42 protein-coding genes are annotated in these 47,519 nt (G+C 69.7%); 19 read left to right on the top strand and 23 right to left on the bottom strand.

From position 1 onward, the window contains the following. Nucleotides 1-613: 613 nt before the first annotated feature. Nucleotides 614-2,242 carry a dihydroxyacetone kinase subunit DhaK gene (locus JR064_RS16140; RefSeq protein ID WP_179569269.1) on the bottom strand — a complete coding sequence of 543 codons (1,629 nt, stop codon included), beginning with the start codon at nucleotides 2,240-2,242 and terminating at the stop codon, nucleotides 614-616. 149 nt (nucleotides 2,243-2,391) lie between these two features. Between JR064_RS16140 and JR064_RS16135 the strand changes: the two genes are divergently transcribed. Both JR064_RS16135 and JR064_RS16130 read left to right on the top strand, forming a co-directional pair. Then, nucleotides 2,392-3,147, top strand: a complete 756-nt coding sequence (locus JR064_RS16135; RefSeq protein ID WP_206230419.1) for a DUF808 family protein — start codon at nucleotides 2,392-2,394, stop codon at nucleotides 3,145-3,147. Nucleotides 3,148-3,280: 133 nt separating this feature from the next. After that, nucleotides 3,281-4,186, top strand: coding sequence for a DUF808 domain-containing protein (locus tag JR064_RS16130; protein ID WP_206230418.1), 906 nt, complete (start codon nucleotides 3,281-3,283; stop codon nucleotides 4,184-4,186). Between the two features lie 94 nt (nucleotides 4,187-4,280). Here the strand turns inward: JR064_RS16130 and JR064_RS16125 are convergent, their stop codons facing one another. Together JR064_RS16125 and JR064_RS16120 are read right to left on the bottom strand one after the other, a co-directional pair. Then, the gene (locus JR064_RS16125; protein ID WP_206230417.1) at nucleotides 4,281-5,891 is read right to left on the bottom strand and encodes a GGDEF domain-containing protein; all 1,611 of its coding nucleotides are present in this window, start codon (nucleotides 5,889-5,891) and stop codon (nucleotides 4,281-4,283) included. Nucleotides 5,892-6,315: 424 nt separating this feature from the next. After that, the gene (locus JR064_RS16120; protein WP_206230416.1) at nucleotides 6,316-7,242 is read right to left on the bottom strand and encodes a carbohydrate kinase family protein; all 927 of its coding nucleotides are present in this window, start codon (nucleotides 7,240-7,242) and stop codon (nucleotides 6,316-6,318) included. Nucleotides 7,243-7,631: 389 nt separating this feature from the next. Here JR064_RS16120 and JR064_RS16115 point away from each other — a divergent pair, with 389 nt between their 5' ends. Continuing rightward, a complete protein-coding gene (locus JR064_RS16115; protein WP_206230415.1) occupies nucleotides 7,632-8,267 on the top strand; it encodes a Rossmann-fold NAD(P)-binding domain-containing protein in 636 nt (211 codons plus the stop codon). Nucleotides 8,268-8,755: 488 nt separating this feature from the next. Here JR064_RS16115 and JR064_RS16110 read toward each other — a convergent pair whose 3' ends face one another. Then, nucleotides 8,756-9,517, bottom strand: coding sequence for an SDR family NAD(P)-dependent oxidoreductase (locus tag JR064_RS16110; RefSeq protein ID WP_206230414.1), 762 nt, complete (start codon nucleotides 9,515-9,517; stop codon nucleotides 8,756-8,758). A gap of 199 nt (nucleotides 9,518-9,716) precedes the next feature. Here JR064_RS16110 and JR064_RS16105 point away from each other — a divergent pair, with 199 nt between their 5' ends. Beyond that, on the top strand, nucleotides 9,717-10,040 hold the full coding sequence (locus JR064_RS16105; protein WP_009584587.1) for a DUF6172 family protein: 324 nt from the start codon (nucleotides 9,717-9,719) through the stop codon (nucleotides 10,038-10,040). Nucleotides 10,041-10,300: 260 nt separating this feature from the next. On the opposite strand, the gene JR064_RS16100 is transcribed toward JR064_RS16105, so the two are convergent. Both JR064_RS16100 and JR064_RS16095 read right to left on the bottom strand, forming a co-directional pair. Next, complete coding sequence (locus tag JR064_RS16100) at nucleotides 10,301-11,569, bottom strand: DEAD/DEAH box helicase (RefSeq protein WP_206230413.1); 1,269 nt, start codon at nucleotides 11,567-11,569, stop codon at nucleotides 10,301-10,303. Nucleotides 11,570-11,990: 421 nt separating this feature from the next. Next, a complete protein-coding gene (locus tag JR064_RS16095; protein WP_206230412.1) occupies nucleotides 11,991-13,565 on the bottom strand; it encodes a M4 family metallopeptidase in 1,575 nt (524 codons plus the stop codon). Nucleotides 13,566-14,273: 708 nt separating this feature from the next. Between JR064_RS16095 and JR064_RS16090 the strand changes: the two genes are divergently transcribed. Further along, nucleotides 14,274-14,966 carry a hypothetical protein gene (locus JR064_RS16090; RefSeq protein ID WP_206230411.1) on the top strand — a complete coding sequence of 231 codons (693 nt, stop codon included), beginning with the start codon at nucleotides 14,274-14,276 and terminating at the stop codon, nucleotides 14,964-14,966. A gap of 46 nt (nucleotides 14,967-15,012) precedes the next feature. Here JR064_RS16090 and JR064_RS16085 read toward each other — a convergent pair whose 3' ends face one another. From JR064_RS16085 to JR064_RS16065, 5 genes are all read right to left on the bottom strand, one after another. Further along, nucleotides 15,013-16,443: a dihydrolipoamide acetyltransferase family protein gene (locus JR064_RS16085; RefSeq protein ID WP_206230410.1), complete on the bottom strand. Its 1,431-nt coding sequence runs from the start codon at nucleotides 16,441-16,443 to the stop codon at nucleotides 15,013-15,015. Then, on the bottom strand, nucleotides 16,440-16,790 hold the full coding sequence (locus tag JR064_RS16080; protein WP_179569239.1) for an SH3 domain-containing protein: 351 nt from the start codon (nucleotides 16,788-16,790) through the stop codon (nucleotides 16,440-16,442). Before JR064_RS16080 ends, JR064_RS16085 begins: the two co-directional genes overlap by 4 nt. A 1-nt stretch (nucleotide 16,791) precedes the next feature. Beyond that, nucleotides 16,792-17,871: an alpha-ketoacid dehydrogenase subunit beta gene (locus JR064_RS16075; protein ID WP_179569237.1), complete on the bottom strand. Its 1,080-nt coding sequence runs from the start codon at nucleotides 17,869-17,871 to the stop codon at nucleotides 16,792-16,794. Continuing rightward, nucleotides 17,864-18,952: a pyruvate dehydrogenase (acetyl-transferring) E1 component subunit alpha gene (gene pdhA / locus JR064_RS16070; protein WP_206230409.1), complete on the bottom strand. Its 1,089-nt coding sequence runs from the start codon at nucleotides 18,950-18,952 to the stop codon at nucleotides 17,864-17,866. The genes JR064_RS16075 and pdhA overlap by 8 nt, the downstream gene beginning before the upstream one ends. Nucleotides 18,953-19,833: 881 nt before the next feature. Next, the gene (locus tag JR064_RS16065; protein WP_206230408.1) at nucleotides 19,834-23,397 is read right to left on the bottom strand and encodes a lamin tail domain-containing protein; all 3,564 of its coding nucleotides are present in this window, start codon (nucleotides 23,395-23,397) and stop codon (nucleotides 19,834-19,836) included. 167 nt (nucleotides 23,398-23,564) lie between these two features. Here JR064_RS16065 and JR064_RS16060 point away from each other — a divergent pair, with 167 nt between their 5' ends. The 3 genes from JR064_RS16060 to JR064_RS16050 all read left to right on the top strand — a co-directional run bounded on the left by JR064_RS16060 (nucleotide 23,565) and on the right by JR064_RS16050 (nucleotide 26,826). Continuing rightward, nucleotides 23,565-24,479 (top strand): tryptophan 2,3-dioxygenase, encoded by a 915-nt coding sequence (locus JR064_RS16060; protein WP_206230407.1) that lies wholly within the window; start codon nucleotides 23,565-23,567, stop codon nucleotides 24,477-24,479. Nucleotides 24,480-24,677: 198 nt separating this feature from the next. Next, complete coding sequence (locus JR064_RS16055; protein ID WP_206230406.1) at nucleotides 24,678-26,201, top strand: peptide MFS transporter; 1,524 nt, start codon at nucleotides 24,678-24,680, stop codon at nucleotides 26,199-26,201. A gap of 16 nt (nucleotides 26,202-26,217) precedes the next feature. Beyond that, on the top strand, nucleotides 26,218-26,826 hold the full coding sequence (locus JR064_RS16050) for a thioredoxin family protein (RefSeq protein WP_191826223.1): 609 nt from the start codon (nucleotides 26,218-26,220) through the stop codon (nucleotides 26,824-26,826). A gap of 158 nt (nucleotides 26,827-26,984) precedes the next feature. Here JR064_RS16050 and JR064_RS16045 read toward each other — a convergent pair whose 3' ends face one another. Then, on the bottom strand, nucleotides 26,985-27,473 hold the full coding sequence (locus tag JR064_RS16045; RefSeq protein ID WP_191826224.1) for a MarR family winged helix-turn-helix transcriptional regulator: 489 nt from the start codon (nucleotides 27,471-27,473) through the stop codon (nucleotides 26,985-26,987). Between the two features lie 134 nt (nucleotides 27,474-27,607). Between JR064_RS16045 and hppD the strand changes: the two genes are divergently transcribed. The 3 genes from hppD to hmgA all read left to right on the top strand — a co-directional run bounded on the left by hppD (nucleotide 27,608) and on the right by hmgA (nucleotide 30,537). Continuing rightward, nucleotides 27,608-28,720 (top strand): 4-hydroxyphenylpyruvate dioxygenase, encoded by a 1,113-nt coding sequence (gene hppD / locus JR064_RS16040; RefSeq protein ID WP_369914856.1) that lies wholly within the window; start codon nucleotides 27,608-27,610, stop codon nucleotides 28,718-28,720. A 144-nt stretch (nucleotides 28,721-28,864) separates the two neighbouring features. Further along, a complete protein-coding gene (locus tag JR064_RS16035) occupies nucleotides 28,865-29,218 on the top strand; it encodes an endonuclease domain-containing protein (RefSeq protein ID WP_206230405.1) in 354 nt (117 codons plus the stop codon). 20 nt (nucleotides 29,219-29,238) lie between these two features. Next, nucleotides 29,239-30,537, top strand: coding sequence for a homogentisate 1,2-dioxygenase (gene hmgA / locus JR064_RS16030; protein ID WP_191826226.1), 1,299 nt, complete (start codon nucleotides 29,239-29,241; stop codon nucleotides 30,535-30,537). Between the two features lie 61 nt (nucleotides 30,538-30,598). On the opposite strand, the gene JR064_RS16025 is transcribed toward hmgA, so the two are convergent. Further along, nucleotides 30,599-31,114, bottom strand: a complete 516-nt coding sequence (locus tag JR064_RS16025) for a hypothetical protein (RefSeq protein WP_206230404.1) — start codon at nucleotides 31,112-31,114, stop codon at nucleotides 30,599-30,601. Between the two features lie 249 nt (nucleotides 31,115-31,363). Here JR064_RS16025 and JR064_RS16020 point away from each other — a divergent pair, with 249 nt between their 5' ends. From JR064_RS16020 to JR064_RS16010, 3 genes are all read left to right on the top strand, one after another. Continuing rightward, complete coding sequence (locus JR064_RS16020) at nucleotides 31,364-32,017, top strand: lectin (RefSeq protein ID WP_206230403.1); 654 nt, start codon at nucleotides 31,364-31,366, stop codon at nucleotides 32,015-32,017. Between the two features lie 72 nt (nucleotides 32,018-32,089). Then, a complete protein-coding gene (locus tag JR064_RS16015) occupies nucleotides 32,090-32,659 on the top strand; it encodes an imm11 family protein (protein ID WP_206230402.1) in 570 nt (189 codons plus the stop codon). A gap of 265 nt (nucleotides 32,660-32,924) precedes the next feature. Then, nucleotides 32,925-33,875, top strand: a complete 951-nt coding sequence (locus tag JR064_RS16010; RefSeq protein ID WP_206230401.1) for a calcium/sodium antiporter — start codon at nucleotides 32,925-32,927, stop codon at nucleotides 33,873-33,875. A 124-nt stretch (nucleotides 33,876-33,999) separates the two neighbouring features. On the opposite strand, the gene JR064_RS16005 is transcribed toward JR064_RS16010, so the two are convergent. Genes JR064_RS16005 through JR064_RS15980 form a run of 6 tightly spaced genes read right to left on the bottom strand, consistent with a single transcriptional unit; the run spans nucleotide 34,000 to nucleotide 39,903 of the window. Further along, entirely contained in the window at nucleotides 34,000-34,377 is a 378-nt protein-coding gene (locus JR064_RS16005) for a Na+/H+ antiporter subunit G (protein WP_206230400.1), read from the bottom strand. After that, nucleotides 34,374-34,658 (bottom strand): K+/H+ antiporter subunit F, encoded by a 285-nt coding sequence (locus tag JR064_RS16000; RefSeq protein WP_145704729.1) that lies wholly within the window; start codon nucleotides 34,656-34,658, stop codon nucleotides 34,374-34,376. Before JR064_RS16000 ends, JR064_RS16005 begins: the two co-directional genes overlap by 4 nt. Further along, nucleotides 34,655-35,155: a Na+/H+ antiporter subunit E gene (locus JR064_RS15995; RefSeq protein ID WP_185814266.1), complete on the bottom strand. Its 501-nt coding sequence runs from the start codon at nucleotides 35,153-35,155 to the stop codon at nucleotides 34,655-34,657. Before JR064_RS15995 ends, JR064_RS16000 begins: the two co-directional genes overlap by 4 nt. Before the next feature lies 1 nt (nucleotide 35,156). Continuing rightward, nucleotides 35,157-36,716: a monovalent cation/H+ antiporter subunit D gene (locus tag JR064_RS15990; protein ID WP_206230399.1), complete on the bottom strand. Its 1,560-nt coding sequence runs from the start codon at nucleotides 36,714-36,716 to the stop codon at nucleotides 35,157-35,159. Continuing rightward, nucleotides 36,713-37,072, bottom strand: coding sequence for a Na+/H+ antiporter subunit C (locus JR064_RS15985; RefSeq protein ID WP_206230398.1), 360 nt, complete (start codon nucleotides 37,070-37,072; stop codon nucleotides 36,713-36,715). The genes JR064_RS15990 and JR064_RS15985 overlap by 4 nt, the downstream gene beginning before the upstream one ends. Then, nucleotides 37,072-39,903: a monovalent cation/H+ antiporter subunit A gene (locus JR064_RS15980; RefSeq protein WP_206230397.1), complete on the bottom strand. Its 2,832-nt coding sequence runs from the start codon at nucleotides 39,901-39,903 to the stop codon at nucleotides 37,072-37,074. The genes JR064_RS15985 and JR064_RS15980 overlap by 1 nt, the downstream gene beginning before the upstream one ends. Nucleotides 39,904-40,088: 185 nt before the next feature. On the opposite strand from JR064_RS15980, the gene JR064_RS15975 reads away from it, so the two are divergent. Further along, on the top strand, nucleotides 40,089-41,012 hold the full coding sequence (locus JR064_RS15975; RefSeq protein WP_206230396.1) for an SDR family oxidoreductase: 924 nt from the start codon (nucleotides 40,089-40,091) through the stop codon (nucleotides 41,010-41,012). Nucleotides 41,013-41,040: 28 nt separating this feature from the next. Here the strand turns inward: JR064_RS15975 and JR064_RS15970 are convergent, their stop codons facing one another. Further along, a complete protein-coding gene (locus tag JR064_RS15970; protein WP_206230424.1) occupies nucleotides 41,041-41,523 on the bottom strand; it encodes an Mpo1 family 2-hydroxy fatty acid dioxygenase in 483 nt (160 codons plus the stop codon). Nucleotides 41,524-41,718: 195 nt separating this feature from the next. Here JR064_RS15970 and JR064_RS15965 point away from each other — a divergent pair, with 195 nt between their 5' ends. Genes JR064_RS15965 through JR064_RS15950 form a run of 4 tightly spaced genes read left to right on the top strand, consistent with a single transcriptional unit; the run spans nucleotide 41,719 to nucleotide 44,180 of the window. Continuing rightward, nucleotides 41,719-42,297 (top strand): RNA polymerase sigma factor, encoded by a 579-nt coding sequence (locus JR064_RS15965; RefSeq protein ID WP_206230395.1) that lies wholly within the window; start codon nucleotides 41,719-41,721, stop codon nucleotides 42,295-42,297. Between the two features lie 4 nt (nucleotides 42,298-42,301). Continuing rightward, entirely contained in the window at nucleotides 42,302-42,619 is a 318-nt protein-coding gene (locus JR064_RS15960) for a hypothetical protein (RefSeq protein ID WP_206230394.1), read from the top strand. Then, nucleotides 42,616-42,927 carry a 4Fe-4S dicluster domain-containing protein gene (locus JR064_RS15955; RefSeq protein ID WP_206230393.1) on the top strand — a complete coding sequence of 104 codons (312 nt, stop codon included), beginning with the start codon at nucleotides 42,616-42,618 and terminating at the stop codon, nucleotides 42,925-42,927. Before JR064_RS15960 ends, JR064_RS15955 begins: the two co-directional genes overlap by 4 nt. Beyond that, nucleotides 42,924-44,180, top strand: a complete 1,257-nt coding sequence (locus JR064_RS15950; protein ID WP_206230392.1) for an MFS transporter — start codon at nucleotides 42,924-42,926, stop codon at nucleotides 44,178-44,180. Before JR064_RS15955 ends, JR064_RS15950 begins: the two co-directional genes overlap by 4 nt. Before the next feature lie 104 nt (nucleotides 44,181-44,284). On the opposite strand, the gene JR064_RS15945 is transcribed toward JR064_RS15950, so the two are convergent. The 3 genes from JR064_RS15945 to JR064_RS15935 all read right to left on the bottom strand — a co-directional run bounded on the left by JR064_RS15945 (nucleotide 44,285) and on the right by JR064_RS15935 (nucleotide 47,417). Beyond that, a complete protein-coding gene (locus JR064_RS15945) occupies nucleotides 44,285-46,060 on the bottom strand; it encodes a peptidoglycan-binding protein (protein WP_206230391.1) in 1,776 nt (591 codons plus the stop codon). Nucleotides 46,061-46,112: 52 nt separating this feature from the next. Continuing rightward, the gene (locus JR064_RS15940) at nucleotides 46,113-46,793 is read right to left on the bottom strand and encodes a hypothetical protein (RefSeq protein ID WP_241093114.1); all 681 of its coding nucleotides are present in this window, start codon (nucleotides 46,791-46,793) and stop codon (nucleotides 46,113-46,115) included. Nucleotides 46,794-46,937: 144 nt separating this feature from the next. Beyond that, nucleotides 46,938-47,417, bottom strand: a complete 480-nt coding sequence (locus JR064_RS15935; protein ID WP_338123902.1) for a hypothetical protein — start codon at nucleotides 47,415-47,417, stop codon at nucleotides 46,938-46,940. Nucleotides 47,418-47,519 lie beyond the last annotated feature (102 nt).

The following is a 47,519-nucleotide window of genomic DNA, read 5'->3' as shown; positions in this document are numbered from 1 at the left end:
AAGCCGCTCCTACAAAAAAACGGCAGCGTTGGCCTCAGGTCGCAAAGCCGTCGCGCTTCCCGGCTCCGTTCGTCGCGACTGAAGTCGCTCCCACAGGGATCTGCCGCGCGCCGGCTGGGTGACTGTGGGAGGGACTTCAGTCCCGACTGCGTCCGAGGCCAGGCAACGGGCCAGCTCCGCTCGTCGCGGTTGAAACCGCTCCTACAGGTTCGCGCCCGTCTGGCAGAGGGCGCTCCCGACAGTCACCGGCCCCATGCCGCGAAGGCGCGCGCCACCGCAGCATCGACGCCCGCGGCACCCACGCACCGCAGTTCCTTGTAGGAGCGGCTTCAGCCGCGACAGGCATTCTCCGTAGAGCGTGTCGCGGCTGAAGCCGCTCCTACAAAAAAACGGCAGCGTTGGCCTCAGGTCGCAAAGCCGTCGCGCTTCCCGGCTCCGTTCGTCGCGGCTGAAGTCGCTCCCACAGAGACCTGCCGCGCGCCGGGTGGGTGCACTGTGGGAGGGACTTCAGTCCCGACTGCGTCCGAGGCCAGGCAACGGGCCAGCTCCGTTCGTCGCGGTTGAAACCGCTCCTACAGGTTCGCGCCCGTCTGGCAGAGGGCGCTCCCGGCGGTCACCGGCCCCACGCCGCGAAGGCGCGCGCCACCGCCTCGGCGCCTGGATCGACCACGCCGCGCAGCGCGTCCGCCGGCACCGCGGCCGAGCGGCCGGCGCGGGCCTGGCTCAGCTGCGCGGTGGCATCGGCGCCGGCACGTGCCGCGCGCGCCGCGTCGTCGGTGCCGCCGCCGCGCGCCAAGGCCTCCAGCGCCGGCAGCAGCGCGTCGAGCATGGTCCGGTCGCCGCGCTGCGCGCCGCCGTAGTGCTGCATCCGCGCCACGCCGGCCTGCAGCGCCGGCACCCAGCCGTGCCCGGCCTCCAGTTCGGTCGCGGCGGTGGTGAACAGGATCGACAGCAGCACGCCGCTGGAACCGCCCATGCTGCGTTCGATCGCCGCCGCCAGGCCGTGCGCCAACGGTGCGGCCGCGCCGGTCGCCAACGCATCCTCGTCCAGCGCCTGCTGCAGGGCGCGGGCGCCGGCGGCGAAGGTGCTGCCGGCATCGCCATCGCCGGTCTGCGCGTCGAGCGCGTCCAGCTCCGCCTGCGCGCCGATCAGCGCCTGCGCGACCCGCGCCAGGGCCGCGCCGCGTTGCGGGTCGCGGGCGCCGTGCCGGTGCGCGTCGCTGCGCAATAGCGCCGGCGCGAAGTGGGTGGGTGCGTGCGGCACGCGCACGCCGGGCCAGCCCAGGGTCTGCACCGGCGCGCGCAGTGCGGCGAGCACGTCGGTGTCGGCCGGCGCCAGGGTGATCGAGAAGCCGTGCATGTCCATCGAGGTCATCAGCGCCGCCGGCAGCGTCATCAAGGCGATCCGCTCGGTGCCGATGCGCTGCAATGCCAGCCGGGTCAGTACGCCCAGTTCCTGGGTGGAGCAGCCGCCCAGGTCGTTGAGCATCAGCAGCAGCGGCGCATCGGCGCCATAGCGCGCATCGGCTTGTTCGAGCAGCGGGTCCAGCACCAGCGCCAGCGCCTCTTCGACCGAGGCCGGCTGCACCTTGCGCGTGCCCGGTTCGTTGTGGATGCCCAGGCCCAGCTCCGGCGCGCGGCGGCCGGCGTGCTGGCCGGGCACGGTGCAGCTGGACAGGGCCATGCCCAGCGACAGCAGGCGGTCGGCGAAGGCCTGGCCGCGCTGCGCCAGCTCGGCCAGCGCCACGCCCTCGCGGGCCAGGTGGCCGACGTACTTGTGCACCAGCACCGTGCCGGCGAGGCCGCGCGGCTGTGCGGCATCGGGCAGGGCGATGTCGTCGGCCACCAGCACGCTGGCCACGTCGATGCCTTCGGCGCGGGCGCGCTCGGCGGCCAGGCCGAAGTTGAGCCGGTCGCCGGTGTAGTTCTTGATCACCAGCAGCACCCCGGGCGCGTCGGCGCAGGCGCGGATCGCGGCCAGCACCGCCTCCACCCCCGGCGAGGCGAACAGGTCGCCGGCGATGGCGCCGCTGAGCATGCCCGGGCCGACGAAGCCGGCATGCGCCGGCTCGTGACCGGCGCCGCCGCCGGACAGCACCGCGACCTGGGCGGGATCGCGCTCGGCCTGCAGCACGATGCGGGTGCCGCTGGCGGGGTCCGAGCGCAGCAGCGGTTGCAGCGCGGCGACGGCGTCGAGCACGTCGTCGACGATCGCGCGCGGGGCGGTGAGGAACTGGTCCATGGGGGTCCTTCGCGGTGGCAGGTGTCTGCCGCGTACGCTAGCCGAGCCGGCGTTATGCGCGGCTGAGGCCCGGCGGCGGCGATCACGCACCGGGCCCGCGGAATCGACGAGAATTCCCGCTGGCACCGACCTTTCCGGCAGGAGCACACGTGGCCCGCAGCAGCCTGTTCACCCTGTTCGACGCGATGGCGTCCCTGTTGGACGACGCGGCACGCCAGGCGCCGGTGGGCACGCGCCTGGCGGCCGAGGCGGAGATCGCACGCGCCTGGTCGTTGCTCGGCACGGTGTTCCAGCGCGGGCTGCGCGGCAAGCTGCTGCTGGTGCTGGCGCTGCTGGCGCTCTGCGCGCTGCTGCCGTGGCCGCCGTTGCTCACAGACAACTACGACAACGTGCTCGAGTGGACGCTCATGGCACTGATACAGCTGTGTGGCGCTTACCAATGCTACGAAGGCCTGGAGCGGGTGGCGTCGTCATGGCGGCGTCCGGCTGCCGAACGCGGCCAGGACGGCGCTGCGCGGATCGCGGCCGCGCTCAAGGGCGCGGTGCGCACCGACCTGGTCGTATCGACCCAGTGCATCGCCCTGGCGTGTCTGGCCGCGTTCCTTTTTCCCCCGGTCGAGCGCGTGCTCTTCATCGTGCTGGCGGCGTTCCTGCTCGCCGTGGTCATGTACGCGCCGATCGCGGGGGTCGTCCTGCTCGCCGGCCTGGGCCTGGACCTGGCCGGGCGCGAGGAACACGGTCGCGTCGCGTTGCCCGGCCGGGTCCTGCTGTCGTTGGCGCCGTGGCTGTTGCGCGGGCTGTCGTGGTTCGGCCTGGTGGCGACGCTCGCGCTCGGCGTGGGGCTCGTGACCAGCGCGGTGAACGGGTTTCGCTCATCCGCCTCCACCAACCAAAGCCTGATCTAGTAGCGCAATGCGGGCCGCGCGGCGCTTGCCGGCACCGACCGGGGGCGCACCGCGCCGGCCGATCCGCCGCCGCCGGCCCATCGCGCGGCGGAATCGGCGAGAATCCCCGCTCACCCCCGAATGGAATCCCCGCATGGCCGGCGCCAGCCTGTTCACCCTGCTCGACGATATCGCCTCGCTGCTCGACGACGTGTCGATCCTGACCAAGGTGGCGGCGAAGAAGACCGCCGGCGTGCTCGGCGACGACCTGGCGCTGAACGCGCAGCAGGTCACCGGGGTCAACGCCGACCGCGAGTTGCCGGTGGTGTGGGCGGTGGCCAAGGGCTCGCTGCTCAACAAGGCGATCCTGGTGCCGGCGGCGCTGGCGATCAGCGCCTGGCTGCCGTGGGCGATCACCCCGCTGATGATGATCGGCGGGGCGTTTCTGTGCTTCGAGGGCGTGGAGAAGCTGGCGCACCGCTTCCTGCATTCCAAGGACGAGGACGCGCAGCGCCATGCGCAGCAGCTGCAGGCGCTGGCCGACGCGAAGGTGGACGTGGTCGCGCTGGAAAAGGACAAGATCAAGGGCGCGATCCGCACCGATTTCATCCTCTCCGCGGAGATCATCGTGCTGTCGCTGGGCGTGGTCGCCGGAGTGCCGTTCTCCCAGCAGATCATGGTGCTGGTGGCGATCGCGCTGGCGATGACGGTCGGCGTGTACGGCCTGGTCGCCGGCATCGTCAAGCTCGACGACCTGGGCCTGTACCTGACCCGCAAGGGCGCCGCCGCCGCGGCGATCGGCCGCGGCATCCTGTGGCTAGCGCCGTGGCTGATGCGGGTGCTGTCGATCGCCGGCACCGCGGCGATGTTCCTGGTCGGCGGCGGCATTCTGGTGCACAGCATCGGCCCGCTGCACCACGCCCTCGAAGGCATCGCGCCGCAGGGCGCCTGGGGCAGCGTGGTCCTCAACCTGGGCAACGCGCTGGTCGGCATCGTCGCCGGCGCGCTGGTGCTGGGGGTTGTGGTGCTGTTTCAGAAGCTGCGGAAAGGCCGGGAGTAGGGATTCGGGATTGGGGATTCGCAAGAGCGGAGCGCTCGCTTTTGCCAATCCCGAATGCCCAATCCCCAATCCCGTGCCGGCGCATGCGCCGGCACTAATCCGCTGAAACCACCCGGTTCTTGCCCGCCTTCTTGGCCTCGTACAGGGCGCGGTCGGCGCGCTTGACCAGCACGTCCTGGGTTTCGCCGGTGCGGCGCATCGCCACGCCGGCGCTGAAGCTGACGAACACGCGTTGGTCTTCGTGCACCACCGCGCGCTGGGCCAGCGCGCGCTGCACCCGGGTCACCGCCGCGGACGCTTCGAAGATGGTGCAGTCGGGCATCAGCAGCAGGAATTCCTCGCCGCCGTAGCGGGCGATCGCGTCGCTGCCGCGCAGCGTGGTGCGCGCCACCTCGACCACGTGGCGCAGCGCGGCGTCGCCGCCGGGATGGCCGTAGGTCTCGTTGAGCTTGCGGAAATCGTCCAGGTCCAGCATCGCCACGCACAGCGGCTGCGCACTGCGCTCGGTGCGCGCCAGTTCGCGCACGAACAGTTCGTCCAGCCCGCGCCGGTTGAGGGCGCCGGTGAGCTGGTCGACCCGCACCAGCCCGCTGACGTCCTGCAGTTCCTGTTCCAGGCGCAGGATGCGCTGCTCGGCGGCGTCCACTTCCTGGCGCGCGGCGATCAGGTGGTCGCGCGCGCGCAGCGCCTGCTGCTGCACGTGGCCGGTGTCCTGCAGCACTTCCTGCAGCAGGCGGTTGAGGTCGGCGATGCTGCGCGCGTCGCGGATGGTCTGCGAGTAGTCGGCGATGCGGTCGTGGAATTCGCTGGTGCTGATCGCCATGCCGTCCAGGTTCTCGACGAAGGACACCATCATGTCCTTCATCGCCTCCTTGGATTCGGCGATGCCCTGCTTCAGCAGGCCCTGCTTGTAGATCACCTCGCGCAGGCTGCCGCGCGCTTCCTCGATCGAATAGCGGTCCAGCGGGCCGCTGATCATGTCGCGTACCACCGCGATCTGGCCCTGCAGCCAGCTGGTGTCGTCGAGCAGTTCGCCGACGTTTTCCAGCAGCAGGTCGAACAGGCCCAGCAACAGCGTCTGCTGCTCCTGGCTGTCGCTGGCGCGCAGCGCGATCTGGTGGCACAGCTCGCGCACGCGCTGCGCCACCGGCTCCAGCGGCAGGCCCGGGCGCCATTGGCGCAGCGCCTCGCCGGTGGCCTCCGATTCGTTGGCCAGTTCCGGCAGGTTGTGCAGCAGCGAGGCCAGCGCGCCGGCGATCGCCTGGCGCAGCAGGTCGCGCAGGCGTTCGGGGTCGCTGGGCCCGGCCAGCGGATCGCCGACGTCGATGGTGCGGATGTATTTGTCGATCAGCTGGCGCAGCGCGCGGCCGTAGCTGGGCCAGTCGCCGCTGGCGGCGGCCGATTGCAGGCGCCGGCCCATGTCGCCGAGTTCGCCGTGCAGGCCGGCCATGCCGTCGGCGAAGGCGACCAGCAGTTCCAGCGGCTGGTGGGCGTGGTTGAACAGGCGGATCAGCGCCGCGGTGGCCGCGGCCGGATCGGCGTGCTCGCCCGGTGCCGCAGGCGCAGCGCCATGGCCATGCGCACGGGCATGGCCATGTCCGCGTGGCGCCACCGCGGAGGCGGCCGGCGCCGCCGGTTCACGGCGACGCGGCGACAACAGCTTGCGCAGTCCGCCGACGGGTGGCTCGTCGCGTTGATCCGGCATGCGGATGCTTCCTCCCAATAGAACGCACCGCCCCGCCGCAACCGCGGCGCCCATGACGACACTCAGGAACAGGATATCGGCGCTGGCGGCGTGCGCTTGAGCCGGCGGCGGACGCCCTACCATCGCCCCGGCGTGGGCGGATGTCCACTTGCCCGCGTTCTTGCCGCGCATGCGGCCAAGCGCCGCCGGCCGATCCCACATCGCGCCGCTCTTGCGCGTGCATGAAACGGGGGGCGCGGGAACGCGTGGAAATGCCTACGCCCGGTCGACGACGTAGCGCCGCGGGCGCGCAGCAGGCGGCCTGGCGGGGTGCGGCAGTCGGGTGCCGGCCGGTGCCTGACCGCCCGTCGGGCGCTGCGCCGTGCAGCACGGGCTGGCGCCCCGAACAGACCCCACGCGACCTGCTCGGGGTTCGAGACGCGCGCTAGAGCGCGTCTCGGACCTCGTCCAGGCTGGGCGGGTTGGCGCCGGCGCGGGTGCAGTTGATCGCCGCCGCGGCCACGCAGAAGTCCAGCAGGCGCTGCAGCGCCGGCGCCGACGGGTCCAGCGCGGCGAGCGCGGCCAGGTCGGGCAGCTGGTGCAGCAGCGCGGCCTGGAAGCTGTCGCCGGCGCCGACGGTATCGGCGACCTGTACCGCGCGGCCGGCCACGCGCGCCTCGGCGTCGCCGCGCCAGGCCACCGCGCCGTCGCCGCCCAGGGTCATCACCACCAGCGACGGACCCTGTTGCAGCCAGCTGCGCGCGACCGCGAACGGGTCCTGCTGCGGATACAGCAGCTCGATGTCTTCCTGGCTCACCTTGACCACGTGCGCCAGCGCGATCCAGCGCGCCAGCCGTGCGCGCCACACCGCCATGTCCGGTTCCACCGTCGGCCGCACGTTCGGATCCAGCGAGATCAGCCGTTGCGCGCGTTCGCGCTCGGCCAGGGCCTGGAAGGTGCTGGCGGTGGTCTCGGCGACCAGGGTGTAGGAGCCGAAATGCAGGCCGCCGACCGTGGCGTCGAGCGCCGGCAGGTCGGCCGCGGTCAGCGCGCGGTCGGCGCAGCCGGTGCCGTAGAACGAATAGTTGGGCACGCCCTGCGCGTCCAGCGCGACCATCACCAGGGTGGTCGCCTCGCGCTTGTCGATGCAGTGCTGCAGCGCCACACCTTCGCGTTCCAGGGTGCTGCGCAGCTGGCGGCCGAGCGGATCGGTGGACAGGCCGGTGAACAGCGCCGACGGCGTGCCGAGCCGGGCCAGGCCGATCGCCACGTTGAACGGCGAGCCGCCCTGTCGCGCGGTCATGCCGACCGAGGTGCCGGCATAGCCGTCGATGAAGATGTCGTACAGGGCCTCTCCACACACCACGAACATCGAACGGCTCCTCGGTTGGCTGCAGCGGCGCCGGCGCGGCGCGATGGGCGGCTATTGTGGCGTACAAGCCGCAGCGCGGCGACCATGTGCGGCGCCGCGGGATCGGGGCGCTTGTGCACGCACGCTGCCTTGGTGTCGGAGGGTGCGAGGCTGCGCCCGTACCCTGATCCGCCCCTGCAGGGCACCTTCCCCCGCAAAGGGGGTACGGTCCCGACGGGAGAAGGAACAGCCGTTAGCCCCTCTCCCACCGCGAGCGGGGTTGGGGCGAGGGGACGGCCACGAAGCGCCTCATGGATCTGTAAGCCGGCCGCAGGCGCCGTGCCGACAGCGCCTTGCCGCCGCGCCTGCGATAGTCGCTGCTTCCCTCGCCAGCCTCCAAGGACGCTCCGATGAAGATCCTGCTCGCCGGTGCCACCGGCCTGGTCGGTTCGCATGTGCTGGCGCAGTTGCTTGCCGCGCCGGAGTGCAGCGCGGTGGTCGCGCCGACCCGGCGCGCGCTGGATGTCGCGCACGCCAAGCTGGACAACCCGTTGGTCGATTTCGCGCAATTGCCGGCGCAGGCGCCGTGGTGGCAGGCCGACGCGGCGATCTGCGCGCTCGGCACCACGATGAAGCAGGCCGGCTCGCGCGAGGCGTTCCGTCGCGTCGATCACGCCTATCCGCTGGCGATCGCGCGGCTGGCGCGGCAGCACGGCGCCACCGCGTTCGCGCTGAATTCGGCATTCGGCGCCGATCCGCGCTCGCGCCTGTTCTACAACCGGGTCAAGGGCGAACTGGAGCGCGACCTGCAGGCGCTGGGCTATCCGTCGCTCGCATTGGTGCGCCCGGGCCTGATCGGCGGCGAGCGCGCGCAACCGCGCGCGGCCGAGCGCGCCGCTGCCGTCGTGCTCGGGATGCTTGGGCCGCTGCTGCCGCGGCGCTACCGGATCAACCCCGCCGAACGCATCGCCGCCGCGCTGGTCGAACACGCCCTGCATCCGCGCGCCGGGGTGCAGGTGGTGGACGCGGCGCAGCTGGCGGAATGATCGTGGCTGCGGAACCGGTCGGAACTGACGGCCCACGGTCACCCGGAGTTCCTTCCGCAATGCACTCGGCAAACCGTGGCACGTCCCTGCGGTAGCGACTCCGTGTGGCCTATCCCGATCGCGTGAATAGGCCCTGGTGCGTGTCATCGCTTCCCGAACAGGTTGCGTCGCGCTTGCGCGCCCCCGGCGCTACGTCATCGCCCGGGCTGGAGCATGTTCCGCCCTGTCTCGCTCTTCCTTGCCTCGTGCATGCGCAAGCGCGGCGCGATCTGCTTGGGGGGGGATGACACGCCCCCGGGCCATCAGTGGCGGCGAACGAAGCGGTGGACCTGCCGATTCCATGCAGCGCCGGGGCCGATCCCGAAAGGGGGGGCAAGCGCCCTCCTCCAGTGGTTCAGCCAACTCCGAAGCGCGGTTGGATCGCAATGCTCAGCGCGATCGCGCGCCCGCTCCACGATTCCCCATTCCCCATTCCCGGCGTTTACCCCTCAGGCGCCCAGCGACTGCCCGCCGTCCACCGCCAGCACCTGACCGGTGATCCAGCGCGCCTGCGGCGAGGCCAGGAACAGGGCGGCGTTGCTGACGTCCTCGAGCGCGCCGAAGTCGCCGAACGGAATGGCGGCACGGATGCGCCGGTACAGCTCCGGCTGCTGCGCGCGGCGCTGGTCCCACAGCCCGCCGGGGAATTCGATCGAGCCGGGCGCGATCGCGTTGACCCGGATCCGTTCGCGCGCCAGTTCCGCGGCCAGGGTGGTCGTGTAGTAGTTCAGCGCGGCCTTGGCCGCCGAGTACGCCGGCACCCGCGGCGTCGGCCGCAGCGCGTTGATCGAGCTGATGTTGAGGATGCAGGCGCGGTGGCTGGCGCGCAGCAGCGGCAGCGCGGCGCGGTTGCAGCGCACCGCGGCCATCAGGTCGATGTCGAACCCGGCCTGCCAGCTGGCGTCGTCGTCGCCATGGCCGTAGCCGGAGGCGTTGTTGACCATCACGTCGATGCCGCCCAGGGTGTCGGCCGCGTGCGCCACCCAGCGCTGGATCTGCGCCGGATCGGCCAGGTCGCAGGTCAGCCGCGACACCGGATGGCCGTGGCGCAGCAACTGTTCGGCTGCCTCGGCCAGGCCGGCGGGATTGCGCGCGCAGATCGCCAGCGCGGCGCCCCGGCGGGCGAAGGCGTCGGCGATCGCCAGGCCGATGCCGCGGCTGGCGCCGGCGACGAGGATGCGGTAGCCCGCGAAGGCGGAAGGGTCGGTCATCGGCAACTCCTGCGGCGGCGCCGGCATGCGCCGGGCACCGATTATCGGCCAATCCGCAGCGCGGGGCCGGGTTCTGGCACCATGGCGGCCCGCCGCGCATGCAGGCGGCCGGCCGCCGGGCCTGCCCGCGCGCCGCGGCCCGCGGCCAGCGCCGCGCATGCCGGCCGCCGCGTTCCCTCTTTTCAGGATCCTCCCCGCAGTGAAGAAGACCTACCAGCTCCGCATCGAAGGCAAGCACCCCGACCGCCTGCTCGACGCCAGCAAGCACGACATCCGCAAGTACATCCGCCGCGAACGCCGCAAGACCTTGCCGGCCGGCGCCGACTACTGGGACTTCGATACGCTGTTCGGCGCCGAGGAAGCCAGTGCCGCGGTGGTGCCGCCGGCCGAGCTGCTGCGTTCGATCGACGCGTTGGTCGCCACGGGCGGCACCCAGTTCTACGTGGAAATCCGCAGCAAGCCGGGCAAGCGCACGCCGCGACCGCAGGGCGATGCCGCCGTGGCCGATCCGTTCGACGATTGAGCGCGGGCGGCGCCGCTCCCTGCCGGAGCGGAGGCGGGTGGCCTTCGGGCCATCGGCCGCGCTGATCGATGCGGGGGCGTTCGGCTGGTGTCGCGGCTGAAGCCGCTCCTACAGTGACGCCGGCCAGCTTCTGTGGGAGCGGCTTCAGCCGCGACCGACAGGATCGGCGCGCGCAATGCATCGGATCGCTCGCAACCGCCACTGCGCGCAATAGCGCGCGCATCTCGCGCTACCGGCCGCGACCAGCGCCGCGAACGCGGTCACTCCTTCGCAGGCAGCGCGCCGCCCTGCGCAGTCGCCGCGCGCAGCTTGTCCTTCTTGCTCGGGCGCTTGCCCTTGATGCCGCCGGTCTGCGGCGCTGTCGCGGCGGCGGGCGCGGCCGTCTGCGTCGGTTCGAAACCGGCGACGCGCTCGCGCGGCACGCGCAGCTGCTGGCGCTTTTCGATCAGGCGCAGGTGCGCCTCGCTGGCCGCGTCGACGAAGCTCACCGCCAGGCCGTCGGCGCCGGCGCGCCCGGTGCGGCCGATGCGGTGGGTGTAATCGGCAGTGGCGCGCGGCAAATCGTAGTTGACTACCACCGGCAGCTGCGCGATGTCCAATCCGCGCGCGGCCACGTCGGTGGCGACCAGGACCTGCACCTGGCCGCTCCTGAAGCCGGCCAGCGCCTGGTTGCGGCGGCCCTGGCTCAGCTCGCCATGGAACGGCTGCGCCAGTACGCCGGTCTTGCCGAGCTTCTCGGCCAGGTTGTCGGCGCCGCGCTGGCTGGCCACGAACACCAGCGCCTGCGGCCAGGCCTCGCTGTGCAGCAGGTGCCGCAGCAGCGCGGTGCGCTGCGCGCTGTCGACCTCGATCGCGCGCTGGCGGATCGTCGCCGGGGCCGCGGCGGCCGCGTCCTCGCCGATGCGCCGCGGTCCGCGCAGCAGGCGCCGCGCCAGCACCTCCACTTCGGCCGGGAAGGTGGCCGAGAACAGCAGGGTCTGCCGGCGCCGCGGCAGCAACGCCAGGATCCGGCCCAGTTCGGCTTCGAAGCCCAGCGCCAGCAGGCGGTCGGCTTCGTCCAGCACCAAGATGCCCACCGCGCCCAGATCCACGGCGTTGTGCGCGACCAGATCGAGCAGCCGGCCCGGGGTGGCCACGACGATGTCGGCGCCGCCGCGCAGCTTCAGCATCTGCGGATTGATCGAGGCGCCGCCGGCGACGGTGGCCACCTTGACGCGCCGCGGCAGGTAGCGGCCCAGCGCCTGCAGGGTGTCGCCGACCTGCGCGGCCAACTCGCGGGTCGGCACCAGCACCAGACCGCGCACGCGGCGGCTGGCCGGCGCCAGCGCCGCGCGCTGCAGCAGCGGCAGCGCGAACGCGGCGGTCTTGCCCGAGCCGGTCGCGGCGCAGGCCAGCAGATCGTCGCCGCGCAGGATCGGCGCGATCGCCTGTGTCTGGATCGCGGTGGGCGCGGTATAGCCGGCGGCGTCGAGCGCGCGGGAGAACGCGGGCAGCAGCTCGGGGGCGAGGCCCAGCGTGGCGAATGGCATGCAGCGAGGTCCGGAAGGAGGGCGGCGGAACCGATGCCGTCGCGATGCTCCGCGGCGGACGTAGCCGCGCAGCCTACCCGCAGCCGCACGCCTATGCGAGGCGTACGCGCCTGCGGATTTCCAATTGCCGCCATTGGAGAGACGTTCGGTCAGGGCAGCGGACAGCTGCGGCATGCCCTGGCGTCATGCGCGAAGCGGTCGCGATCGCCGCTGCTGCAGGCAAGGCGACGTGCGGAAAACCTGGCGGCGTGCTTGATCGCTGCCGAACCGGTCGTGCGTGGCAACACCGTGCGCCGGCGCCTCGCCATGCGCAGTGGCGATAGCGCGGTGCGCGGACTTCCTTGCGAGGCCGCGTTGCCACGCTGCCGCACGGACATCCTTCCCGGGATGGCCGTGCGGCGGGTAGTGCCGGTCGCCGCGCTTACTGGCAGGTCACGCCGACCGCACTGAACGCGGCGGTCACCGCCGCCACCGAGCGGCCCAGGTCGCTGGCCGCGGTGCGCACGCCGCAGGCGCCGCTGTTGAAGCTGGTGCTCGGGGTCCAGTACAGGCGGTTGGCGCGGGCGAACACCTCGAAGGCGGTGCGCGTGTTCCAGCCGGAGGTGGTGGCCAGCTTGTAGAACGCCTTGTTGTAGACGCCGGAGGAGTAGTGCACGTCCAGCCCGCTGCGGTAGTTGGCGGCGTTGTCGATCGAGGAGCCGTCCTGCGGCGGATTGGCCATGTAGCGCAGCGCGCCGTTGGACTTGAAGATCTCCGGGCCGACCAGGAAATCGTTGCTGCCCTTGAGGTAGTACTCGGTCGCCTCGCCGGCGATGTCCGAATACGCTTCGTTGATGCCGCCGGACTGGCCGGAGTAGGTGAGGCCGGAGTTCTGTTCGGTGAAGCCGTGCGAGACCTCGTGGCCGGCCACGTCGATGCTGACCAGCGGATAGAAGCGGGTGCTGCCGTCGCCGAAGGTCATCGTCGAACCGTTCCAGAACGCGTTCTCGTAGCGCGTGCTGTAGTGCACCCGCATCACCAGCTGGAAGCTCAGCGGCGCCACGCCGGCATAGGCGCGGTACATCTTCTCGATGATGCCGCCGAAGTAGTGCGCGTCGTTGATCGGCGAATAGGCGCCGTTGATGGCCTTGTAGGTGTTGCGCGGGCAGGCGAACTGGTAGGCGGTGCTGCCGGAGGTGCCGCCGTTGAGGTTCACCGACTTGACCGTGCTGTTCTGCATGCGGCAGCTGTCGTCCACCTCGAGGAAGCCGTGGATGCTGCCGCTGGTGCCGTATTCGTACTGCCCGGTCTTGGCGTTGCCGCCGGGGCCGGTGGCGTCGCGGGTGGTCAGGCCGTCCCACTGCCGCAGGATCGCGCCGCTGCGCGCATCGACGATCACGAACGGCCGGGTCGGCGCGCCGCCCTGCGGCGCATCGGCGAAGAACGACACCACGTAGGCCACGTGTGCGCGGTCGTCGTCGTCCAGGTAGATCATCTGCGGCGCCTGCGCGCGCTCGATGCGGCGCGCGGCCAGCGCCTCGCCAAGCGCGGCGCGCTTGGCCACGTCCAGTGCGCGGTTGGCCGGCAGCAACGCGCTGGCCGCCGCGGTGGTCGTGGCCGGCAGCTCGCTGGCCAGGCCCGCCACCGAGCGTCCGAACAGGCTGCGCACGCTGCCGTCGCTGCGCTCGCTGACCACGACGTGTTCGCCCCAGATCGGCACGCCGCGGAAGGTCTGCTGGTAGCGGCTGTGCACGGTGCCGTCGTCGTCGGTGCTGCTGCTCAGCAGGCTCAGCGCGGACTCGGCATCCAGGCCGATCAGTTCGGCATGGCGCACCGCGGCCGCGGCGGGCACGCCGCCCAGGCTGGTGGTGGCGGCCTTGTACTGCACGTTGAGCGTGCCGAGATCCTTGCCGTGCAGGTCCACGCGCTCGGCGGCCGTGGCGGAGGTGGCGGCGAGGGCGAGCAGCAACGGCGACAGCAGCGCGAGCGGGCGGTGGCGGCGGATGGACTGGGGCATCTTCGAGTTCCTCGCAAGTGATAGGGAATGTCGTGCCGGCGCGGCTGCGCATGGCGGCCACGGTGGTTGCGGTTGTGTGCGGAAGTGCGGCGGCGTTGCGGCCAATGGCGCGGTGCCGTCCCCCTGGCAACGACCATAACGACGCGGTTACGGGCCGTGGTAGACAGCGTTTGTTCAGGCTTTCGATTTGGGATGGGAAGCTGGATGTGCGACTCGCGCACGCGCGCCAGGGCGCTACGCCGCATGGCGCTGCGTGCGGAGCGGGTGGCGTCGACGGTGTGGGCTGCGACTGCGCCAAACGCACATAAAGGTTAGTGCGTACAAGCACTGAAAAAGATAATCGGGCTGCCTTTCGTCCGTATGGGAGGTGCTGCCGGCAGGAGTGCAAGCAGCGCTGCGGCGAGAGCGGGGCGAGTCCTGGGGAAGTCAAGAAAACGTGCGAAAAATCAGCCGTTTTCTGGCGAATCGCGCACAGTGTGGAAGCTTGATTTACGTACTTTCGCGTACTGTAAAACGCTGGCGTACGGCCTTCGCGGTGGGAGTGCAGTTAATCGGTAGACATGGGCGATCCAAAATGCGTGGCAAGTCACTGTTGGGACCATTGGCGATTGCCGCCGCGAACTCCGGATTGCTATATATCGGCCGCGTTTCGTCGGTGCGTTGCTGGTGCCGACGCGTGTCTTTCCTTCCCCCGGGGATCGCAACGCCATGACCTCTTCGCTCCTGCGGCCGATCTCGGCTGCATTCGCCGCGGCGGTACGCGCGTCCCGGCCGCGGCGTTCGTCCGTCGCCACGGCGCGCCATCGCCTGCGTGGCTGCCTCGCGCGCCGCGTGCTGGGGATGGCATTTGCCGCGGTCGTGCTGGCCGCGCCGCCGCTGTCGGCGCAGGCGCCGGATATCCAGGCGCTGCGGCAGGCGGCCACCGGCGCGCGTTTCAGCTTCGGTCATTCCACCTATCGGCTGATCCCTGGCGCGGTGGTGCGACTGCGTGCCGACGCTGGCCTGCGCGATCGGCGCAGGGTGCCTGCCGCCGACGGGGTGGTGGCGCAGATCGGTCCGTACGCGATCCTGCTCGGGCGCGATGCGCGCAACGCGGCGCCGGTACCACGCGATCCGTCCAGGCAGGACGAACGGCTGGCCGCGGCGATCAACGAGCTGACCGAGCAGACCGTGCTGGTCGCGCCCAAGCTCAAGCTGTTCGGGACCACGCCGGCCGTGGTCGAAGCGCTGGCGCACAGGACCGGCGGCACCCTGGTCTACGCCTCGGCGATCGACGGCAGCGCGGTGATCGGCTACGGCTCGGTCGAGGCCGCGCATGCGGCGCTGGTGCAGTTGCAGCAGGCCCGCGGCGTGGCCGAGGTGGCGCTGCAGGTGATCCAGGCCTTCGACGAGCGCAACTGATGGGGGCAGCGCCGCCGCCTCGTCGCGAGGCGGCGGCGCGGTTCGCTCAGCCGGGCAGGGCCAGATCGTCGATCATCGCGCGCAAGAAGCGCGCCGCCTCGCCGCCGGTGCAGGCGCGGTGGTCGAAGCTCAGCGACAGCGGCAGCAGCTTGTGCGTTTCCACGCCGCCCATCACCGGCACCAGTTGGTGGCGGGCGCGGCCGGCGGCGACGATCGCCACGCACGGCGGCACCACGATCGGGGTGGCGTAGCGGCCGGCGAACATGCCGAAGTTGGACAGCGAGATGGTGTAGCCGCTCAGTTCGGACGCGGCGATGCTGCGCGTCTCCACCTGCTGGCGCAGGCGGTTGACGCCTTCGCGGATGCCGCGCGCGTCGAGCATGTCGGCATTGCGCAGCGCCGGCACGAACAGGCCGTCGTCGGTGTCCACGGCGATGCCGATGTCGACCTGCGCGTGCAGGGTGCGGGTCAGCGCGTCGCCGTCGAACCAGGCATTGAGCGCCGGCACCGCCTGGCAGGCGGCGACGATCGCGCGCACCAGGCGCACGGTCATGTCGTTGCCCGGGGCCCAGGCGTGGACGTCGGCGTCGTCGTTGAGCGTGGTCAGCACCACCTCGCGATGCGCCTGCGCCATCACCCGCGCCATGTTGCGGCGCACGCCCTTGAGCGGCTCGGGCTGGCCGTGCGCGGCGGGGCCCGGCGGCTGCGTGCGCATCGGCTTGCCGGTGGCGGACAGCGGCGTGCGTGACGACGTCGGGATTGCTGCCGTTGTTGCTGTTGTCGGAGCGGCTTCAGCGGCGGCTTGCGGTGGGCGTGTGGTCGCGGCTGAAGCCGCTCCTACACCGGCCGAACCGTTCGCTGCCGCCTGCTTCACGTCGGCCAGGGTCACTGCGCCGTCGCCGCCGCTGGCGCGCACCCGTGCCAGGTCCACGCCCAGTTTCTTTGCCAGCGCGCGCACCGACGGCATCGCGCGGACCCCGCCGACCGAGACCGTGCGCTCGCTGTGCACGGCGTTGGAGCTCTGCATCGCGCCGACCACGGTGCCGGCGTCGTCGCGTGCGCCATCGCCTGGTGCCGCGTCGGCGTCGCGCAGTTCGCCGCCGGTGTCGGAGGCGATGACGCGGTCGTTGTCGCCCGGCGCATCGGCGCCGGCGCCCTTGCCCGGGCCGGCCGGCGCGGGGCCGCCGTGGTGGTGGCCGGTGTCCTGGCCTTCGGCGCGCTGCGGCATGCTGGCGTCGGGCGCGAACTGCGCCAGCATGCTGCCGGTGACGACGATGTCGCCCGGCGCACCGGCCAGCTTCAGCACCTTGCCCGACACCGGCGAGGGCACTTCGACCACTGCCTTGGCGGTTTCCATCGACACCAGCGGCTCGTCGAGCTGGATGGTGTCGCCTTCCTTGACGAACCATTCGACGATGGTGGCGTCCGGCAGGCCTTCGCCCAGGTCGGGCAGATTGAAGTTCTTGGTTTGGCTCATGTGGTCTCTTCCAGCAGTTCCAGGTCGCGCGCCGGCAGCCAGCCCTGCACGCCATCGGCGCGCTCGGCCCACCACCAGTCGCCGTATTCGTAGTGCAGGGTCACGGTGTCGCCCTGCACGGCATCCAGTTCGCGCGCGTCGTAGTCGCGCAGCGCTTCGGCGTGGCCGTCGCCGGTGGCGCGCAGCCAGGCCAGCGGCGCCCAGCCGGCGTTGCCGGCCGCGGTCGTGGTCCAGACGAAGGCGGGCCATTCCTCGTCGCGCACGCCCAGCACCACCCGCTCGCCGGCGGCGAAGCGGATCGGGTGCGGGTAGGCGGCGCGGTAATCGCTGAGCAGGCGCGCCTGCATGTCAGCCTGCGGCGACGGCACGCTTGGCCGCCGCGACGATCTTGTCCACGCTCGGCAGGTATTTCATCTCCAGCCGGAACAAGGGAATGTGGGTGTCGTAGCCGGTCACCCGCTGCACCGGCGCGACCAGGTCGTACATCGACTGCTCCGCCAGGCGCGCGGCGATCTCGGCGCCGAAGCCGGCGCTGCGCGGGGCTTCCTGCACGATCACGCAGCGGCCGGTGCGCGCCACCGATTCGGCGATGGTGTCGAAGTCCAGCGGACGCAGCGTGGCCACGTCGATGACCTCGGCGCTGATGCCGTCGGCGGCCAGCTTGTCGGCCGCTTCCAAGGCTTCCTTGACCTGCGCGCCCCAGGCGACCAGGGTCACGTCGCTGCCCTCGCGCAGCACGAAGCACACGTCCAGCGGCAGCGCCTCGCCGTCGTCGGCGACCACTTCCTTGTACTGGCGGTACAGGCGCTTGGGCTCCATGTAGATCACCGGATCCGGCTCGCGGATCGCCGCCAGCAGCAAGCCGTAGGCGCGCTGCGGCGAGGACGGCAGCACCACGCGCAGGCCCGGCACGTTGGTGAAGATGGCCTCGTTGGCTTCGCTGTGGTGCTCCGGCGCGCGGATGCCGCCGCCCCACGGCACGCGCAGCACCATCGGGCAGTGCAGGCGGCCGCGGGTGCGGTTGCGCAGGCGCGCGGCGTGGCAGATCAGGTGATCGACCATCGGATAGACGAAGCCGTCGAACTGCGCCTCGGCCACCGGCTTCATGCCCTGCGCGGCCAGGCCGACGGTCAGGCCGGCGATCGTGGTTTCGTCCAGCGGCGTGTCCAGCACGCGCTGCGCGCCGAAGCGCTGCTGCAGGCCGGCGGTGGCGCGGAACACGCCGCCGTTGACGCCCACGTCCTCGCCCAGCACCAGCACCGACGGGTCGTGCTGCAGTTCCCAGGCCAGGGCCTGGGTAACGGCTTCGATCAGGGTGATGGGGGTGCTGGTCATGGACTGGTCTCCGCGCGCTGTGGCCGCGCTGTGGGCGGTGCCGGCCGCATGCGCGGCGGCCGTGTCGGCAAGGCGAGGGCTGAGCTCATCCATGGCGCTGCTCCAGGGCGATGGCGTCGGCGCGCTGCGCGAGCAGGTCCGGCGGCGGATCGGCATACAGGTAATCGAACATCGCTTCCACTGGCTGCACCGGGGTGGCCAGGTAGGCATCGACCTCGATGTCGACCAGACGCGCGCATTCCTGCTTCCACGTCGCTTCCTCGGCCTCGTTCCACAGGCCCTGCGCGGTCAGCCAGGTGCGCAGCCGGGTCAGCGGCTCGCGCTCCCAGGCCTGCTTGACCTCGGCCTCGTCGCGGTAGCGGCGCGCGTCGTCGGCGGTGGTGTGGTCGGACAGGCGGTAGGTCATGAATTCGACGACCGTGCCGCCCTGGCCGCTCAGCGCGCGCTCGCGTGCCTGGCGCATCGCCTCCAGCACCGCGATCAGGTCGTTGCCGTCCACCTGCAGGCAGTGCAGGCCGCCGGCCAGGCCCTTCTGCGCCAGGGTCTGCGCGCCGGTCTGCGCCGCGCGCGGCACCGAGATCGCCCAGCCGTTGTTGATCACGCACAGGATCAGCGGCAGCTGGTAGGCGCCGGCGGAATTGAGCGCGGCATAGAAATCGGTCTTCGAGGAGCCGCCATCGCCGCAGGTGGCGACCGCGACATGGCCTTCGCCGCGCAGCTTGAACGCCAGCGCCGCGCCGGCGGCATGCAGGCACTGGGTGGAGATCGGCACGCAGATCGGGAAGTCCCTGGCGGCGTCGGAATCGCGCAGGAAGTCGCTGCCGCGCTCGTCGCCGCCCCAGTACAGCAGCACCTCGCGCGGGCGCACGCCGCGCATGAACATGGCGCCGTATTCGCGGTAGCTGGGCGCCAGCACGTCGCCGCTGCGCATCGAGGCGCCGATGCCGATGTGGGTGGCTTCGTGGCCCAGGCACGAGGCGTAGGTGCCGAGCTTGCCGGTGCGTTGCAGGGCCACGGCCTTGCTGTCGAAGGTGCGCACGTAGAGCATCTGCTTGAACAGCGCCAGCAGGGTCTGCGGGTTGGCCGAATCGGCCGGGAGGGCGTCGCGGGCCGGTTGGCCGTCCGCGTCGAGGTACTGCAGGTATTCGATTTCGAACTGGGCGGCGATGGTCATGACAGCGGCACTCTCGACAACAAGTTTCAAATGATATGACTCGGCATGTTAAGGAAGGCGTGCACAAAAGCCGTCCTGCACCGCAGCACGGTATCTTGCTGGATTGCAGCAAAAACGCGCGCTGTGTGGGTTGTACGCACTGCTGGCGTTCACTTGGGGGATTGCTGCGTTGCGGTGGGCGAGTGCGCGGTGGGGAGGGATGTCTATCGGTGGACGTTTCGGGTTTGGCGTGATGGCGGGTTGCCGTCGTGTTCGGGCGACTGCGCAAAAGCAATGGCGACGGCTTGAGCAAGAGCAAGATCAAGAGCTTTCGCGCCGGTCGGCGCGAGTCACTTTTGTCTTGGCAAAAGTAACCAAAACCGCTCCCGCCCGACACGAGCCGGTGCGATGGAGCCGCACCGGTCCCCCGCGCTCCTCGCGGCGAACGGCACGGCGCCCAAACTCGCTTCGCTCAAACAGGGGCGCCTCTTCGGCCGCTCGCCACTGCGGTGCTCGGCTCGCTTTAAGGCGGGACGTTTTAACAGCAACAGCAACAGCTAACGGCAACAGCAAGAGCTCGAGCGATAGCGAAAGGCTCGAGGCGGGAGGGAAGGCTGCACTCGCATGGAGGGCGAGGTTCGGCTGTTCCCTTCTCCCGTCGGGACCATGGCCCCCTTTTCGGGGGAAGGTGCCCCGCAGGGGCGGATGAGGGTACGGGCGCAGCCTCGTGCACCGAAACTCCGCGAGGCGCTACGCGCCGTACCCTCACCCCAACCCCTCTCCCGAGGGGAGAGGGGCTTCGACAGCGGAGGTTCGAGGGCTACTGCTGCTTCTGGAGCGACGGCAAAAGAAAAGGGCGCGGCTTGCGGCCGCGCCCTTGTTCTGCCCGAAGGCGGTTGCGCTCAGCGGCCGATGCGGGTGCTGAAGCGTGCCGTGTTGTCGGACGGGTCGGCATCGGCCGAGGCGGAGCTGGCGCTGGCCTCGATCACGATGTTGCGGTCGGCCGGCAGCGGGCGGGTCGCCGTGGTCAGGGTGAACGCGGTGCTCGTGCCCGGCGCCAGGTCGGCGCGGGTGCTGCACTGGTACTGCGCGCTGCGCAGGCCGTGGGCCTGGCGCACGCATTGCCAGCCGCGCGGCGGCACCAGCAGCGACAGCACCGACAGCGTGTTGCCGCTGACGGTCAGGCTGGCGCGCTTGACCGGCGCATTGCCATGGTTGCTCAGGGCGATGCGGTAGTTGGCGCTGAACGCGATCAACGGCAGCATCGCCGGGCCGTCGATGCGCACCGCCAGGTTGCCGGCGGGCGCAGCCTGCACGGCCACCGCGGCGCTGGCGCCGTTGTTGCCGCCGTTCGGGTCCTCGGTCTGCGAGGCGACCGACGCGGCCAGGGTCAGCGAACGGCCGACCAGGTCGGCCGTGGCCGGCACCGCCACGTCGAAGCGCGGCGTGGCGCCGGCGGCGAGCTGCGTCGTGGTGCAGGTCACCACGGTCTGCGCGGCCACCTCCGGCGCGGCGCAGTCCCAGCCCGGGGCGGCGGTCACGGTCGGGGTCACCGCCGCATCCAGGGCGAAGGCGACCGCGGCGAAGCGGGCCGCATCCGGGCCGGCGTTGCCGAGCTCGACGCTGTAGCGGATCGTGTCGCCGGCATAGACCGCGGCATTGGCGGCGTTGGCGGTCACGCTCAGGTCGGCGCGCTGCAGCGGCTTGAGCTTGAGCAGCACCACCGCCGGATCGTGGTCGGACAGCCGCGCCGGCGAGTTGGCGTCGTTGCGCGCGGTGGCCGGGAAGTCGGCGTTGAGCCGCGCGTGGCCTTCGCTCAGCGTCGCCACCTGCGCCGAGTTCATCAGCGCGCGGTTGGCCAGGATGTGGTCCAGCGACTGCACGTTGCCGTCGTAGGCGTAGGAGTAGCTCTGGTCCGGGGTCGACAGCAGGGTCAGGTTGTACAGGTCCGGCGTGACCAGATCGGCGCCGTCGCCGTCGACCACGGTCTGCGCGTCGGCCGACGGCAGGCCGGTGACCGTGCCCATCGCATCGACGTAGCCGTCGTTGAACTCGAAGGCGTTGAAGTCGCCCATCACCAGCAGCTGTTCGCCGGGATCGGCCACTTGCCGCGCCTGCAGCAGGTTGGCCAGGAACACCGCCTGCGCCTGGCGCTTGGCGCGGATGCGCAGGCCGCTGGCGTCGTCGGTCTCGGCGCCGTTGAGCGAGCGCTGGTGCACCTCGACCACGGTCAGCGGCAGCGTGCGGCCGTCGGCGAAATGCACGATCGCCTTCAGCAGCAGCGGCGGGCGGTCGTTGAGCAGGCTGGTGCCGCCGGCCGGCTCGGTCCAGGTGGTGGCCTTGCCTTCCTGGCTGACCGAGAGCACTTCGACGCGGGCGATGCCGGCGCCGACCGCCGCGGTCTTGACCAGGAAGCCGACGTCGATGCCGCCGACGTCGTTGCCTTCCTGCAGGTACGCCACGTACTGCGGATCGGGCTGGCCGGCGGCGACCGCGTCGGTGTTGATGCGTGTGGCCAGGGTCTGCAGCACGCTCAGGCTTTCCACTTCCACCGTGCCCAGGATGTCGGGCGTGTTGAGGTAGTTGCGGATCGCCAGCGAGGCCTTGTTGAGCCGCGCCTGGTAGGCGGCCGCGGTCAGCACCGGTTCGCCGATCGCCGGGTCGTTCTGGTCGTCGAAGAAGCGCTCCATGTTGTAGGTGGCGACATTGACGTCGTCGGCCTGCGGCGCCGGAGCCGGCTTGGGCTGGTCGGCGCCGTTGCATTGCACGGTGGGCGCGGTTTCCGGGTAGATCGTGTAGCGGCGGAAGCTGTAGTCCAGCGGGCCGCTGACGCCGAGCACCACGCAGCCGCCGGCCACGTCGATGCGCTCGCCGCCGAGGCCGGCGCTGCCCACCGCGATCACCTGCGGGTTGGTGTTCCAGCGCGGCACGTCGGCCGGCGCGCCGGCCGGCAGCGGGTCGGGCTGCTGCACGCCGGCCGTGCGCCAGGCGCGGGGCAGGCCGGTGACCACGGCATGGAACACGCCGTTGCTGCTGGCGGTGGCGTTGGTCTCGTTCACGCTGCCGCCGGTGGGCGCGTTGACGGTCAGGCTGGGCACGGTCACGCGCATGCCTTCCAGGCGCTCGAGCTGGTCGTAGGCGCCGTTCGGGTCGGGGAAGCTGGTGGTCAGCGTCACCGCGGCCGGCAGCGGATTGCCGGTGGACTGCAGCAGCACGGTCGGTGTGCCCAGTTCGGTCAGCGGCGGCTGGGTCGGGTCGGCGCTCGGCACGTATTCGAGCACGGTGGCCTGCACGCGCACCGCATTGCCCACCGCGGCCTCGGCCGGCGGTGCGCTGCCGGTGTAGACGTAGATGCCTTCGGAGGTCTGCGGATCGGCATCGGCCTGGTCGTCCGGCGCCTGCAGGAAGAAGCCGGCGCTGCGCCGCGCGGTGACGATGCCGCTGGTGGCGACCACCTGCCCGACCAGCGGCGACCGCGCGCCGCTGCCCTGGATGCTGTGGATCGGCACCAGGTTGAAGTCGTCGTTGAGGATCACCCCGCTGGCGGTCAGCGTGGCCGGCAGGGCGCCGCTGATGCCGGTGATGTCGAGGTAGAAGGTCTCGTCGGGTTCGTTGGCGGTGTCGCCATTGACCAGCACGCTGACCTGCGCGCTGCTTTCGCCGGCGGGAATGGTCACGGTGGTCGCGGCCACGGCCTGGTAGTCGCTGCCGGCGCTGGCGCTGCCATCGCGGGTGGCGACGCTGAAGCTGACCCCGCCGCTGCCGGCCGGTTGGCTCAGGGCGATGGTGAACACGAACGCGGTGCTGCCGCTGTCGCCTTCGCCGCGGCTGACGTTGGCGACGCTGGCCACCGGCTGGTTGCCGCCGCCGCACAGGTTGACCGCCGCCGCCGTATTGCGCGGGGTCGGCGCGCCGGTGGCGAAGTCGGCGTTGTTGTTGTCGCTGTCGCTGCAGCCGCCGTTGCCGCGCAGCACCGCCAGGGTGTTGCTCGGCGCGGCGGTCGGCGCGCTGCCTTCGGCGCAGCTGGCGCTGCTGCCGTAGCCGACGAAATCGACGTTGCCGGCGGGGCAGGCGCCGCTCAGCGCGGTCGCCGCATTGCTCAGCGCGATCTTGCCGGCAGTGCCGCTCATCGCGGTGGTGCCGGTGGCGTCCGGGGTCGGCAGCGCGGTGCTGCCGCCGCTGCCGTCGGCCTGCTTGACCAGATAGTAGCCGCCGGCGGGGATGCTGCCGCTCAGCGTGGTGACCTGCCAACTGCTGCCGGCGGCCGAGGCGTACTGCACCGACCAGCCGGCCAGGCTCACCGCCTGGTTGCCGTTGTTGTGCAGTTCGATGAAATCGCTCTTGTAGGTGGCGCCGCTGTTGCCGCCACCGCCATAGACCTGGCTGATGACGACCTGGGCCTGGCCGGTTCCGGCACAGGCGAGCGCGCACGACAACACTGCAGCACGAAGCAGCATGGTTCGCATGACGAAGACTCTCCCCAATCCTTGAAGACGTGGAATACCGCGGATGACGATCGGGCGCCCCCCAAGGCGCTGGCCCGATTCTGCCCGAGTTTGGCGCCGGCCGCTGACCGGGATGTGACAGGCGTCGCTGCGGTACCCTTGCCGGCCCCGGATCGCCGTTGCCGCCCATGCCCGTCGAACAGAACCAGCGCCCGCTCGAAGCCGGCATCCACACCGACCTGGAAGGCCGCGTCACCTACGGCGGCTACCTGCGGCTGGACCAGCTGCTGTCCGCGCAGCAGCCGCTGTCGGACCCGCCGCACCACGACGAGATGCTGTTCATCATCCAGCACCAGACCTCCGAGCTGTGGCTGAAGCTGCTGGCGCACGAGCTGCGCGCGGCGATCATGCACCTGCAGCGCGACGAGGTCTGGCAGTGCCGCAAGGTGCTGGCGCGCAGCAAGCAGGTGCTGCGCCAGCTGACCGAGCAGTGGTCGGTGCTGGAGACGCTGACCCCGTCCGAATACATGGGCTTCCGCGACGTGCTCGGCCCGGCCTCGGGCTTCCAGTCGCTGCAGTACCGCACCATCGAGTTCCTGCTCGGCAACAAGAACGAACAGATGCTGCGCGTGTTCGGCCATGACCCGCACGGCCAGGCGGCGCTGCAGGCGGTGCTGGAAGCGCCCAGCCTGTACGAGGAATTCCTGCGCTACCTGACCCGCTTCGGGCATGCGATTCCCGAGCAGTACCGGGCGCGCGACTGGCGCCAGCCGCATGTCAGCGATCCGCTGCTGCGGCCGGTGTTCGAGCGCATCTACGAGAACACCGACCGCTACTGGCGCGAATACGCGCTGTGCGAGGACCTGGTGGACCTGGAGACCCAGTTCCAGCTGTGGCGCTTCCGCCACATGCGCACGGTGATGCGGGTGATCGGCTTCAAGCGCGGCACCGGCGGCTCCAGCGGCGTGGGCTTCCTGCAGCAGGCGCTGGCGCTGACCTTTTTCCCCGAGCTGTTCGAGGTGCGGACCTCGGTGGGGCTGCTGGACGGGCGCGATGCGGCCACGCCGGGACCGGCCGCCGGCAGTGCGGAATCCGGGGCCTGAGGGCGCACGCCGGCGCACGCGCATGCATGCCCGGGAGACATGACCCGACGCAGCCCGAGGGGGCGCTTGCGAATCCCCACTCCCCACTCCCCAATCCCGGCCATTTGACGCCAGCGCCAACTGTCGGTGATGCTCGCCCGTTCCCCGGCCCGGCCGGGAATCGCCCCAGCCCATACTGAATACGCAAGGGAACACCGCATGAGCGTTGACGACGTCGCGTCGCACCCCCCAGCCTCACCGCCGCAGCCGCCAGCGCAACCGCCCGAATTCAAGACCCTGCTGGGCCATCCACGGCCATTGTGGCTGCTGTTCATGACGGAATTCTGGGAGCGCTTCGCGTTCTACGGGATTCGCTGGGCGCTGACCCTGTACATCGTCGCCGAGTTCTTCCAGGGCTCCGGCGCGGGCGAGGCCCCGGCCAACCGGCTGTACGGCGCCTACCTGGCGCTGGTCTACGCCTCGGCGCTGTTCGGCGGCTTCGTCGCCGACCGGCTGATCGGCTACCAGCGCTCGCTGCTGATCGGCGCGGTGGTCATGTCGGTGGGCCTGTTCCTGATCGCGGTGCCGAACGAAGAGGTGTTCAAGATCGGCCTGGCCACGATCATCGCCGGCAACGGCCTGTTCAAGCCGAACGTGTCGACCATGGTCGGCAAGCTGTATCCGCTGAACGATCCGCGCCGCGATTCGGGCTTCACCATCTTCTACATGGGCATCAACGCCGGCGGCTTCTTCGCGCCGATCCTGACCGGCCTGCTGGCCGACAAGCTGTTCGGCACCGAGGCGATGCCGGCCTACAAGTACGTGTTCATCGCGTCGGGCATCGGCATGCTGATCAGCCTGGTGTGGTTCTGGATCGGACGCCACCAGCTCGGCGCGGTCGGCCGGCCGCCGGCCGGCGGCGAGGGCATGGGGCGCACGATCGGGGTGCTGTTGGCGACGCTGGTGGTGATCCCGGTGGCCTACGGCCTGCTGCTGATCGATGCCGGCATCCTCGGCTGGATCCTCACAGCACTGTTCGTCGCGTTGTGCGCGATGATCCTGGTCGAAGGCATCCGCGAGGGCCGCGTGCCGCGCGACCGCTCGATCGCGATGCTGATCGTGTTCGTGTTCAACGTGATGTTCTTCATGTTCTTCGAGCAGGCCGGCAGTTCGTTCAACTTCCTGGCGCAGAACATCGTCGAGCGCGACCTGGGCGGCTGGATGTTCCCGGTCGGCTGGTTCCAGTCGGTCAATACGCTGGCGATCCTGGTGCTGGGCCCGGTGTTCGTGTGGCTGTGGGTGGCGCTGAAGTCGTCCAACCCGTCGATCCCGCGCAAGTTCGGCCTGGGCCTGATCTTCAACGGCCTGGCCTTCGCGCTGCTGATGTTCGCCTTGTCCTCGCTGGTCGACGGCTCCGGCAAGATCCCGTTCTGGACCCTGTTCATGGTCTACGTGATCCAGACCGTGGGCGAGCTGTGCCTGTCGCCGATCGGCCTGTCGATGACCACCAAGCTGGCGCCGACCAAGGTCGTGGGCTTCGCGATGGGCGGCTGGTTCCTGTCCACCGCGATCGGCAACAACCTGTCCGGCATCTTCGCCGCAGGCGTCAGCGGCGAGACCGGGATGACCGTGGACTCGGCGCTGAAGGGCTACACTTTCGGTTTCTGGGCCCTGCTCGGCTCGGGTGTGTTGTTGTTCCTGATTGCACCGCTGATCAACAAGTTGATGCACGGTGTCAAATGACGTGAGGTAGATCGCAATGTCGAACAAGACGATCAAGACGATAGGCAGCGTGGCTGCGCTGATGCTGGCCCTGGGCGGCTGCGGCAAGGCGCCTGCGCCGGAGCCGGAACAGGCGCCGGCCAAGCCGCTGGACACCTCGGTGCAGAAGCCGCCGGTGGCCGATCCGAACCAGCCGGTGGCTTCGGGCAACACGCCCGCCGCCGCCGATGTGGCCGCGGCGGCGGCGCTGGGCGCGCAGTTCGATCCGAACCGCGATCCGGCCAACGACCTGGAAACGGCCGAAGTGGAAGCCAAGCGCGGCGGCAAGCGCATCCTGCTCGACGTGGGCGGCGAGTCGTGCGCGCGATGCCACATCCTCGACGACTTCATCGAGGGCGACGCCGAGGTGCGCAGCTTCCGCGACGCCAACTACGTGTGGGTCAAGGTCAACTACAGCGACGAAAACAAGAACGAAGCGTTCCTGGCCCAGTACCCGAAGATCGAGGCCTATCCGCACCTGCTGGTGCTCGATGCCGACGGCAAGCTGCTGCACTCGCAGCTCACCGGCGAGCTGGAAAAGGGCGAGGGCTACGACCGCAAGAAGTTCTTCGACTTCCTCAAGCAGTGGGCGCCGCCGAAGACCTGAGCGCAGCCCGGGCGTTTTCCCGGGTCGCTGAAAGGCGCGTGCTCCCTGCAGGAGCGGCTTCAGCCGCGACGGGCGTTAGCGATAGCGTCTGTCGCGGCTGAAGCCGCTCCTACAGGGGCCCGCGGCAGCGCCCGCTTCAGGCAGGCGCCGTGCCTTCCTCACTTGCCGGTCATGCTCGGCAGCCCTTCGGCCGCCAGCCGATCGATCAGCCGGTTCAGCACGCGCTGCTCCTCCTCGTTGAACGGCGCCAGCAGGCGGCGCTCGCATTCCAGCACCATCGGCGCGATCACCTGGTAGACCTCCACCCCCGCCTCGGACAGGTGCAGCACCGAGCGGCGGCGGTCGTCGCCATGGGTCTCGCGCTGGATGAAGCCGCGTTCCAGCAATCGTGCCACCGCGCGGCTCACCGCCACCTTGTCCATCGCGGTGCGCTCGGACACCTCGCCGGCCGACAGCCCCGGGTACAGCGCCAGCACCGCCATCACCCGCCATTCGGTCACCGCCATGCCGTAGCGCTCGCCGTAGACGCGGGCGATGTTGCTGCTGATCCGGTTGGACAGCACGCTGATGCGGTAGGGCAGGAACTGCTCCAGGTCGAGCGAGGGCTGCTCGGGCGCGGGCGGGGCGTTGGGGGCGATCGACGTCATGCTGCATTGCACCTTGCTGGTGGTTTCATTTGTAACTATAACGGAGGAGACTACTGTCCATTCTCGCGAGTCTGGCGTCCGTCCGCATCCGAAATTTCGGCCGGGCGCTGCCCGCGTCCTCCAGGAGACGAGCCATGAGCGCACAACCGCAGTATCCGTCCCAGCCGGCCAACCTGGGCATGCAGGTCACCACCTTCGAGAACCCGATGGGCATCGACGGCTTCGAGTTCGTCGAGTTCGCCGCGCCGGCCGGGCAGGGCGAACGGTTGCACGCCTACTTCCGCAGCATGGGCTTCAGCGCGGTGCTGCGCCATCGCAGCCGTGCGATCACCGTGTACCGGCAGGGCGGGGTCAACTTCCTGGTCAACGAAGACCCGGAGTCGTTCGCCGCCGATTTCGCCGCCGCGCACGGGCCGTGCGCCTGCGGTTTCGCGATCCGCTTCCGGCATCCGGCCGAGGAGGTGTTCGCCAAGGTGCTGGAGAACGGCGGCGAGGCCATCGGCGACAAGGCCGACACCCGCGCGGTGCCGGCGCCGGTGGTCAAGGGCATCGGCGACTGCATGCTGTACCTGGTCGACCGCTATGGCGATAAGGGCTCGGTGTACGCCGACTTCGAACCGGTGCCCGGCGCCGAGCCGCATCCGGCTGGTTTCGGCCTGACCTTCATCGACCACCTGACCCATAACCTCTACTTCGGCAACATGCAGCGCTGGTCGGACTACTACGAGCGCCTGTTCAACTTCCGCGAGATTCGCTACTTCGACATCAAGGGCGCCAAGACCGGGCTGACCTCCAAGGCGATGACCGCGCCGGACGGCGTGGTGCGCATCCCGCTCAACGAATCGTCCGATCCGAAGAGCCAGATCAACGAATACCTGGACGCCTACCACGGCGAAGGCATCCAGCACATCGCCTGCTTCACCGACGACATCTACGAGACCGTGGAGCGGATGCGCGCGGCCGGCGTGGAGTTCCTGGATACCCCGGACGCGTACTTCGAAGTGATCGACCAGCGCATTCCCAACCACGGCGAAGACGTGGCGCGGCTGGCCAGGAACAAGATCCTGATCGACGCCGACCCGGAGACCAAGCAGCGCAAGCTGCTGCAGATCTTCACCCAGAACTGCATCGGCCCGATCTTCTTCGAGATCATCCAGCGCAAGGGCAACGAAGGCTTCGGCGAAGGCAACTTCCAGGCACTGTTCGAGAGCATCGAGCGCGATCAGATGAAGCGCGGCGTGCTCTGACGCGATACCGCGGCGAATGCCGATAAGCGCTTGAGCCCCTCTCCCATCGGGAGAGGGGTTGGGGTGAGGGTACGGTGGCTCAATGAGAGCAAACCGCCGCTCCCCACTTCAACACTGGAAAACGCACGCTTGCTGCGTCGGACTATGACCGACGCCGAACGCAAACTGTGGAGTTGCCTGAGAGGCGGCCAATTGCAAGGCTTCAAGTTTCGGCGCCAGTATCCTGTTCCTCCCTATGTCGCTGATTTTTGCTGTGTCGCATCCAGGCTGATCGTCGAGCTCGATGGCTCGCAACACGGCGAACCACGCGATGCGGCGAGAACGCGCTGGCTTGAGTCGCAAGGCTGGCGAATCGTCCGCTTCTGGAACAACGATGTGCTGCTGTCGACGGACGCCGTGATTCAGGTAATTTGCGGCGTTATGGTGGCTCCGTACCCTCACCCCAACCCCTCTCTCCCACGGGGACTTCCTTTGGTCGCCGATGGGAGAGGGGCTTGATCTCGCGAAGGCTAAAGTTCATGCATGACCATCATCGCTACATGTCCGGCTTCGGCAACGAATTCGCCACAGAGGCGGTACCGGGCGCGCTGCCGGTCGGGCAGAACTCGCCGCAGCGCGTGGCTCATGGCCTGTACGCCGAGCAGCTGTCGGGCACCGCGTTCACCGCGCCGCGCGGCGTCAACCGGCGCAGCTGGCTGTACCGGATCCGTCCGGCGGCGCTGCACGGCGGCTTCGCCGCGTACACCCAGGCTGCCGGCTTCCACAACGACTTCAATGCCGGACCGGTGTCGCCGGACCAACTGCGCTGGAGTCCGTTGCCGCTGCCGCAGACCGCGGTGGATTTCGTCGATGGCCTGTACACGATGGCCGGCAACGGTTCGGCCGAGGCGCAGCATGGCGTGGCGGTGCATCTGTACGCGGCCAACGCGTCGATGCAGGGGCGTTTCTTCTACGACGCCGACGCCGAACTGCTGATCGTGCCGCAGCTGGGCCGGCTGCAGCTGCACACCGAACTGGGCATGCTGGAGCTGGAACCGCAGGAGATCGCGGTGATCCCGCGCGGCGTGCGCTTCCGCGTCGCGCTGCCCGACGGGCAGGCGCGCGGCTACGTGTGCGAGAACTTCGGCGCGCTGCTGCGGCTGCCCGACCTGGGGCCGATCGGCGCCAACGGCCTGGCCAATCCGCGCGATTTCCTGACCCCGGTGGCCGCCTACGAGGAAGACGAAGGCGACTTCGCGCTGATCGCCAAGTTCCAGGGCCACCTGTGGCAGGCGCCGATCGCGCATTCGCCCCTGGACGTGGTCGCCTGGCACGGCAACTACGCGCCGTACAAGTACGATCTGCGCCGCTTCAACACCATCGGCTCGATCAGCTTCGACCATCCCGATCCCAGCATCTTCACCGTGCTCACCGCGCCCAGCGACACGCCGGGCACCGCCAACCTGGACGTCGCGATCTTTCCGCCGCGCTGGCTGGTGGCGCAGCACACGTTCCGGCCGCCGTGGTTCCACCGCAACGTGGCCAGCGAGTTCATGGGCCTGGTCCACGGCGTCTACGACGCCAAGGCCGAAGGCTTCGCCCCCGGCGGCGCCTCGCTGCACAACTGCATGAGCGGGCATGGCCCGGATGCGGCGACCTTCGACAAGGCCTCGCAGGCGGACCTGTCGCGGCCGGACGTGATCGCCGACACCATGGCCTTCATGTTCGAGACCCGCGCGGTGCTGCGCCCGACCGCGCAGGCATTGGCGGCGGCGCATCGCCAGCGCGACTACCAGCAATGCTGGCAGGGCCTGCGGCGCAACTTCCGCACGCCCTGAGCGCTGCGGCGCGGGCCATCCGGTCCGCGTCGCACGCGGGCCGACACCTGCGACGACGCGCTCAGGCGGCTTCCAGCGATGCGTTTAGCGGCGCGTGCAGCGGTGCCGGCAGCACCTCCAGCACGCGCTCGCGGATGCGTTGCGCATAGCGCTCGGAGGTCATTTCCGGCATCGCCCGCAGCGCGTCCGCGATCGCCTGCAGCGTGGCCGCTTCCTCGCGCGCGTCGCGCAACTGCTGCTGCAACGGGCGCGAAGCCGGATGGCGCTGCAGTTGCAGCAGGTCGAGCAGATACATGCGCGCGTTGAGCAGCGCGCGACGCGGATCCGCCGGCGCGATGGCGGGCGCGGGCGGCGTCGCGGCCGGGGGCGGTCCGGCGGTTGCGCGGCCGTCGTCCAGATAGCCCTGCCGCAACAGCGACTGCACGATCGCCGCGGCGTTGCTGCCGCCCAGCGCGGCCAGCTCGTCGACGCTGCGCTGGCCGTCGGCCAGGATCAGGACACGGCGCTGGCGCATGTCCAGCGGCGCGGCGTGGGATTGCAGTGCCGCGAGGGCGAGGGCGGTCTTGCGCGGATGCATGGTGGCGGTACCGGAAGGGAAGAAGCTTGGCGATCGGCGGTGAAACACTGATGACAGGCGACGCAGGTCGGCTGTCGTAGGAGGCGCGTTCGTGCGGCGCGACGCGATGCGGCGCTGACGCAGCCACTGCCACTGCCGCCACGAGCGATGGCGATGAGATGACGGGTCTGCATCGCGATTCCGCAATGCAGTCAGTGCATGCGCGCGGCGCGCGCGCTAGCCTATGCACTGCTCTTGCGAGGAACTGCGATGAAGCCGACCCTGCCCGCCGCTGCATTGCTGCTGCTCGCGCTGAGCGCCTGCGACAAGTCGCCGCCGTCCGCGCCACCGCCCGCGCCCGTCGCGGCGGACGATGGCGCCTTGCCGCCGCCGGCGCTGGACCAGCCCGACACCGACGTGCCCCCGGCGCAGGCCCCGGCCGCGGCGATGCCGCCGGAGATGGCCCCGGCCGAGCGTCAGCTGGCTCGCGACGATGGCTATGGCGACCTGCGCCTGGGCATGAGCGCGGCGCAGGCGCGCGCGGCCTGGGGCGGCGAACTCGATGGGCAGCCCGGCGAGACGGGCGGCTGCCACGTCCTCAGGCCGCGCTGGGCCAAGGGCGGCAACGACTTCGGCCTGATGTTCGAAGCCGACAAGCTGGTCCGCTACGACGTGCGCACCGCCAAGGAAACCGCCCCGGGCGGCGGCAAGGTCGGCATGGACCTGGCGCAACTGCGCGCGCTGTACGCTGGACGCGTGGAAGAGCAGCCGCACAAGTACATCGAAGGCGGCAAGGTCCTGCGCATCGCTGGCAGCACTGCCCAGTCCGGCGTCCTGGTGTTCGAGACCGACGCCGCGGGCAAGGCCACCTCTTGGCGCGTGGGCCTGCCGCCGCAGGTGGACTACGTTGAAGGCTGCGGCTAGCGCAGGCGTCAAGCCGGTTATCACCGCGCCTGGATTAAAGATCAACGCGTGCAGGTCGCTGCAGGGAATGCCATGTACCTATTGGACATCAGTGAGAGCTACTCGGAAATTTTCTGGTTCAAATACGACCAGACGCTCTCGCCCGACCATCTGCTGTTCATCAGTGGCGAAACGCAATCGTCGGTTGCTGCCACTCCGACCTTCAGAAACAACAAGAAAGTAAGCAAGTCGCGCCTGCTGGCGTTCGATCTCCTTCAAAGCGACACGCTCGAATTCGTCAGCCAGGCAATGGCGGAGGTGTTGCGCCAATATCCGGACGACGTTCAATTGTTTCCCGCCGACGTCTACCTCAAGGAGGAACGGTTGCAGGGCTTCCACGTCTTCAATGTGATCCAGACGGTGCCTTGCATCGACCTCGAACACTCCCGGCATGCCCCCATGTTCGGCTTTATGCCTGATGGACCTCTGCGATTCACAACGCTTCAGAGCCTGCCGCCTGAGGCCTTGGCGGGTCACCACCTCGTCCGGGCCCAGGAAAGCTCGCAGCGCATTTTCGTTTCCCAGCAGCTGAAACAGCAATGCGAGGCTTCCGGGCTTGAAGGCTTGCGGTTTGTGGACTGCTCCAACGGTATTCGAGTGTGAGATAAGCGGGGTGGGTTGGTTGATGGAAGGGCCTTGTCGCTGTTTTTTGTTTCCTTCAGGAATTCGACCGCGAGCTTGACCGGCTCGCCGGTCCGCGGGCTTTACAGGTGCGGCGGCGGCGGTTGCGATCCACGCCGCCGGCACCCTTTTCCCCCGAAGAAATCCGTCTGGCCAGCCAGCCGACCCCCGCCCGGTGGCCACGATGACGGCCGCATCATCCGCGCTGCGCATAGAATCGCGCATCGTAATGGCGAGGGGATGGGCGATGGCGAGCGCGATCGGCTTGGTGCTGGTGGGACTGCTGCTGCTGGCCTTGGGCGGCGATTCGATCGTCAAGGCGGCTTCGGGCCTGGCGCAGCGCTGCGGCGCCTCGCCGTTCGTCGCCGGCCTGCTGCTGGTGGCGTTCGGGACCTCGTTGCCGGAACTGGCGGTCAACGCGCGCGCCTACATGGTCGGCGCGCAGGACCTGGCGCTGGGCAATGCGGTCGGCAGCAACATCGCCAACCTGGGCCTGACCCTGGCGCTGGCCGCGCTGGCGGCACCGCTGCTGGTGCGCACGCGGATGCTGGCGCCGTTGCTGCTGGTGCTGGCGGTGGCGACGCTGGCACTGATCGGCTTCGGCCTGGACGGGGCGATCTCGCGCCTGGAAGGCGTGTTGCTGTTGCTGGGCTTCGTCGGCGTGGTGGTGTTCCTGCTGCGCCGCGCGCGTAGCGAGGACGCCGCGCGCCAACTCGGCCTGTCCGGCTATGCGGTGACCCGCACCGCGCTGGGCCTGAACCTGCTGCGCCTGCTGATCGCGAGCGTGCTGCTGTATTTCGGCGCCAAGCTCGTCGTCGATGCGGCGCCGCGGCTCGGTGCCGCCTGGGGCCTGTCGCCGCTGCTGGTCGGCCTGCTGCCGGTGGCGATCGGCACCGCGCTGCCGGAAGCCGCCGCCGCGATCGCCGCCGCGCGCCGCGGGCAGGGCGACATGGTGGTCGGGCATGTGCTCGGCTCCAGCCTGTTCAACCTGCTGGTGGTGATCGGCGGCATGGCGGCGCTGCGCCCGCTGCCGTTGCCGGCCTCGTTCGTGCGCCTGGAACTGCCGGCGGCGGTGGCGCTGAGCGTGGTGCTGTATCCGATGCTGCGCGGCGACATGCGCATCAGCCGCGGCGAAGGCGCGGTGCTGCTGGTCGCGTTCCTGGCCTGGGTCGGGCTGGAAGTGGCGTTGGTCGGGTAAGGCGGGGTTGGAGTCAGCCGTGCAGACGCTGCCACCTGTAGGAGCGGCTTCAGCCGCGACCGGACGTTACCGGCAACGCCCCGGTCGCGGCTGAAGCCGCTCCTACAGGACTTCGTCCACGCGGTTAGCGCTCGTCGTCCTGCTGCGCCGCCGGCGGCAGCCCTTCCTTGTCGGCATGATCGCGGCTGTCGGGCACCTGCGGCCGCTGCTCCATCATCAGCGACAGCGCCGCCTTGGCCATCATGTGCGCGCTGATCGGCGCGGTGATGAACAGGAATGCGGTGATCAGCAATTCGCGCGGCTGCGGGTCCTGGCCCAGGAACAGGTGGTAGCCGACCGAAGCCAGCAGCACGCAACCCACGCCCAGCGTGCTGGCCTTGGTCGGCGCGTGCAGGCGCTTGAAGAAGTCCGACAGCTTCACCAGGCCCAGCGCGCCAAGCAGGATGAAGAAGCAGCCGACGATCAGCAGCAGCGACAGCCCGACCTGCAGCAGCCCGATCATTCGACGATGTCCCGGCGCAGCACGTACTTGCTCAGCACCACGGTGCTGCCGAAGCCGAGCATGGCGATGACCAATGCCGCTTCGAAGTACACAGGCGAATCCAGGTACATGCCGAACAGCATCAGCTCGGCGATCGCGGTCACCGACAGCGTATCCAGCGCCAGGATGCGGTCGGGCACGGTCGGCCCGCGCAGCAGCCGCCACAGCGCCAGCAGCATCGCCAAGGCGACCACGTGCATGCACACGGCGATGGTGCCCTCGATGAACATGTGGCCGGTCATGGGAAGATCTCCATCAGGGGCGCTTCGTAGCGCGTCTTGATCTGCCGGATCACGGTCTCGGCGTCGTCCAGGTGCAGCACGTGCACCAACAGGTATTTGCGGTCGTCCGACAGCGCCGCCGACACCGTGCCCGGCGTCAGCGTGATCATGCTGGTCAGCGCGGCGATGCCGTGGATGTTGGCGATGTCCAGCGGCACCCAGATGAAGCCGGGGTGGATCCGCGATTCCGGGCCCAGCACCTGCAGCGCCACCACCACGTTGGAGCGCACGATGTCCCAGGCGACCACGCACAGCATCTTCGGCACCGAGCGCAGCGAGCCGATGCGCGCGAACTCGCGGTCCAGGCGCGCGGCGAACAGCGGCACCGCCACGCCCAGCACCGCGCCCAGCAGCAACTGGCCCAGGCCGAAGCTGTCGCTCATCAACAGCCAGAACACGGTGACGGTGACGCTCAGCGGCCAGGATGGAAACAGGCGGCGCAACCAGGGACGGCGCATGTCAGGGCTCCCGCAGCGCTGGCGCGGTCGCGCGCAGCTCGGTGGCGTAATCGGCCGGACGCAGCAACTGCGCGGCGGCGGCTTCGGTATAGCGCAGCATCGGCCCGGCGGCGACCGTCATCGCCACGCCGTAACCGAGCAGCAGCAGCGTCGCCGCGGTTTCCAGCGGCCGTGCGCGCGCCTTGCGCGGCTGCGGCGGCGGTTGTTCGATGCCGTCGTCGTCGAGGTGCTGGTCGCCCGGCACGCGCCAGAACAGGCGCACGCCGGCACGGGTCAGGCCCATGATCACCATCAGGCTGCTGAGCAGCACCGCGGCCCATACCGGGCCGGCATTGCCCGCCGGCGTGGCGCTGAGGATCGCGACCTTGGCCAGGAACCCGGACAGCGGCGGCAGCCCCGCCACCGACACCGCGGCGATCAGGAACAGCACGCCGGGCACGGTCTTGCCCGGCAGCGGCGCGATCACTTCCTTGCGGTCGCTGGCGTCGCCGCGGCGGCGGCGGATCAGGTCCGCGATCAGGAACAACGCCGCGGCCACGAAGCTGCTGTGCGCCAGGTAGTACAGGCCGGCGCCGAGCGTGCCCGGCGCATCCAGCGCGAAGGCGATGAACAGCGTCGCCGCCGACACGATCACCAGGTAGCCGACCAGCACCCGCAGGCGCACCGCGGCCAGCACCCCGAGCGCGGCCAGCAGCAGCGTGCCGATACCCAGCCACAGCAGCCATGCGCGGCCGTAGCCGTCCAGTGCCTGCGCCTGGTTGCCCAGGATCAGCGTGCTGACCCGCAGCACCGCGTACAGCCCGACCTTGGTCATCACCACGAACAGCGCCGCCACCGGCGCCGGCGCGCGCGCATAGGTTTCCGGCAGCCACAGGTACAGCGGCAGCAGCGCGGCTTTGGCGCAGAACACCAGCAGCAACAGGCCGAAGGTGGCCTTGATCAGGCGCAGGTTCTCCGGCGGCGCCTGCGCGATGCGCTGCGACAGCTCGGCCATGTTCAACGAGCCGAGCAGCGCGTACAGCAGGCCCAGCGCGATCAGGAACAGGGTGGAGGAGGTGACGTTGAACACCACGTAGTGGAAGCCCACGCGCAGGCGCAGGCCGCGCCCGCCGCTGAGCAGCAGGCCGTAGGAGGCGATCAGCATCACCTCGAAGAACACGAACAGGTTGAACACGTCGCCGGTCAGGAACGCGCCGTTGAGCCCGACCAGCTGGAACTGGAACAGCGCATGGAAGTGCGGCGCGCGCCGGTCCCAGCCGGCGCAGGCGTGCAGCAGGCAGGCCGCGGCGAGCAGGGTGGTGGTCAGCAGCATCCACGCCGACAGGCGGTCGGCCATCAGCGCGATGCCCAGCCGCGACGGCCAGTCGCCGAGCAGGTAGACCTGCACCTGGCCGTCGCCGGCGCGCACGAACAGCGCGATCACCGCCGCCGCCAGCGCCGCCATCGCGGTCCAGGCCACCGCGCGGCGCACGTGGCGCCCGTAGCGGCGGTGCTCGACGAACAGCGACAGGGCGGCGCCGAGCAGCGGGATCAGGATCGGCAGGATGAGCAGGTGGTTCATAGCGCGCTGCCGCCGTCGGGATCGACGCGCGCATCGACGTGGTCGCTGCGGTTGTCGCCGCGGCTGCGCATCGCCAGCACGATGCTGACCGCGGTCATCGCGAAGGCGATCACGATCGCGGTCAGCACCAGCGCCTGCGGCAGCGGGTCGGTGTAGTCGGCCAGGGTCGGCGCGACGCCGTCGCGCAGCACCGGCGCCTTGCCCTGCACCAGCCGCCCGCCGGCGAAGATCAGCAGGTTGGTGGCGTAGGACAGCACGGTCATGCCCAGGATCACGTCGAAGCTGCGCGCGCGCAGCAGCAGGTACACGCCGACGGCGGTCAGTACGCCGATCGCGCTCGCCAATGCCAGTTCCATCAGCGCATCTCCCCGGTACGGGCCGAACGTTGTGCCGGATCGATCTCGCCGCGCTGCGACTCGCGCGTGCGCGAGGGCTTGATCGTGCCCATCATCGACAGGGTCAGCATGGTGCCGCCGAACACGACCAGGTACACGCCGGTATCGAAGCCCAGCGCGCTGGCCAGCGGGATGTCGCCGATCAGCGGGACGTAGAGGTCGTAATGGCCGCTGGTCAGGAACGGCACCCCGAACAGCATCGAGGCCATGCCGCTGAGCGCGGCCAGCAACAGGCCCAGGCCGATGCAGCGGATGTAGTCGAAGCCGAAGCGCGATTCCACCGAGGCCGCGCCCTGGATCACGTACTGGATCAGCAGCGGCACCGCCAGCACCAGGCCGGCGATGAAGCCGCCGCCGGGCGCGTTGTGGCCGCGCAGGAACAGGAAGATCGACACGGTGAGGGTCAGCGGGAACATCAGCTGCGCCAGGTCGGCCGGCACCGGCAGCTTGATCGGCGGGCCCGGCATCACTTTCTCGGGCGCCATCCGCGCACGCCGCAGCAGCGCATGCACCACCAGCGCGGCGATGCCGAACACGGTGATCTCGCCGAAGGTGTCGAAGCCGCGGAAATCGACCAGGATCACGTTGACCACGTTGCGCCCGTAGGCTTCCGGCAGCGCGCGCTGCAGCAGCTCGCCGGCCATCGTCGCCGCCGGCCGGGTCATCACCGAATACGCCAGCAAGGCCATGCCGGTGCCGGCGGCGATCGCCAGCGCCGCATCGCGCAGCTTGCGCCAGCGCTGCGGCTCCACCGGCGAGGCCTTGGGCAGGTAGTTCATCGCCAGCAGCATCAGCACCAGGGTGACCATCTCCACCAGCAGCTGGGTCAGCGCCAGGTCCGGCGCCGACAGGAACACGAACACCAGGCTCACGCCCAGGCCGCTGCCGCCGATCACCAGCACCGCCAGCAGCCGCTGCCGGTACAGGAACAAGGTGGCCAGCGCGCAGCTGACGATCAGCAGCCACAGCGCCCAGCCCAGCAGCGGCATCGGTTGCGGTGCCGGCCACTGGCTCCACAGCGGCGGCGCGGCGACGAACGGCGCCGCGGCGACCACCACCGCGCTCAGCAGCAGCCAGCGCAGACTGCGCTGCAGGCTGCCATTGGTCAGCACGCGGGTGAAGCGCGCGGCGATGCCGAACAGCGCATCCACCTGCCAGTGGAACACGCGCTTGCCCAGCGAGCGGCGCACTTCGGTGTACAGCACGGTCAGCCGGCGCAGGCCGAAGTACAGCGCCACGCCGCCGACCACGCCGGCGATGCTCATCGCCAGTGGCGCGTTCCAGCCGTGCCAGACCGCCAGGCTGTACGCGGGCAGCGCGTCGCCGAGGATCGCCACGGCCGCGGTGCGCAGTACCGGCGCCACGGTCAGCGCCGGGAAGATGCCGACCGCCACGCACAGCAGCACCAGGATCTCCACCGGGATCTTCATCCAGCGCGGCGGCTCGTGCGGCATGGCGTCCAGTTGCCGCGGACCGCTGCCGAAAAACGTCTCGTAGACGAAGCGCAGGCTGTAGGCGACGCCGAACACGCCGGCCAGCAGCGCCGCGGTGGCGGTGAACACGCGCATCGCCACCGGGCCGTCGGCGTCCAGCGCCTGCGCGAAGAACATCTCCTTGGACAGGAAGCCGTTGAGCAGCGGAATGCCGGCCATCGACAGCGAGGCGATGATCGCCAGCGCGCTGGTGAACGGCATCCAGCGGCGCAGGTTGCCGAGCCGGCGCATGTCGCGGGTGTGGGTCTCGTGGTCGATGATGCCGGCGGCCATGAACAGCGAGGCCTTGAACACCGCATGGTTGAGGATGTGGAACACGCCGGCCACCACCGCCATCGGCGTGGACAGCCCGAACAGCATGGTGATCAGGCCCAGGTGCGAGATCGTCGAATACGCCAGCAACCCCTTCAGGTCGTGCTGGAAGATCGCGTACCAGGCGCCGACCAGCAGCGTGACCGCGCCAACGCCGCTGACCGTGTAGAAGAACAGGTCGCTGCCGGCCAGCGCCGGATGCAGGCGCGCCAGCAGGAACACGCCGGCCTTGACCATCGTCGCCGAGTGCAGATACGCCGACACCGGCGTCGGCGCCGCCATCGCATGCGGCAGCCAGAAATGGAACGGGAACTGCGCGCTCTTGGTGAAGATGCCCAGCAGGATCAGCCCCAACGCCCACGGATACAGCGCGCTGGCGCGGATCGCGTCGCCGGCGGCGAGCACCGCATCGAGCTGGTAGCTGCCGACGATACGCCCGATCAGCAGCACGCCGCCGAGCAGCGCCAGGCCGCCACCGCCGGTGATCACCAGCGCCATGCGCGCGCCGTCGCGCGCATCCTTGCGATGCGACCAGAACCCGATCAGCAGGAACGAGCTGATGCTGGTCAGTTCCCAGAACACCATCAGCAGCAGCAGATTGCCGGCGATCACCATGCCCAGCATCGCGCCCATGAACAGCAGCAGGTAGCCGTAGAAGCGCGCCGCATTCTCGCGCGCGCTCAGGTAGTAATGCGCGTACATCACCACCAGCGCGCCGATCGCCAGCACCAGCCCGGCGAACATCCACGCCAGTCCGTCCAGGCGCAGCGAGAACTGCAGGCCGATCTGCGGCAGCCAGGCGTGGTCGGCGCGCACGATGCCGCCGCCGAGCACGGTCGGGGTCAGCGTGCCGAGCAGGATCAGCCCGGCCAACGGCGCGGCCGCGGCGACCCAGGCCAGCGTGGCGCGCGAACGGTGGCGCAGGGCGATGACGGCCGCCGCCATCAGGAACGGCAAGGCCAGCAGGATGTCCAGAACGGGGATCATGCAGGGAATACGAGATTCGCGAGCAGGAGCCCGAGTGTAACAGGCACTCCGCGGCGCTGGCCTGCGATGGTGGTCGGCGCATGCAAGGTCATCGCGCCACGATAGCGCAGGCCAGGTGATGCGCTTGCGAGCGCGTGGCGGTCACGGGATTGGGCGCGGCGGCGCGCGCTCGCTATGCTTGTGCGATGACCGATGCGCCCCCTGCGACCGCTGCCGCCTCCCCGACGCTTACGCCCACGGCCCAAGCGCGCGTGGCGCTGCTGTTCGGCGGCAGCGGCCAGATCGGCGAGCGTCTGGTGCACGGGTTGCTGGCGGCCGGCTGGCAGGTGCATGCGTTCTCGCGCACGCCGCAAACGCCGCGCGACGGCCTGCACTGGCATCCGGGCGAGTTGAGCCAGCTGCAGGCGCCACCGGTGCAGGCCGAGGCGATCTTCAGCTGCGGCCCGCTGGATGCGTTCGCCGACTGGTACCGGCGCACGCCGTTGCGGGCGACGCGCGTGGTCGCGTTCGGTTCCACCAGCCTGGAGGTCAAGCGCGATTCGCTGGACGCCGCCGAACGCGACGTCGCCCGGCGCCTGCGCGAGGCCGAGGCGGCCCTGTTCGCCGCCGCCGCCGAACGCGGCGCCGCGGTGACCGTGTTGCGTCCGACGCTCGTCTACGGCGCCGGCCGCGACCGCACGCTGAGCGCGATCGCCACGCTGGCGCGACGCAGCGGCTGGTTCGTGCTGCCGCGCAGCGCGCGCGGCCTGCGCCAGCCGGTGCACGTGCAGGACCTGGCCGATGCGGCGCTGGCGGTGCTGGCGCATCCGGCCACGCATGGCCGCAGCTATGCGCTGGGCGGCGGCGAAGTGCTCAGCTACCGCGAGATGGTGCGGCGCGTGCTGGCCGCATTGCAGCCGCCGGCGCGGCTGCTGTCGCTGCCGCATGCGCTGTTCGCGCTGGCCCTGGGCATCGCCCATGCCGGCGGCCGCCTGCGCAGCATGAACCGCGCCGCGCTGCAGCGCATGGGCGAGGACCTGGTGTTCGATCTGGCGCCGGCGCAGCGCGATTTCGGCTACGCGCCGCGCGCCTTCGCGCCGGATGCGGCGATGCTGGGCGTGCCGCGCTGAGGCGCGGGCAGCAGGCCCGGCGCCAGGTTCAGTAGCGCCAGTCCATGCGCCGATAGAGCTTGGCCAGCACCCAGGCCGGCCCGATCAGCAGATACACCAGGTCGGTGAGGAAGCTGGGCTTGTGGCCTTCCAGCTTGTGCCCGACGAACTGCGCGATCCAGGCCACCACGAACACGCCGATGGCCAGCCACAGCAGGCCGTGCAGGCCCAGGCGCGCCTCCAGCAGCCGGCACAGGCAGCCGCAGAAGAAGAAGGTGGCCAGCATGCCGTAGCCCAGCGGCCGCGACAGCCGGTTGTAGAACATCCACGCCGCGAACATGCCCAGTGCCGCCCACAGCCCGCTCTGGAACCAGCTGCCGCCGACCGGGATGCACCACAGCAGCGCCACCACCGACCACAGGATCGCCGGCACCGCCAGCACATGGATGCGCTGGTTGGCGACATTGCGGTGATCGTCGGAATAGCTGGCGAAATAGCGGTCGATCGGGCGCGCGTAGGCGGTGGTATCCATCGTCCCTCCCAGGAATCGGGCCAGCATAGCGCCATCCAGGCAGCGACGCGGAGACAGCGGGCGGCACAAGCCGGCGCACCTCTCGCAGCGGGCGCCGGCGCCTGCGGCCGGGTCCGTTTTGCGACGGCTTGCGGCACGCGCGAAAAAAACCGGCGCCGGCCACAATATCGGCCGCGCTGCCACGTCTGCAACACCATGAGCCCAACGAACCCAGCGCCCGAGACCGACCGCGCCATCGCCGCGACGGTCCTGCGCGAGCGCTCGCGGCTCGGCAACTTCATCCGCCGCCGCGTGCTCGACCGCGCCGAGGCCGAGGACATCCTGCAGGACGTGCTGTCCGAGTTCGTGCAGGCCTACCGGCTCCCCGCGCCGATCGAGCAGGCCAGCGCCTGGCTGTTCCAGGTCGCGCGCAACCGCATCATCGACCGCTTCCGCAAACGCAACGCGCAGCCGCTGCAGGAGTACCGCGACGACGCCGGCGAGGACGTCGACGACGACACGCTGCGCCTGGATCTGGCGCTGCCGGCGCCCGGCGGCGGACCGGACGCGGCGTATGCACGCGCGCGTCTGCTGTTGGCCTTGCAGCAGGCGCTCGACGAGCTGCCGCAGAGCCAGAGCGAGGTGTTCGTGGCCCACGAATTCGAGGGCCGCAGTTTCAAGCAGATGGCCGCCGACAGCGGCATCGCGATCAACACCTTGCTGGCACGCAAGCGCTACGCCGTGCTGTACCTGCGCGCGCGCCTGCAAACGGCTTACGACGAACTCGAATCCTGAAGGAGTGAACGAGATGGCATTCAAAGCGAGATATCTGGGCAAGGCGGTGTTCGTGCTGGCGGCGGTCGCCGTCCTCGGCGTGGTGGTCATGCAGTTGTGGAATGCGGTGCTGCCGGTGGCGTTGAGCGGTGCCCGCCCGATCGACTACCCGCATGCGGTGGAATTGCTGGTGCTCAGCCGCATCCTGTTCGGCGGATTCCGCGGGCACGGTGGCTGGCACAGACACCGCCACTGGGAGAAATGGCAGGCGATGACGCCGGAAGAGCGCGAGCAGTTCAGGCACGCCATGCACCGCCGCCGGCACCGGGGCGAACGCCAATGACGCCTCTTGATAGTGCGCTGACCGTCTGCAGGCAGCCGCCCGGGACGGTGGCGCCGATCGTCGAACTGGCGCGCTGCGAGGGCAAGGGCGATTGCGTGGAGGTGTGCCCGGAGCAGGTATTCGAACTGCGGCGCATCGATGCGGCCGACTATGCGGAGCTTGGATGGCGGCCCCGGCTCAAGCTGCGCGTGCATGGCATGCGCGTGGCGTATACGCCCAAGGCCGACGCCTGCCTCGGCTGCGGCCTGTGCGTCGCTGCGTGCCCGGAACATGCCATCAGCCTGCGCCGCCGGATGCCGCAGCCATGAGCGCCGACGCCGCCGTCGTCCCATCCGGCTTCACCGCCTACCAGAAAGTGGTGGCGGGCATGCTGGCGTTCCTGCAGTTCGCGGTCATCCTCGATTTCATGCTGATGTCGCCGCTGGGCGCCACCATCATGCCCGCGCTGCGCATCGGCCCGACCCAATTCGGCCTGGTCGTGTCCGCGTACGCGTTCAGCGCCGCGGCGTCGGGCTTGCTGACGGCAGGCTTTGCCGACAGGTTCGATCGCAAGAAGATCCTGCTGTTCTTCTACACCGGTTTCGTGGTCGGCACCGCGTGGTGCGGCTTGGCGCAGAGCTTCCACAGCCTGTTGCTGGCGCGCATCGTCACCGGGCTGTTCGGCGGCGTGATCGGCTCGGTGGTGCTGGCCATCGCCACCGACCTGTTCCCCGCGCAGCTGCGTGGCCGGGTGATGGGATTGATCCAGACCGCGTTCGCCGCCAGCCAGGTGCTGGGGATTCCGATCGGCCTGTACCTGTCCAACCGCTGGGACTGGCATGCGCCATTCCTGGCGATGGCCGCGCTCGGCCTGGCCGCCGGCCTGGTCGTGGCGTGGAAGCTGCAACCGGTCGCCGGACATCTGCAGGCGCCGCGCGAACACGGCGCATGGCGGCATCTGCTGCGCACCCTCGCCGTGCCGCGCTACCAATTGGCGTTCGCGACGACCGCGCTGCTGAGCACCGGCGGCTTCATGCTGATGCCGTTCGGCAGTGCGTACATCGTCGGCAATCTCGGCATCGACCTGCACAGCCTGCCCACCATCTATCTGATCACCGGGGTCTGCGCCATCGTGTTCGGCCCGTTGATTGGCAGGGCGACCGACAGCTTCGGCACCTTGCGTGTGTTCACCTTCGGCACCGCGCTCAGCATCCTCATGGTGCTGATCTACACCCATCTTGGCCGGGTCTCGCTGCCGGTGCTGATCGTGGTCAATGTGCTGCTGTTCGCCGCGATCTTCTCGCGCATGATTCCGTACCAGGCACTGGCCGCCTCGGTACCGGCGCTGCAGCAGCGCGGGGCGTTCAACGCGATCGGTGCCTCCGTGCAGCAGCTGTCCGGCGGCCTGGCATCGCTGATCGCCGGGCACATCGTCACCATGGGGGCCGACGGCAAGCTGCAGCACTTCCCGGTGGTGGGCTACGTGGTCGTCGCCGTGTCCCTGGTGGCCTGGGTCCTGCTACGCGGCCTGCAACGGAGCATGCCGCGCGAGCCGGCCCTGCAGGGCACTGCGGCAGGTTGAAGCGCGCGGCGCGGCGGACGCGCCGCCCGTCACGCCGAGTACCTGCACGCTGCCGGCGTGCGTGCTGTCGCACGCGAGCGCCGGCAGCGCGGAAGCGACAGGCGTCAGCGCCCGCCCTGCACGATCCGTTGCTGCTCTTCCTGCACGTTCTGCTGTTGCGCCGCATGGCTGGCCAGCAACCGCGCATTGGTCTGCTCCAGCGGCGGCGCAGGCTGTTGCAGGTCCACCACCGCGCGGAAACCGGGCGTGGTGCCGAGCACGTAGGCCTTGTCGTCCTGTACGGTGATGCTGCGCAGTTTGTCGGCGCTGTCGATGCCGCTCTGCTTGGCCTGCAGCGCCACATTGGCGGCGACCTCGGGCGTGGTGCCTTCCGGCATGCGCTCGCGCACCGCCTTGACCAGTGGATCGGCCTCGGCAGGCGTCTGGCGCTGTGGCGCCTGTGCCTGCTCCTGCGGAGCACGCAGTTGTTCGCGCAGGCTGCCCAGCGTCTGCGTCCCGGCCTTGCCGTCGACCAGCAACCCATGCGTCTGCTGGTAGGTGCGTACCGCATCGCGCGTGTTGTCGCCGAAGCGACCGTCTTCGGTCAGCGGCTTCCCGTGCGCATCGCGCACGCCAAGCTGGTTGAGTTGCTGTTGCAGCGTGCGGACGCCTTCGCCGCGGTCGCCGTGGAGCAGGAGGTTGGTGTGCTGTGCGGTGGACTCTGTGCGGGTTGGTAGAGCATCTCCACCATGCTGTGGCGCACGCACCTGGAATTCCGGTTTCGCACGTAGCGACCCGACAATATTCATTGTGCCCCCGTCCCAATAGCCGCCCGGTTTGATCGTCACTTCGTCCGGGCCGCTCGAGCTTTGCGAACCGATGAACTGGATTCGCCCCTGGGCGTCGTACCCCTTGAAGATTCCGACATGCTGTCCTCCGGCTCCGGAGAACATGAGGATGTCGCCTTGCTGCAGGTTTCCTCCGGGACGGCGAGCATCGGACGCGGACGTCACGTCGAAATGTTCGCGGGCGTAAGCGGTGGTGCGAGAGCCGTTGAAGAGAGTCGATGTAGTGAACCCGTCCGCGGTATTGCCAGGTACGTCGTAGCCGGCATTCTTCAGGCCACGCCAGACGAAGGCCGAGCAGTCCACGCCGAGGCGACCGTCACCGTCGAGGTCGCGCTCCAGTCGACTGGCGTCGCGTCCTGGGCGCGGCGCATCCGGACGCCCATATTCGTAGTGGCGGCCCTCGTCGAAGAAGTGCCGGCGCGCCTCGCTATAGATTGCAGCGCTGCCAGGATGGTCGAGTGACGCGGCTTGCTGTCCGGCCGCCGGCGTTGCCTGTGCCGATGTGGGAGCCCTTATCGTCTGGGTGTCGCCTGCTTGCCAGCCCTCGAAACGTCGAATCCCGTCTGCCAGCGCGGCGCGCTCGGCTTGGGTCATCTGAGCTACGGTCTTGCTGCGCAGATCCACTCCTTGCCGATGCCCCTCGGCGAAGATGGCGGCCGCCTGCGCCGAGTGATTGGTCTGCCCGCTGTAGTCGGCACGCGAATAGCTGGGAAGCAGCTGTTCGACCGTATGGTTGGCATGTCTGTTTTCGAGGAGCTGGATCTTGGCGGCACGGCCCGCTTCGTAGCTCTCGAAGACTGCGTTACCCCATTGATCCAGATCGACGACGCCCTGGAAGCGGTGCTGGGCTGCCGCCAGTGCATCTTCACGGGTTCTGGTGTTGGTAACGGTCTTGTCGGCACTGCCGGCGAATTCGAATTTCAAATTGCCTGGGTTGTTGTTGCGCCACGAAACCGATCCTTCGGAACGCACCACGACGCTTCCGTCTTCCAGCTCAAGGGTGCGGTTCTTTCCCTCAGTACTGACTAGTCGAACAATTCTTTGGTCGGGCATGATGGAAGTCCTTATCTATCCCTAGTGGTTGTGAATTTCAGGGGTGCTGCGGTCAGATTCCGTTCGAGAACACGTCCAGATTCTTAGGCTCCACCCAGCCACGGGCACAATCGCCTTGAGGGCGGGCATCGCTCGTTAGCGCACATGCCTTGCCGGTATTTTGTTGCGCAACAAAGGTGATCGGGCGATCGCCATATTGGCTGCAGATGGGCTTGCCTCGGCACGCGGCGACGCTGCTGGTGGGGATGGAAACTACGTAGTAGTAATTCGCCTGCTGACCCACGCGCGCCGTTGCCTGTACGCAAACGAATTGCCCATCGGAGAGTCGCGCATTGATCTTGGCCTTGCTGCCGGTCACGGGCAGCGTGCCCAGCAGCGGCGCATCGCGTTCGGAAACGCCTGCGAAGAAGCCCTCCGGGCCACAGTCCGGGGACAACTCGATGTCGTAGAAGTCGCCAGCGTCCATGTTGCCAAGGACGCAGCCAAGCCCTTTGGTGGCGTCATCGCAATGGGCGCCCAAGCCTTTCGCGAAATCGGCGAGGTCATCGCCCTGCGGCGTGTCGGTGGGCGATGCAGCTGGTGGCGCGTGCGGCGCTTTCTTCACGTCCGGCTGCGCGGTGTTGGTGGCGTTGGTGGTTGCAGGTTGGCTGCATCCGGCCAGTCCAATGGCCAGCAGGCACAGGGCCGGAAGGAGAGTGCCGCGAAAAGAGTTGGAGTTGGATAAGTCGCTCATAGGAAGCAGGCAATTCGAGATGAAGGGAGAAATCCGCGGCAAGCTGCGGGGCAGTTCAGGAGCTTTCCTGTCGCATCGAGCGTTTGGCGAATGTGCCGTACTGGGGCTTGCGGCACCAAAGGAGCTTGCATGGTCTGCGCTGGCTCATAGCGATTGATCGTCCACCTTCACCAAGGTCCAGCACGGACGCTGGACGAAGTGGTAAATCCGCTGGTCGCCGGTGTCCGCTGTGCGGACCAAGACCTGACGACCAGCGGCATTTTTCGAGACGACGACCTCGAGCCCCCCGCCGCGGGCTGCGTCCAGATGCGGGATCACCGGCCACTCGACTCCAGACAGCGGGACCTCGCGGTTCACCTGCTTCGGTTCGGGTTGGGCGTCAGGATCGAGCCGGATCATCGTCAGCGGGTTAGCTGTGGCCTTTTCCTGCACCGTGATGTCGGCGCTGAAATGCTTGAGGAAGCTGTCGAAATCGGCATCCGGGCAACGCGGCGCTGCTGCAACCGGGGCGGCAGCCGAGGTGGACGGCCGCGATGCGACGGCGCTGGTTCCGCCCGGTGGCTTGTATGCCGCAAGCGTCAGACCAAGCACGAGAGTGGTCGAAAGCGCGCGTGCGATGACCAACGGATCCTCCTGATCTGGTTGGATGGCATAACCCCGTTCGGGGTTTCAGTTTAGGACGGTGGGGTAAACGACCGGTGAAAATCCGGCTGATGGCGGTGTGGC

Source organism: Xanthomonas bonasiae (assembly GCF_017163705.1).
Lineage (GTDB): Bacteria > Pseudomonadota > Gammaproteobacteria > Xanthomonadales > Xanthomonadaceae > Xanthomonas_A > Xanthomonas_A bonasiae.
Note: the sequence above shows the minus strand (reverse complement) of the source record. Positions and strands in the feature narration are given on the sequence as shown.

Bases quoted from the DNA above. Each gene is read 5' to 3' on its own strand.
- JR064_RS16140 (WP_179569269.1), bottom strand. From the start codon at position 2,242: ATGGACCAGTTCCTCACCGCCCCGCGCGCGATCGTCGACGACGTGCTC.
- JR064_RS16130 (WP_206230418.1), top strand. From the start codon at position 3,281: ATGGCCGGCGCCAGCCTGTTCACCCTGCTCGACGATATCGCCTCGCTG.
- JR064_RS16125 (WP_206230417.1), bottom strand. From the start codon at position 5,891: ATGCCGGATCAACGCGACGAGCCACCCGTCGGCGGACTGCGCAAGCTG.
- JR064_RS16120 (WP_206230416.1), bottom strand. From the start codon at position 7,242: ATGTTCGTGGTGTGTGGAGAGGCCCTGTACGACATCTTCATCGACGGC.
- JR064_RS16115 (WP_206230415.1), top strand. From the start codon at position 7,632: ATGAAGATCCTGCTCGCCGGTGCCACCGGCCTGGTCGGTTCGCATGTG.
- JR064_RS16110 (WP_206230414.1), bottom strand. From the start codon at position 9,517: ATGACCGACCCTTCCGCCTTCGCGGGCTACCGCATCCTCGTCGCCGGC.
- JR064_RS16100 (WP_206230413.1), bottom strand. From the start codon at position 11,569: ATGCCATTCGCCACGCTGGGCCTCGCCCCCGAGCTGCTGCCCGCGTTC.
- JR064_RS16095 (WP_206230412.1), bottom strand. From the start codon at position 13,565: ATGCCCCAGTCCATCCGCCGCCACCGCCCGCTCGCGCTGCTGTCGCCG.
- JR064_RS16090 (WP_206230411.1), top strand. From the start codon at position 14,274: ATGACCTCTTCGCTCCTGCGGCCGATCTCGGCTGCATTCGCCGCGGCG.
- JR064_RS16085 (WP_206230410.1), bottom strand. From the start codon at position 16,443: ATGAGCCAAACCAAGAACTTCAATCTGCCCGACCTGGGCGAAGGCCTG.
- JR064_RS16080 (WP_179569239.1), bottom strand. From the start codon at position 16,790: ATGCAGGCGCGCCTGCTCAGCGATTACCGCGCCGCCTACCCGCACCCG.
- JR064_RS16075 (WP_179569237.1), bottom strand. From the start codon at position 17,871: ATGGATGAGCTCAGCCCTCGCCTTGCCGACACGGCCGCCGCGCATGCG.
- pdhA (WP_206230409.1), bottom strand. From the start codon at position 18,952: ATGACCATCGCCGCCCAGTTCGAAATCGAATACCTGCAGTACCTCGAC.
- JR064_RS16065 (WP_206230408.1), bottom strand. From the start codon at position 23,397: ATGCGAACCATGCTGCTTCGTGCTGCAGTGTTGTCGTGCGCGCTCGCC.
- JR064_RS16060 (WP_206230407.1), top strand. From the start codon at position 23,565: ATGCCCGTCGAACAGAACCAGCGCCCGCTCGAAGCCGGCATCCACACC.
- JR064_RS16055 (WP_206230406.1), top strand. From the start codon at position 24,678: ATGAGCGTTGACGACGTCGCGTCGCACCCCCCAGCCTCACCGCCGCAG.
- JR064_RS16050 (WP_191826223.1), top strand. From the start codon at position 26,218: ATGTCGAACAAGACGATCAAGACGATAGGCAGCGTGGCTGCGCTGATG.
- JR064_RS16045 (WP_191826224.1), bottom strand. From the start codon at position 27,473: ATGACGTCGATCGCCCCCAACGCCCCGCCCGCGCCCGAGCAGCCCTCG.
- hppD (WP_369914856.1), top strand. From the start codon at position 27,608: ATGAGCGCACAACCGCAGTATCCGTCCCAGCCGGCCAACCTGGGCATG.
- JR064_RS16035 (WP_206230405.1), top strand. From the start codon at position 28,865: ATGACCGACGCCGAACGCAAACTGTGGAGTTGCCTGAGAGGCGGCCAA.
- hmgA (WP_191826226.1), top strand. From the start codon at position 29,239: ATGCATGACCATCATCGCTACATGTCCGGCTTCGGCAACGAATTCGCC.
- JR064_RS16025 (WP_206230404.1), bottom strand. From the start codon at position 31,114: ATGCATCCGCGCAAGACCGCCCTCGCCCTCGCGGCACTGCAATCCCAC.
- JR064_RS16020 (WP_206230403.1), top strand. From the start codon at position 31,364: ATGAAGCCGACCCTGCCCGCCGCTGCATTGCTGCTGCTCGCGCTGAGC.
- JR064_RS16015 (WP_206230402.1), top strand. From the start codon at position 32,090: ATGTACCTATTGGACATCAGTGAGAGCTACTCGGAAATTTTCTGGTTC.
- JR064_RS16010 (WP_206230401.1), top strand. From the start codon at position 32,925: ATGGCGAGCGCGATCGGCTTGGTGCTGGTGGGACTGCTGCTGCTGGCC.
- JR064_RS16005 (WP_206230400.1), bottom strand. From the start codon at position 34,377: ATGATCGGGCTGCTGCAGGTCGGGCTGTCGCTGCTGCTGATCGTCGGC.
- JR064_RS16000 (WP_145704729.1), bottom strand. From the start codon at position 34,658: ATGACCGGCCACATGTTCATCGAGGGCACCATCGCCGTGTGCATGCAC.
- JR064_RS15995 (WP_185814266.1), bottom strand. From the start codon at position 35,155: ATGCGCCGTCCCTGGTTGCGCCGCCTGTTTCCATCCTGGCCGCTGAGC.
- JR064_RS15990 (WP_206230399.1), bottom strand. From the start codon at position 36,716: ATGAACCACCTGCTCATCCTGCCGATCCTGATCCCGCTGCTCGGCGCC.
- JR064_RS15985 (WP_206230398.1), bottom strand. From the start codon at position 37,072: ATGGAACTGGCATTGGCGAGCGCGATCGGCGTACTGACCGCCGTCGGC.
- JR064_RS15980 (WP_206230397.1), bottom strand. From the start codon at position 39,903: ATGATCCCCGTTCTGGACATCCTGCTGGCCTTGCCGTTCCTGATGGCG.
- JR064_RS15975 (WP_206230396.1), top strand. From the start codon at position 40,089: ATGACCGATGCGCCCCCTGCGACCGCTGCCGCCTCCCCGACGCTTACG.
- JR064_RS15970 (WP_206230424.1), bottom strand. From the start codon at position 41,523: ATGGATACCACCGCCTACGCGCGCCCGATCGACCGCTATTTCGCCAGC.
- JR064_RS15965 (WP_206230395.1), top strand. From the start codon at position 41,719: ATGAGCCCAACGAACCCAGCGCCCGAGACCGACCGCGCCATCGCCGCG.
- JR064_RS15955 (WP_206230393.1), top strand. From the start codon at position 42,616: ATGACGCCTCTTGATAGTGCGCTGACCGTCTGCAGGCAGCCGCCCGGG.
- JR064_RS15950 (WP_206230392.1), top strand. From the start codon at position 42,924: ATGAGCGCCGACGCCGCCGTCGTCCCATCCGGCTTCACCGCCTACCAG.
- JR064_RS15945 (WP_206230391.1), bottom strand. From the start codon at position 46,060: ATGCCCGACCAAAGAATTGTTCGACTAGTCAGTACTGAGGGAAAGAAC.
- JR064_RS15940 (WP_241093114.1), bottom strand. From the start codon at position 46,793: ATGAGCGACTTATCCAACTCCAACTCTTTTCGCGGCACTCTCCTTCCG.